The organism is Simiduia aestuariiviva, assembly GCF_014192475.1.
GTDB lineage: Bacteria > Pseudomonadota > Gammaproteobacteria > Pseudomonadales > Cellvibrionaceae > Simiduia > Simiduia aestuariiviva.
Genome location: NZ_JACHXZ010000002.1, coordinates 227,791 through 285,461, shown reverse-complemented (window position 1 = coordinate 285,461; position 57,671 = coordinate 227,791). Strand labels below are relative to the sequence as shown.

The following is a 57,671-nucleotide window of genomic DNA, read 5'->3' as shown; positions in this document are numbered from 1 at the left end:
AACCCAACCTTGGGTTTTGAACCTCGACCGGTTGCACCCTCATCGCGTATTTCACCGCCTGCGCCCGTGCCCGCACCAGGAAAAGGAGCAATTGCTGTGGGATGATTGTGCGTTTCAACCTTCATTAAGATATGAATATCTTCCTGATTGAAACCGTACACCTGCGTCGCTGGATCTGGATAAAAGCGTCCAGCCTTGTGCCCCACCATCACCGCGGCGTTATCAGCATAGGCGCTGAGTACATTTTCACCGCCCTGCTCGTAGGTGTTTTTGATCATGCTGAAAAGCGAACGGTCTTGTTCAACGCCATCCAGGCTCCAGCTCGCATTGAATATTTTGTGGCGGCAATGCTCGGAGTTGGCCTGTGCGAACATCATCAATTCAACATCCACTGGATTGCGCTCTAACTCTGTAAAACTTGTCACCAAGTAATCTATTTCGTCATCCGCCAATGCCAAACCCAAAGCGGAATTGGCTTCCACCAACGCAGCGCGACCGCCCGATAAAATATCGATGTGTGTTTCACGCTTAGGCTCATGGTGCGCAAACAGCGCACGGGCCTCCGAAAGATCTGTAAATAATTGCTCGACCATCCGATCGTGCAACAGGCTATGGACGTCGGCTCGCTCACCATCAGCGACACTGCCGGTAAGGTAATAGGCGGTGCCCCGCTCAATCCGCTTAATCTGAGTCAGACCCGCGTTGTGGGCGATATCCGTCGCCTTTGAGGACCATGGTGAAATAGTGCCGATACGCGGCACTGCCAGCACCAACTCACCGGTAATGGCTGCAGCCTCCATTGATGGGCCGTAGGTGAGCAGTTGCTGAAGCGTTGTCTCTGCCCGACTATCGAGCGCCTCGGTCACCTCTACAAAGTGAACAAATTCAGTTTGTAGACCGGAGATGCCGGGCGCCACCGTCTGCAAGCTGGCTAAAAGACGACGTGATCGGAATTCTGAAATGGCTGGGGCACCGCGGAGGGTCAGCATAGGGGGCAAATACCTTGAGCTAAAGCGATGAGCGTTGCAGAGTGACAGCCAGTGTGGCTGACCAGACCGAAAGAGCTTACGTTTTCAGGCGTTTTCGCCGTCAACAACCCCTTAAACTCACCTGTTTTGGAAAGGCGGCAATTGTACTCGATATTGTCGCTCTGAACAGCCCAATTACCCTGCTTTACCAGCCCGCGCCGGCACGCCTGTACCACTTAAATACCTTTTTACTCAGGGCTTGCACCGGCTACTAGGTGAGCTGTACGTGCCTACATGTTTTTTACGGCTTTAAAGGCAATCTGTATAAGCCAAGTGATTGATATTCCGGAATAAAATGTTGATTTAAACGCCATAGGGCGAAATCACTACTATAGTTAACTAAGCAAAACAAGCTATCGGTTATCAAATTGGGCCGTTAAAATCGCCCACAATTTGATCAAGGCCGTAAAATACGCCTAGGAGCAATAATGCGTTCGACCCTGTCACATTTTGCACAACAGCTTATTAAGGCAACCTGCCTCATAGGTCTGTTTGCTGCCTGTGCACTGCTGGTCGATAGCCGTCCACCCACTAAATTGGAGCAAATCCAAGCTGATGGCGTCCTACGCGTGGCTTCAATCAACGGCCCAGAAACCTATTACGAAGATCCAGACGGCAATTTAACGGGTTTTGAATACAGCCTAGCGGCCGCTTTCGCAGACTATCTGGGCGTCAGCCTAGAAATTGTACCTACCCATAATTTTGGCGAAATATTAGACTTGGTGAAGACAGGTAAAACTGTCGATATGGCCGCTGCAGGCATGATCGTCACCAAGCGGCGCCAGCAATCTGTCAGCTTTTCAGACCCCTACCTCGAAATTAGCCAGCTGCTAATCTACCGCAACGGTACCGGCCGGCCCACCGAACTCGAATCCCTGTTTGGCCGGAAGATCATGGTGATGGAGGACTCCTCCGAAGCTGAGCGGCTGTCGCAAATCAGCGCACAATACCCACAACTTGAATGGTCGGCCTCGGCAGATTACAACAGCATGGATCTAATCGAGCAGGTGCACGTGGGTGAAATCGACTTCGCCCTCGTTAAATCTACCGCCTACGCCATCAGCCAATCAGTCTATCCGCGTGCACGCATTGCTTATACCTTCCCAGAAAAGCAACCATTGGCATGGGCATTTCAGCAAAGCAATGACGAAAGCTTAAAAGCGGCGGCAAACCGATTTTTAACATCCTATAAAGCCGATAACCGACTCGCCAATCTCGAAGCCACTCACTTCCACCAGGAACCCGCTTTTAATGCCGGTGGCGCACTGGCCTTCACCAATCGCATTAGAACACGACTACCAAAATGGGAAACTTTGCTGAAAGAAACTGCAGCGAATTACGAATTTGATTGGTTAATGTTGGCCGCCATCAGCTACCAAGAGTCTCACTGGAACCCCCGCGCCCGCTCCTACACCGGCGTGCGAGGTCTAATGATGCTCACTCGCACCACGGCCCATGAACTGGGTATCGAAAACCGACTGGACCCCGTACAAAGCGTAGAAGGCGGCACCCGCTACCTCTCAAAAATCATGACCCGACTCCCGAAAGGCATCCAAGGCCAAGATCGCCTCTGGATGGCTCTGGCCGCATATAACGTGGGTTTCGGGCATTTAATGGACGCTAGGCGCCTCGCTCGAAAACACGGTAAAAATCCAAACAGCTGGGATGATATTGCTGAAATACTGCCTCTGTTAGCGCAACGCAAGCACTACAAAAACACCCGCCACGGTTATGCCCGAGGTTGGGAGCCCGTCAATTATGTCAATAACATACGCCAATTCCACACCATTCTGGCTTGGCACAAACAAGTGGAACAGCGCCGGCTGGCCATGGCTGAAACTACCATCCTGTCTGCCAACGAACACACCACAGAATCAGATCTGCGCTCCAGCCTCTAAAGCCCCCACCTTAGGTTCAATAATTCCAACCTCCGCTTTGATAGATGCTTATTTATCGAACTGAGCTACCTTTGCTATAAACGCAGCTAAACCCGCAAACCTGCACAGCTAAGGACACCCTTATGACACAGTTGCCCACGGCAGAACAAATGGACGCTTGGTGGATGCCCTTCACCGCCAATCGCGCCTTCAAAGCCTCCCCCCGTTTTTATACCGCCGCCGAAGGCATGTACATGACTATGGGTGACGGTCGCAAAGTATTAGACACCAATGCCGGACTATGGTGCTGCAACGCCGGACACGGCCGCAAAGAAATCGCCGATGCGGTGCACGCGCAGCTGCTAGAGATGGATTACGGCAACCCCTTCAGCTATGGGCACGCCAAGGGCTTTGAACTCGCCAACCGGCTAGTGGAAGACGTGGCCCCCAAGGGTTTAAATCGCGTATTTTTCACTAACTCTGGTTCCGAGTCAGTAGACACCGCGTTAAAAATCGCCAGGCAGTATTGGCGCCTCAAAGGCCAAGGTACTAAAACGGCATTCGTCGCACGCGTAAAGGCCTATCATGGGGTCAACTGGGGCGGTGTATCGCTTGCAGGCCTGACAGGCAACCGAAAGAGCTTTGGTCAAGGCTTAGAAGCCGATTTCCTACGCCACACGCTGTTACCTGAAAATGCCTTTAGTCGCGGCCTACCCGCTAAAGGTGCTGAACTGGCCGATGAGTTAAATGACATCATCGCCATGCGCGATGCAAGCAATATTGCCGCCGTCATCGTTGAACCAGTAGCCGGCGCCGGCGGCGTCATCGTCCCTCCGGAAGGATACCTACAAAAATTGCGAGCGATTTGTGATCAACACAATATCTTGTTGATTTTTGATGAAGTCATTGCCGCCTACGGCCGCACCGGTGCGGCCACCATGGCCGACAAGGTGGGGGTAATCCCCGATATGATTACCACTGCCAAGGGCCTTACTAACGGGGCAGTCCCAATGGGTGCGGTGTTCTGCAAACAAGAAATTTACGACACCTTCGTCAATACCGGCGAAATGTCTGCAGTACCTGAATTCCTTCACGGTTATACCTATTCAGCGCACCCCATTGCCTGTGCCGCCGCACTTGCCACACTGGATATCTACAAAAGTGAACAGCTGTTTAAACGATGCGACGAAATCGCCCCCTATTGGGAGGCGGGCATCCACTCGCTCAAAGGCATTAAGGGCGTTAAAGATATCCGCAACTTTGGCCTGCTTGCTGGCATTGATTTACCGCCCGGTGTCGCTGGAAAAGTCGCGGCTAAAACCCTAGATAAGGGGGTCACCGTTCGACCTGCCGGCGATACTATCGTAATGTCACCGCCACTGATCATTGAGCAGTCACATATCGATACCATAGTGAATGTACTGCAGGATACGATTCCTGAAGTCGATTAATCGACGGGATGATTCACATTAAAAAAGGCAGCCTAGGCTGCCTTTTTTAATGCACGTTACAATCTAATAATTTCTAATTGTTCCTAATTATTCGCGGGATCGTTGAAATAGTCGCGCGCCAATTTAATCACTACGCCAGACAAGGCCAACACCGCGATCAAATTCGGAATTGCCATCAATCCGTTTAATGTGTCGGCAAGCAACCAAACAAAATCCAATTTCATCATTGCTCCCACAGGGACTGCGCAGATAAATAAAATGCGATACGGCCAAACAAAGCGTTCACCCAGTAAAAATTGAGCACAGCGCTCTCCGTAGTAACTCCAGCCAAGCACAGTAGTGAAAGCAAACAAAACTAAACCAATGGTGATTATCCACTGTCCCCCGGGAATCGCAGAACTAAAGGCTGCAATAGATAAGCCCGCGCCTTCGGCATCGCCTTGCCACACACCCGAAGCCACAATGGCCAAGCCGGTAATGGAACAAACGAGAATTGTGTCAATAAATGTTCCAAGCATCGCAATGACACCCTGCCGAACAGGACTGTTTGTTTGCGCCGCGGCATGCGCTATAGGCGCACTGCCCAAGCCCGCTTCATTGGAGAATACACCGCGCGCAACACCAAACTGAATGGTCATCAACAAGGTTACACCCGCTGCACCACCCAATGCGGCTTGCGGGTTAAAGGCACTTTCAACAACCAAAAAGAACGCGGCCGGCAGTTGATCAATGTGATAAATGAGCACGAAAAGTCCAGCGAGGACATAGGTGACGGCCATAAATGGCACCAATTTGCCGGCCACATCACCAATGCGCTTGATACCGCCCACCAATACAGCTGCCACCAAAATAAACAATACACCGCCAGTGATTGCTGGAGCTAAACCCATGGACTCTTCAACCGCTGAGGCAATGGAATTCACCTGCACCGTATTGCCAATGCCAAATGCCGCAAGCGCGCCAAAGAACGCAAAGAGCATTCCCAGCCACGCCCAACGTTTACCAAGTCCATTTTTAATGTAATACATGGGGCCGCCCACACGCTTGCCCTGGGCATCCACTTCTCGAAAGTGCACGGCCAGCGTGGCTTCGGAAAACTTGGTGGCCATGCCAAATAGCGCACTGCACCACATCCAAAACAACGCGCCGGGGCCGCCAATACCAATAGCGGTGGCGACGCCCACAATGTTGCCAGTACCGATAGTCGCAGCAAGCGCCGTCATCAACGCATTAAAAGGACTGATATCTCCGTCCTTACTGCTAGCGCTGGGCTTAAATAGCTGTGTAAAGCCGTAGCGAATTTTACGCAAAGGCAGCGCTTTTAAGCGCGTCATCATGTAGAGGCCCGTACCCAGCAGCAAGGCCAACATGACCTTACCCCACACAAAGCCGTTAACGAGGGTTACCATTTCTTGCAGCACGAGATTCTCACTTAAAATTATTGTTAGAAGGCTGCCACGCATACGCGCAGCGATAATGTAATAGACGAACTAAAAGACAAATTCCTGACGTTGTGGAAATACGCCAAACAGACCACCGGTGTGCACAAACAGAATGTCGTCGACGTCCTGCCAAGCGCCACGCTGCAGCTCCTGCAACATGCCATAAAACGCCTTGCCTGTGTACACTGGGTCCAACAGCAGGCCCTCTGTGCGAGCCAGCAATTTAATTGTTTCGAATACATCCTGGTCAGCTCGCGCATAGCCCGGCCCCACGTATTGACCAAGCGTGTGCACATTGAGCTGATCAAGTTGAAGATTGGCAGCCGAGCAATTTTTAAGCGCAAGCTCCGCATATTGGGCCTGCCAGCTCGACCAATCTTCATGAACCTTACGATTAAACCAGGCCTCGTCATCACAGACTGCAATACCTGTAACCGGCGCATTCAAACCACACAACGCCGCCCCCAGTGTAAGCCCAGCCTGAGTACCACCAGAGCCTGTAGCACACACTATGCGAGACGGCTGAATACCTTGTGCACGCAATTGTGCGCCAAGTTCTTCTGCGCACGCGATATAGCCCCACAGCCCAGTGCCATTACTACCACCGGTCGGTATCCCATAGGCTTTATTGCCTTGTTGGCGATAATGGTTCGACCAATGCTCGAAGTATCCAGTCAGATTCGCTTCAAAACTATGGCTGGGATAAAAGCTCACCTGCGCACCGGCCAAGTGATCCAGCAATAGATTCCCATCGGCCTGATCCGGTTCGTCACCCCGCAAGATCAGGTGACAACCCATCCCCTCTTGCGCTGCCAACAATGCGGTAGCGCGCGCGTGATTGGATTGCACACCACCGCAGGTGATCAATGTGTCAGCACCTTGTGCCTGAGCTTCCGCCACCAAAAATTCCAGCTTCCGAATTTTATTGCCAGAAAGGTGACAGCCAGTGAGGTCATCACGTTTCACCCAAATACGGGCGCGCAATCCCAGTGTGGCCTTTAAACGATTCAGCGGCTGCAACGGCGTAGGGGTGAGCGCATAGTGATTGCGCTGAGGGTAGACCGGAGGATGGGGTTGATTTGACATCAATTCACGACCCAAAAAGAATTCAGGCTGCGCGCGGCAGCCTGAATGATGATTAGATGGACTTGATAGTTCCCTTCGGTAGCACCGCGTGCACGGCGACCTTTTGGAATTTGAGCTCGATGTTGTTACCGGTTTCAAGCACGATGTAGTTTTCGTCCACTTTAACGATTTTACCTAGCATTCCGCTACTCAAAACCACTTCATCGCCTTTGTTCAAACTACCCACTAATTCAGTGTGCTCTTTCTGACGCTTGCGCTGAGGCCGAATGATGAACAAATACATGAACAAAAACAGCCCGCCAAACATCAGCAGGGTAACCATTGGATTGGCTTCGGTTTGTGCGGTTTGCGCCTGGGCCATGGCTTCAGGAATAAAAAATGACATTTAAAACCTCAGAAAAGAAAAATTCTAAGGCGGCAACTCTACAGTGTTTGCAGATTACTGGCAATTGGGCTCCAAGGAGCCCGACAGACTAGTTGTAATCTCGGAACAATTTGCGAAATGTCGACGGTGACAAGCCGGTCCAGCGCTTAAATGCATTGGTAAAGCTAGTGCGGTCAGAAAAATCCAAAGCGGTTGAAATTTGATCAATACTGGAGTTTTCGTCTACCAAGAATCCAATTGCATAATGAAAACGAACCTGATCGCGCATCATCGCGAAATTGATGTCCGCTTGCTGTAATCGACGCTGCAAGGTGCGCTTGGAAATACTTAATTCGTCTGCAATATCGTCAATGGCGAGCGAATCCTGACCTACGCGGCGCTGAAGGGCATCCATCACGCGACCCGGTATGCCGAATACGGCAGGTAATTTTGCTATTTCTATGTATTCTGCGAGCGAGCGAATACCGCTGACGGCAAAGCCCTCTTGAGAGCGGAGTATCTTCTCTGGTGAGGCGTGTAAATGAACCATGCGGGCGACTCCTTCTGCCAACAATGCCAATGTTTCCTTGTCTTCATCAGCTAGTTGGTTCTGCCCACAGTCCTCGGGGCACTTCAGTACAAACACCAACGCCGCTGACGCGTTGACCAGCGGCGCAAGTAAATAACGCCCCGGACCCGCATGAGTATACGCCAGAGACATTAGCTTGTCGCAATTTTCCCCGAAGATGTCTAACAGTTCCGGCTCTTTCAGGCACAAAAGTGCCTGCTGCTGTGGTCCAAAGCTCTCTTCTACCACCTCAACGGCTTGTGCTTCCATACCTTCTTCGTAGTAATACCTTACACATCGGCCTAAAGCACGATGATAAAAATAAGCCCGATGCGCACCCAACATGGTGCTGCCCGCAGCGAGGTAAGACCACAACTGGGACTGAAAACCACCCATGGGTGAAGTAGACAAACGCAAAAGCACGCGCAGGCGTCCCAGCAGCGTTTTAAGATCGTAATCGACCCAAAATGCCTGCGATGCCTGTGCAACAGAAACGTTGGAAGCAGTGATTGAGATGGTGCAATCCCCCAAGGAAGACAAACGTTAGAACGGAGCTTTAATGCCCTCTATAAGAAGCCACCTAACTTATTTCTAATATCTATTTATCACCAGAACCAGTGGCGACAGCCTGTGGCCTTAGGCGACAAAAATTACATAAATTTAGAGTAAAACAACTAATTACTAACTTCGCAGATATTTCCGTATAACTATAAGATATGGTTATAAGAATCGCCAGCGGGAATTACGCTGATAAAGAAAATCTACGAGAGCGGGATTTACAGGCTAAAAGCGGAGGGAAGGAAGGGTCGCTCTCCACCGTGTAGTGTTAGAGCGACCGAATTACGCTGGTTCTATGAGTTGCTCAATAGATCCAATAATACATCGTGGTGGTTAGACGTCTTAAATTTATCGAGGATATGCGTTAGCCGGCCGTCTTCACCAATAATGAATGTGGTTCGCACAATCCCCATAAATTCCCGGCCCATGAACTTTTTAAGGTCCCAAACGCCGTACTTTTCAGCAATCTTGTGATCTTCGTCTGAGAGCAAATCGAAATTCAAATCGTGCTTATCAATAAAGCGTTGAAGCTTTGCCTCAGGATCGGGACTCACCCCAAAGACGACGGTATTGAGCTTGCTCAACGCCTTGGCAGAATCCCTTATGCCACACGCCTGGGTTGTACAGCCCGGTGTCAACGCCTTGGGATAGAAATACAGGACCACCCGCTTGCCGCGCAAATCCTTCAACGCGATCTTTTCACCCTTTTGATTCGTGAGGGTAAAAGACGGGGCTAAGTTGCCAATTTTGGGGTGTGCCATATGAACTCCTCAATCATGCCTGTAGGTATTATAAATTCAAAAAAAAAGCGCGGGCTAGCCGCGCTTTTCGACCTATTGTTTAATTACGCCGGCAGCAATGCTTTAACCGCATCGCGCTCTTCCTGCAGCTCCTTCTCAGTGGCAGTCATTTTGCCACGGGAGAATTCGTTGATCTCCAGCCCTTGGACTATCTCCCAATCACCGCCCTTGCACACGCAAGGGAAAGAGTAAATCAATCCCTTTTCGATTCCGTAGGAGCCATCGCTGTAAACACCCATGCTCACCCAATCACCTTCAGGCGTGCCGAGCGCCCAATCGCGCATGTGGAAAATGGCGGCATTGGCTGCTGATGCAGCAGAAGACGCGCCACGGGCCTTAATGATCGCCGCACCACGCTGCTGTACAACGGGAATAAAGTCGTTCTCATACCAAGCCTGATCAATCAAATCCATCGCAGACTTTCCGTCCACCAAGGTGTTGTGCAGATCGGGGTACTGTGTGGAAGAATGGTTGCCCCAGATGAGCATCTTGGTCACGTCATTGATGGTCTTGCCCGTTTTCTGAGCGAGTTGCGTCTGCGCGCGGTTATGATCGAGGCGAGTCATGGCCGTGAATTGGCGCGGATCGATGTCTGGCGCATTGCGTTGAGCAATCAGCGCATTAGTGTTGGCTGGGTTGCCGACTACCAATACTTTAATGTCACGGGATGCGTGGTCATTGATAGCCTTACCTTGTACAGAGAAGATGGCAGCGTTAGCTTCAAGTAAATCTTTACGCTCCATGCCGGGGCCACGAGGACGAGCGCCAACCAACAGTGCGTAATCTGTGTCTTTAAAGGCTACATTCGGGTCATCGGTGCAGACCATGCCGGCCAACAATGGAAAGGCGCAGTCGTCCAACTCCATAGCAACCCCTTTCAGGGCTTCCAGTGCTGGCGTAATTTCCAGCATTTGGAGAATCACAGGCTGATCTTTGCCCAACATTTCGCCGGCAGCGATGCGAAATAGCAGGGAGTAGCTGATCTGACCGGCGGCGCCGGTTACGGTGACACGAACGGGTGTTTTCACAATATTTCTCCGAAACTGAGTTAGCCTAGTAAGCGGCGGCCATTATAGGGCCTTGGTGAGAAAATTCACCTTATCCGCCGTAATAACCGGTATTTCCAGCAATGATAGCCCACATTGATCAAATGTATATTAGGCGTTTGCGTAGCGGTCTGTCAGTGCTTGATAGAGGGCCTCGGGGAAATCCAGTGCTGCGTGATCCAGTGCATTAACCGCGTCCACCAGGTGTTCATTATCTTCCCTACCCGACCAAACCTTTTTATAGGTGCCGTCTTTATAGCCGTGATCTTGTCGGAAAAAGTTAAGCACGTTTTTGCCGACATAGCCGGTGTAGAGATCATCGAAACCCATGCCTACCCCAGCTAACAGGCGAGCAAAGTGACGCACTGAAAAATGCTGTTTGGTGATGACCTCGCCCGCGAAGGCCTCTAGCTCTTGGCGAAACGCTTCTGCGTCCAACTCTTTGGGCTCCAGGTTGGCCAATGATTCTGCTAAATAAGACAGGCGTTGCTCAGGGTCAGGCTGCTCTGTGAGCACCATACTTAACCCGAAGTGCCAGATATCAATCAATTCCAGTCGCACCTGCTCCACGTCAGGCTGCTGCTTTTTCCACCATTTCCAACCATAGTGATCTAGCAGCTCGGCACACTCCACCCAAATAGCGCGATACCAAGCAAAGTTCTGCGCCCGCCATTCGGGGTTAACTTTGGCGTTCATGCTGTCTTGCAGTACCAGCATTTTTTCGAGTTGTGCGCGCATAGATTTAGGCTCCCACAGTGTGAACGGGCTTGGCCCGGTTAAACAAATTGAAGAAATTATCGGTCGTTTGCTGCGCGAGCTGTTCGAACGGAATGCCTTTTAACTCCGCCAAATACTCTGCCACTTCGCGCACGTATTGAGGCTCATTGGACTTGCCCCGATAAGGCACAGGCGCCAAATAAGGCGAGTCTGTTTCGACCAGCAAACGGTCCATAGGAACAAAGCGCGCCACATCGCGCAAAGCCTCGGCATTTTTAAATGTCACAATGCCCGAGAGAGAAATGTAGTAGCCAAGGTCCATTGCCGCACCCGCCATACCGACATCCTCAGTAAAGCAGTGCAATACCCCGGCAGATTCGGTAGAACCGTGTGATTTAATTAATGACAAGGTATCTGCGCGGGCATCCCTTGTGTGCACAACGACGGGCAAAGCCGCCTCAGCACCTACCGACAAATGCATGGCAAAGCTTTCTTGCTGCTGCAGTTTGGCGTCTTCTGAGTAATAGTAATCGAGCCCGGTTTCACCCACGGCCACCACTTTGTCTGTTGTAGTGAGTTGCAGTAATTGCTCACGCGTCATCAAGCCTTCGGCGATATCCAGAGGATGTACGCCCACGGAAGCAAAAATTTGCGGAAATCGGTGCGCTATCGAAAGCACCTCTGAAACATTTTTGTCTGAAATGCTAATACACAAAAGGTGCGACACACCGCGTGCCTGCGCATCGGCAATAGCCGTCTCTAAACTGCGATCACCGAGTTTTAAACGATCTAGGTGGCAATGGGAGTCCACTAACATGCAAAATGCCCTAACTGTAATACCTATTAAAAACGCTAAAGTGCCACACAAAAAAGGCCAGCAAGCTGGCCTTTTAGCAATGAGTTGCAATTTTACATAGTATGGGTGGGTCTGTCTGATCCCAATGAGCCCGCGAGATAGGTTTCAATTTTGGTAACGGCCATATTGTCTTGATCGTTGAACTGAACGCCAATTCCCGAGGCGCGGTTACCTTGAGCACCTTTCGGCGTCACCCAAACCACTTTGCCTGCGACGGGAATTTTTTCCCCTTCGTCTAACAGGCTGAGCAACATAAATACTTCATCACCTAGCTTATATGCGCGAGTTGTGGGAATAAACAGACCACCATTGCGGACAAATGGCATATAGCTGGCATACAACACCGCTTTATCTCGTATGTTAAGGTTTAATATACCGTTTCGGGCACCACCGAGTGCAGCCATACCAATAGTCCTTAATAAACCTGATTAACCACAATAATTCACGTCCATTTTGCGCAACCGAGCCCTTGAGGTGCACGGTTTACGCAGGCTGTTGAGCGATTGTCTTGAGCACCCTGTCATTCGGTAAAACCGGGTAGCCCAAAGCAATCGAAACACCGTCACTCAGTGTAGCCCAGTCTGCAGGCAGGATTCCAGCCTTAGCGTCGGGCCATGGCCCGACACAGGGCCTGCCAATCGAGCACCAGCTCTTCGAGCAACAATTGTGGATTGGGGTTGGCGCCGCCAGCTAATGCCGACCTAGCGCGCCCAACCTTTTCGTAATACCGGTGTAATATAGCCGGGTCTCCCCGCCCGAGCATCTGTAGCGCCCAATCAACACTATTTGCGCCAGGTTTAACCTGCCATTGCAATTGACGCAATAGTTGGCTTAACCAAACTTGAATCCACGTCAGCAATTGAATTGGGTCTTGCGCCTGCCACTGGCTTGCCAGTGTAAGTGGCCCTGTTTGGCCAAGAGCCAAGGCCTCTAGGCCCGACATTAATGCCTGATGATGTTCTAGGTTCTCGCCCTCCAACAAATCCGAGGCGTAGAGTGGCGCACCACCCGCCAATTCCAAAAGCGCTGCTGGGTCTGTTCTGGAGCCCACTAGAGGCGTTAGCCAGGGCAACACCTGCTCGACGGGAGGCTGCCCAAAGGTCAACAGCCGGCAACGACTGCGAATAGTTGATAAAACACCACTCGCCTGATGACTAACCAATAACAAATGCGAATTACCGGCTGGCTCTTCAAGGCTTTTCAAAAGGGCATTGGCCGCCGCAGTGGTCATGGCTTCAGCAGGCGCTAGAACAACCACTTTGCGCCCGCCCTGCTGCGCCGTTTTCGCGAGGAAGTCCGTCACCTTGCGGATAGGGTCAATTTTAATTGCTTTGCCATGCGCCTCGGGCTCAACCAATAGTAAATCTGGGTGACTGCCGGCCTTAACCAATTGACAGGCTTTGCAATGGCCACAGGCTAACTCCCCCGACTGAGCGCTGCACATTAACCTGTGGGCCACCAATAGCGCCATATGGGCCTTGCCAACCCCCGCAATGCCTGAAAACAAGTACGCATGAGGCAGGCGGCTCTGCTCGATAGCCTTGTACAAACCCGACCACTGCTCACCTTGCCAGGGAAAGGGACTCAATCCGAATTCTGTTTCTGCTAGTGTCATATGTAGTCTTAAAAATAAGCCTGATAATGCGTGGGTAGAGCCGGTTACGGGTTTAGCGGCTGGTAAAATTGAAATGAGCTCAATGAATATTTACGGCGACCTGGTCTCCAGCCGCTACGCATACAGCAGCTTCTTTGTCATACTGCCGCGCCATAATCAGGGAGATTGCAAGGTGCCCTATTCGCCACTACCAGAACACCGTCTCGATCGCCAAGTGCAAAACCCAGACATCGTTTACGAAGACGAGCATTTGGTGGTTATTAATAAACCGGCCAACATGTTAAGCGTGCCGGGTAAAGGTCCCGATAAACAAGATTGCGCCATCAGTCGTCTGCAGCTAACTCATCCAGGTGCACTATCGGTGCACCGGCTGGATTATGCCACTTCTGGCTTGCTGGTCGTAGCCCTAACAAAAGATGTGCACCGAGCCCTGAGCAAACTGTTTGAACAACGGCTCATCCATAAACGATACCTCGCCCGGGTTGACGGCATAGTGACACTCAATGAAGGCGAGGTAGACCTGCCATTAATTTGTGATTGGCCCAATCGACCGCGCCAAAAAGTGGACTTTGAGCAGGGTAAAGCTGCTCGCACTTTGTACGCTGTGCAGCACCGCAACCTAGCAGAGCACTCAACCACGCTGGAGTTAACGCCTATCACGGGCCGATCACACCAGCTGCGAGTTCACATGCAACAGCTTGGGCACCCTATTTTGGGGGATGAATTTTATGCTGACGCCGACGTCAAAGCGAAAGCTTCGCGACTGCTGTTGCACGCGCAGTGGTTGAAATTTGAACACCCAGTAACTGCGCAAACACTTGAAATTTCCTTGCCAGCCCCCTTCTAATTAACGCGCGAGCAATTCGCCTAATACAGCGGCGATATCCGCTTGTACACGCTCGAGGTTTTGACTGGCATCTACAATGGCAAACCGGCTTGCCTCCACTGCCGCACGTTCGCGGTAACACTGGCGTACTCGCTCGAAAAATTGCACTGCCTCAGTCTCAAAACGGTCCAATTCTCCGCGGCTACGGGCTCGCTCAAGACCAACCTCAACATCAATATCTAGCAATAATGTGCAATCCGGCCGACAGCCCCCTTGCACCACCTGCTCCAACAGCTGAATTAATGAGACATCCAGCCCTCGGCCCGCGCCCTGGTAGGCATAGGTCGCATCAGTGAAACGGTCACAAAGCACCCATTGCCCGCGCGCTAACGCCGGCTTGATCACTTGGTTAAAGTGTTGCGCACGCGCGGCAAACACCATCAAAAGCTCAGCCGTCGGATCGACCAGCTCAGTTCGCGGCGCTAACAATAATTCTCGCAGCGCTTCCGCGAGTGGTGTTCCGCCGGGCTCGCGAGTTCGAAACACACTGATACCTTTTTGCGTTAACCACTGCTCAACAAAATTTATGTTAGTGGATTTACCAACGCCCTCGGTGCCCTCAACGGTAAGGAATAAGCCTGGTTTCAAAAGTGATCCTTCTATCGGTTATTTATCTGGCGTCGAACGATAATCAGCGCGCCGACGATATTGGTATTTACGCACAGCGGCATTGTGCTCTTCTAGGGTCGCGGAAAACTGATGGTAACCATCACCCTTGGCCACAAAATATAGATTTTCACTCGAATCTGGATGCAGGGCGGCGAAAATCGAACGGCGTCCAGGTAGCGCAATGGGCGTTGGCGGAAGGCCGTTTATTCTGTAAGTGTTGTAAGGCGTAACTTGTTGCAAATGCTTGCGAGTGAGATTTCCCCGATAGGCTTTACCGAGGCCGTAAATGACGGTCGGGTCCGTTTGCATGCGCATATTGCGCTGTAATCGCCGTACAAACACGCCAGCGATCTGTTCGCGCTCAGCGTCAATGGCAGTTTCTTTTTCTACAATAGACGCCATGATTAACGCGTCATAGGGTGAGTCATAGGGTAGCCCGTCAGCGCGCTCCGCCCATAATTCTGCCAGCACAGTCCGTTGTTTTGCGAACGCCTGTCGAAGTATAGAAATATCTGAATCGCCCTTTTGATAGCTATAGGTATCAGGAAAAAACCAACCCTCAGGATGCGGCTCATGCATACCAAGTAACTGACGCTGCGCCTGCCAATCCAAACCCGCCAATCGGGGCTCAAGATAATCTAAGGAGTGGAGATACTGCAGGGTGTCGTAATAGGTCCAACCCTCAATGAGTTGTGCCGCATATTGGATCACATCACCCGCCACTAAACGACGCAGTAAGCTTTCTGCTGATGCCCCAGGAGCCACGGCATATTCACCGGCCTTGATGCGCGTTTGATCAGTTACTCTCGCATAAAGAACCCAAAGGCGAGCAGATATGAGGCCCTGCCGTTCTAGTCTATTCGCGAGCGCGATAAGGGATTGCCCACGGGGTACGTCAAGCTGCATTTCCGCCTCAAGCGCAAGCGGCGCAGCGGCCCAATGATTCAAATAAAAGCGCCCGCCAGCCACACTTAACAGCAAAAGTACGACACCAAGCACCAGTGCTAGAATCCATTTTTTCGTGCTCATCTATGACCGATCCCAATTTATCAAGATTGCGCAAATACGGCGTTCACATCATCCACAAACTGTTGCCGTTGCGCCGATTTGTTGTACGTTAACACAATGCGACCACCTTCTCGTAAGCTGGCGCCCTTCGCGGTATTTTTTAGGCTTAGAATGGCGCGATCATCGTGCGCCGACTCACCTATCACTAAGCGGTCTAATGCCCATGCGCCGCGAAAACTGTTAATGAAATACACTTGCTCCGCGTGTGCCAGTATATTCAAAGGTATAGGGCCTTCGGCCTCCTTTATTCGCTTGCGCTGCAATAAATATTGCCGCATCACCCCTGCCACGCCAGCGGATTTCAATTGGGGCGTCAACAACTCTCCGCCCACCTGAAAAACAAGATTGCTCGCCACGCCTTCAACAATATTGCCACGCTGATCAAGCACTATGCCTTCCTGGCATTGCTTGGCTCGAATTTCATTGGCCGCCAAAACCTGCTCTAGGCGATTACAATGTTTTACACCAGCCAGCAAACTATCGGCGAGAGCGGTATTACAAATGCAGGCAGAAACAGTGTCTACGACATATGGAGGGACTGGAAAAAACTGAAGAATTACGCGAGCCTTGGCCGAGTCTTCAGCGGCATAGCCTGCACCAGCGTTGCCACCGGTTACCAAAATTTTCAAGCGCCCGGATAAGGTAGGCAGGGCTTCGCCGGCCACCGATAACACCTGTTTAATGTATCCATGTAGCTGTGATGCAGCTGGGGCACTAATGCAAACTTTTTCACAATCACCGAGTAGGCGCTGTAGGTGCAAATCCAACAAGGGCAACTTCCCGCCAACCACACGGATCGTTTCAAAGAGCCCTTGACCGTATAGCAACCCACGGTCGAGCGCAGAAACCTCTGAGCTCTGCTCGCCATCAATCAGTATTACACTATCCACTGCGCACCATTAATCGCGTTCTCTCACGTTATTTGAAGGCTGTTCACAAATAAAAACGGCGATCTATTTGATCGCCGTTTTAACAGAACCTTCCAGCGTCATACTTTTCTGAATACCAGTGTACCGTTTGTACCACCAAATCCAAATGAATTAGACATACTGACTTCAATAGGCATTTCTTGTGCGGTGTGAGGCACAAGATTTATATCGCAACCCTCGCTCGGATTTTCGAGGTTGATGGTGGGCGGTGCCACCTGGTCGCGAATGGCTAACACGCTAAATATTGCCTCAACAGCGCCGGCGGCACCTAGCAAATGGCCAATCATAGACTTAGTGGAGCTCACGGCCACCTTGTCTTGCGACGCACCCATAACCGACTTCACGGCCTGACACTCGGCAATGTCACCAGCAGGCGTAGATGTCCCGTGGGCGTTTATATAATTCACCATGGCTGCATCTAACTGGGCGTCCTTGAGCGCATTACGCATGCTCAATGCCGCACCGGCTCCGTTTTCTGGCGGTGACGTCATGTGGTAGGCATCACCACTCATGCCAAAGCCTACAACCTCAGCGTAGATTGTGGCACCGCGAGCCTTAGCGTGCTCATATTCCTCTAACACAACCACGCCTGCGCCGTCGCCAAGTACAAAACCATCGCGGTCCTTATCCCAAGGGCGGCTCGCACGCGTGGGGTCGTCATTGCGAGTGGAGAGTGCGCGCGCTGCAGCAAAACCAGCTAATCCCACCGGCGTGGTTGCCATTTCAGCACCACCCGCAAGCATTACATCAGCTTCGCCATACTGAATCGAACGGGCTGCCAATCCGATCGCATGTGTACCTGTTGTACAGGCCGTCACCACTGCCAAGTTTGGCCCTTTGAAGCCATACTTTATCGACAGGTTGCCAGCGATCATGTTGATGATGGCGCCAGGTACAAAAAACGGTGAAATGCGGCGAGGCCCCTTATCGTTTATGGTCATTGCGCCATCGGCAATCGACCCAATACCGCCAATACCTGCGCCAATCACTGCACCGATGCGCTCTGCATTAGCGTCAGTGACTTCAATGCCAGAATCTTCCCAAGCCTGAACACCTGCGACCATTCCGTACTGAATAAAGGGATCCATCTTGCGGGCATCTTTTGCCGCTAAGTAGGGCTCTACTTCAAAATTTTTAACAGCCGCGCTAAACGTGGTCGAAAAGGGACCCGTATCAAAGTGCGTAATGGGTGCAACTCCGCTCTGACCTGCCAATATACCCTTCCAAGTATCGGCCACAGTATTTCCCAAGGGCGAAACCATGCCCATTCCGGTAACAACAACTCGTTTTCGCGACACGTTTAATCTCCAATCTGAAGAGCCCTATACGACTCCTCGAAACCCAAAGGTAAAATGCGGCAATACAAAAAACAAAAGCCGTACTATTGCGAAATAGTGACGGCTTTTGCTGTGAACAGAAGTTCCGTTCGGCTAATTACGCGAGATGCTCGTTGATGTAATTAATTGCCAGCTGAACTGTAGTAATTTTCTCAGCTTCTTCGTCAGGAATTTCGGTTTCGAACTCTTCTTCCAGTGCCATAACCAGCTCAACGGTATCGAGAGAATCAGCACCCAAGTCTTCGACGAAAGAGGCTTCGTTTTTTACTTCTTCTTCTTTAACACCAAGCTGCTCGGCGACAATTTTCTTTACGCGCTCTTCAATGCTGCTCATATCGTTTTTCAACTCCTAGTTGGTAATATCAGTCAAACCGTTGTCTTAACTAGCCTGACAAGCGGCCAATAAATTAGTGCTTCGGCCAACACGGGTCGGCATTTTACATGGATTTTTAACCGGTTGTAACGCAAACCAGCTAAAATTTTGTCTTTTTGGAATAAAACCCAATAAAAACAAAAGGTTGCGGCTGTTACGCCATGTACATTCCGCCATTGACGTGGATTGTTTCTCCAGTCACATAGGCGGCTGCGTCGCTCGCCAAAAAGGCGACGACACCGGCAATTTCCTCAGGCTGTCCCAGGCGGGCTAAAGGTATATTTGCCAACAAAAGGTCCTTTTGAGCATCTGGCAGCTCTTTTGTCATGTCGGTGTCGATAAAGCCAGGGGCAACGGTGTTAACCGTAATATTGCGAGACCCCACCTCTTTAGCCAAGGCGCGGGCAAAACCACCAACCCCCGCCTTTGTAGCGGCATAATTTGACTGTCCCGCATTCCCCATGGAACCCACAACCGAACTGATGTTGATAATGCGACCCCAGCGAGCCTTCATCATCCCACGCAGACAGCCCTTGCTCAAACGGTAGATGGAACTCAAGTTAGTGTTGATCACATCAAACCACTCATCGTCTCCCATGCGCATCAACAGATTGTCTTTGGTAATACCTGCGTTATTAACCAAAACCTGGGGAGCCCCATATTTTTCACCGACTGCACTTAGCAAAGCGGCTACAGAATCCGCATCGGTAACGTTTAACACCATGCCTTCGCCCTTAAGGCCCTTGTCGGCCAAACGGCTGGAGATCGCTGCGGCACCTTTTTCGCTAGTAGCCGTACCAATAACAATCGCACCCTGTGCACCCAAAAGATCGGCTATTGCCGCGCCAATGCCTCGACTGGCACCCGTTACTAATGCAACTTTGTTTTCCATAATGATTTCTCTTGTTTTCGACTAGGAAGCCGCAGTTTCTGCAAGGGCTTTTGTCAACTCATCCACGCTGCCAGTGGTCACCGACTGCAAGGATTTATCTATACGCTTTGCCAATCCTGCCAATACGGCACCAGGGCCGCACTCTACCATCTGTGTTGCGCCGGAATTGGCAAGCGCCTTGACACAGTCAACCCACAATACTGGCTGATATATCTGCTCAATCATTAACTTCTTTATAACCTGCGGATCCTGCTCAGGCTTGGCGTGCACATTGTGGATAACAGGTATGACTGGGGCACTGAAGTTTGTAGCATCCACCAGCGATGACAACTGATCAGCTGCTGGGCGCATCAAACTGGTGTGGAAAGGAGCGCTGACCGGCAAGGGTAACGCGCGTTTGGCACCGGCCTCTTTACACATCGCCATGGCCTGCTCAACAGCAGCCGCTTGACCGGCAATGACAACCTGCCCAGGTGAATTAAAGTTAACGGCAGCTACGACCCCTGTGTCTGACGCCTTTTCGCAGGCGTCTAGGATAGCTGCGTCATCTAGACCGATGATAGCCGCCATGGCGCCTTCACCCGCCGGTACTGCGGCTTGCATAAACGCGCCGCGCTGCTGCACTAATTTAACGGCATCGGTAAATGCAACGACACCAGCGCAAACCAACGCAGACCACTCACCTAGGCTATGGCCCGCCATAATTGCAGGCTGGGCGCCGCCCTGCTCCTGCCAGAGGCGCCAAATCGCAACACTGGCAGTCAACAACAAGGGCTGCGTGCGCTCAGTTAAGTTAATGTCTTCTTGAGCGCCATTTTGGACGAGATCCCACAGGTCATAGCCCAGCACTGCAGACGCCTCTGCAAAAGTCGATTGAATTACAGGGTGGACAGCTGCCAGATCGGCCAGCATTCCGATTTTTTGTGAACCCTGACCTGGAAAAATAAACGCCAGTTGTGCGTTCGACATAACCTATCACCTTTTTATTAGACCAGTTATTACCGGTCTAATTGCTATTCGGAATTTAATTGTGCAATTGTTGATTTGCGTCGATGGTATCCGCTGCAAAGCGTACCGCCAATTGGCCGGGCAGATCTTGCTGTGCTTGCTGTACTGCGACGTCGATCGCATTCAAGAATGCTGAACTGTCTGCACTGCCGTGGCTTTTAATTAACGGCCGCGCCAAGCCTAAAAAACTGGCGCCATTATAGCGAGCGGGGTCGAACTGTTTACGCCATTTTAGCAATACGGGTTTGGCTAACTGGCCAACCAATTTGCCATACCATGACGCAGTGAATGCTGCGCGCAGCTGCTCCACCAAAAAAACTGCAGCGCCCTCACTCGCCTTGAGCGCCACATTACCGGTAAAACCATCGGTGACCACCACATCGACATCACCGTCTAACAGATGACTGGCCTCCACATATCCCGCGTAGGTTATTGCAGATTCTTGCGCCAGCTGTGCCGCTGCATTTGATAGCAAGTCGCCGCCCTTATTGGCTTCAGTACCAATATTAAGCAGAGCAACTCTCGGCGAATTCGAGCCCGCTAAAACGGCTCCCATACGCGCGAACTGAACCAACAATGCCGGCGAAACCTCGAGATTGGCACCCAAATCAAGCACCCACGTCCGCCCACGCCGCGTGGGCCACTGCTGACAAATCGCCGGACGCTCAATCCCTGGCACCATTCCCAGCAGACGCTTACCCGCCACCATTAACGCGCCGGTATTACCCCCACTCACACAGGCCTGCGCCCGGCCATCTGCCAACGCTTGGACAGCGAGCCACATGGAGCTCGAACGGTGCCGCAACACTTCGGTGGGCTTTAATGAAGGCGCGATTTCAGTTTCGGCACTAAACCATTGGCAGCGCGGGTGTTGTGCTAGCGAAGGCTTAAAGTAGTGCTCGGCATCAGGTGTGCCAAAGAGAAGGAGTTCTAGCGAGGGGTGAATATGTAAGGCTTTTTCACAGGCGTGAAAAACAGCGCGGGGACCTAAGTCCCCGCCCATCGTATCTACGGCAATCCGCAATGTGGTCAAGCGCGAGTATTACTCGTCACTGCCCGTGTCGATTACCTTGCGACCGCGGTAAAAACCGTCCGCAGTCACATTGTGACGACGGTGTTTCTCACCACTGGTTGGGTCGATTGACAGGGTTGGACCGGTCAGCGCATCGTGTGAACGACGCATGTCACGACGTGAACGAGACTTCTTGTTTTGTTGTACAGCCATGATAGCTCCTACTTACCAAATGGACTGAAGCCGGGGCGCCTCGTTATTTCGGCGAGCCCTTAAGTTGCTCCAGCACTTTAAAAGGGTTGTCAGACTCCTGCGTATCCGGCACTACTTCGCCAACACTCAACACTGCGGGGTCTACACACTGCTCTTCGTGATAAGCCACCATTGGCAACGCCAACAACAACTCCTCTTCCACTGCCACGTACAAATCGGCAGGCCCCTCATCCAATATCCAAGGCTCAAGATCCTTGGAAAGGTGCTGGGCTTGCTCTTCCGTCCATACCACCGCTAAGGCGATATCTGCGTGCAAGCTAAGCTGCGTTGGTTGTAAACAACGCTGGCATACCACTGAAACTCTTGCATCGGCACTGCCTTTCAGGGTTTTAGCGCCCTGCTCATCAATGCCGAAATTCAGATGCACATCTATCTCTTCGGCACCACTTTGAACGGCTTCGCTCAATCGAGCCATGTCCGCCAAGGGGATGCGACCAGACAAACTAACCCCCTTCGTTGCAAACTTTCGCGGGTCTACCTGCCGAGGCAGGAACTGTAAAGAGGGGGCATCTGACATAAGCGCGCAATTCTAGGGTCAAGATTATGTGCTGTCAAAGGGAAATAACCACTAATTAGGGGGTTCAACGCCCATTATCGGCTATATTTTGCACAGATGACATCAATTCAGCCGCTAGAGCACCTACGCTGGCCAAAACCCGTGCAACCCACTACCCTCGCAAGACTTCTTTGGACAAGAAATAGAAGCGCGCGACGCCACACTAAACACTCGATATCATCGGATTACCATGCCCCCAAAAATCGTACTGGCCTCAGGCTCCCGCTACCGACAACAGCTGCTAAGCAGGCTTGGCATCGACTTTGAAAGTTGTGCGCCAGATATCGACGAAACCCCCAAACCTCAGGAATCCCCTGCAGAGCTGGCGATGCGACTCGCCGAAGCTAAAGCGGTGGCGCTGACAAAACAGTTCCCCAGCGCATTAATTATCGGCTCCGATCAAACCGCTGCCTGCGGAGACACATTATTGGGCAAACCGGGCACGATTCAGCGCGCCCAAGAACAACTTCGCCTGTGCAGGGGCAAACAGGTGACCTTTTACACAGGGCTGTGCCTCATTAATAACGACACAGGTACACAGGAGACCAGCCTCACACCCTTTTCCGTAAGCTTCCTAAATCTAAGCGACCGACAAATTGAGCGCTATATAGAGAAGGAGCAGCCACTGGATTGCGCGGGCAGCTTTAAATGCGAAGGCCTGGGAAGCGCGTTATTTGAAAAGCTGGAGGGACAGGACCCAACGGCGCTGATTGGCCTACCCCTAATATCACTCTGTGCCATGTTGAGGCGCGCAGGTCTCGACCCTTTAGATTAAGCCTCGACACCCAGCGGCAACAGGGGCCAGGCCAGCAATTGGCTAAAGCGATCCACACACAAATCGGGACTAAAAGGTGCCAATTGACTGGGGGCATGGGCGCCATAGGTCACAGCCACCTTGCGCACCCCCGCCGACTGGGCCATGGCCATATCAAAGGTGGTATCACCCACCATAACGGCGTGCGCCTTAGATACGCCAAACACTGCCAACAGCTCGTGCAGCATCATTGGGTCGGGCTTGCCAGCAGTTTCGTCGGCACATCGCGTCGCATCAAAAAAGTCGCACAAGCCTAAATTTTTAAGTACCCGATTCAAGCCTTTGCGGCTTTTACCGGTAGCCACGGCCAGCTTCAATCCGGCCCCTTTCATTCGAGCCAAGCCCTCCTCCACGCCCTCAAAAAAGGCGCTTGGCTCGGCATCCGCTTCGATAAATTGCTCCACATAGGCGTTAATCAGACGCTTATGATCGGCATCGGACACCTGGGGATAGAGCGTCCTGAAGGCCTCACCCAATGACAGCCCTATAATCTGCTGTACCTCATTTGCCGGCAAGATTGGCAGCGCTAGTGCATGCGCAGCAGCCTGGACACAGCCGACAATTTTACCCGTCGAATCACTCAGCGTGCCGTCCCAGTCAAAAATCATGAGCATCGCAATGCGTCCACTAACTGCTGCATATCTGCTGGCATTGGCGCCTCGAACACCATCACCTCGCCTGACCCCGGGTATTCAACCTGCAGTCGAGCCGCATGCAGACATAAGCGCCGCAAGCCGTTGACCTTGTGTTTGGCATTGACGCCATCGTCTCCATATTTGTCATCGCCCAACAACGGGCAACCGGCAATGCGAGCATGCACCCGAATTTGATGGGTGCGCCCAGTAACGGGTGTCGCCTCGACCCAACTTGCCCCACGCAACAGCGCCAAACGCTTAAATAGTGTTTTGCTCGGTTTGCCCTGTGCGGAAACGCGCACCACGCGATCGCCGGTCGGCAATTCCGTACGCAATAAGGGTTCATCAACCACAGTCCGATCCGCGGGCCACTCACCATCCACCAATGCCCAGTAGGTTTTCTTAATACCCGCCAATGTCATTTGCTCTGACTTTTCTCGAAACTGAGCCTGCAGCGCCTTGAGCGAGGCGCGCTTCTTCGCCACCAGTATCACGCCGCTCGTTTCGCGGTCCAAGCGATGCACCAACTCTAAAAACTTACACTGCGGGCGCATTTGACGCAGGGCCTCGATTAACCCCACCTGTACGCCACTGCCGCCATGCACCGCCACACCCGCCGGCTTATTAATGGCGAGCACCAGGTCATCCTCGTGCAGAATGGCCGCCTCGAGCTTAGCCGCAAGATCCGGCCCCACCGGAACGGTATCACCGGCCTCAGCCAGCCGTATGGGCGGCACCCGGACAGAATCCCCCGCACACAACTTGTACTCAGGCTTCACCCGCCCTTTATTGACGCGCACTTCACCCTTGCGCAACAGGCGGTAAATTCTAGATTTAGGCACCCCTTTCAGGCGCGCTAGCAAGTAGTTGTCTACCCGCTGACCGTCATAATCTGGATCTACGATTAAAAACTGCACCTGATGAAACTCTGTCATGACTGACCTGCACTCGAAAAAGAGCCGTATTCTAACACCCGAGCACTGCATTTTTCTTTCTAATTGAAGGGGTTAGGGAATGCTGCTATAGTTCAGCCCGCTGACTGGGCAGGTTTCCGGACATTGCGTAAAGGCAAGTCGCGAGGAAATACCGCCAAACAGCCAGCAGACCGCTGGATCCGCTGTACGCGTCTGACCCGAGGTGGGCAGCCGGTACACATCCCCGGAATGCTGTTGTAGACCCAATAGCGGTGACTGGTGTCAGAGCGTATGCCGACCCCATCACCACAGTGACAATTGCGCACAATGATTGCTGCAGTGCACTGAAAGAACTGTTTTTAAAACTCGATGTAGAAAACCTCTACCAGCAGGGATGGCCAAAAGCTCACTCACGGTAGCGACAAGCACAATTTGTCCCTAACCCTGAATGCACCTCCCCTCGTTATGTACACTGGTAGCGTCAGCAACCGAACTGACAATTAAATACGAAATTTAACTGAGTTTTTGATGATTTTTGGCAATTACCGCAACCCACATAACAACAGCACGCGACCTTCGGGTATTTCGCGCGGCAGTTTGTTGCGGCCAAAATCTACCGCCGACTTTGCGAGCCTTTAGGTAGCGCGAGGGATTCTAGGCGGTTATACAGTTTGACAGCACACTCTTGCACCATTGCTGCGCCCAAAAAAACTAGGCACAGCATGAAAAGAATGCTCATCAATGCAACCCAACCTGAAGAGTTGCGCGTTGCCCTCGTCGACGGCCAATGGCTGTATGACTTGGATATCGAAAATCGCAATCGCGAGCAGAAAAAAGCCAATATCTACAAAGGTAAAATTACCCGCGTTGAACCCAGCCTCGAAGCCGCATTTGTGGATTACGGCGCGGAGCGACACGGCTTTCTACCCCTAAAAGAAATCTCCCGCGAGTACTTCTCAAAATCACCTAAAGACGTTGATGGTCGCGTCAAGATTAAAGACGTACTCAAAGAGGGACAAGAAGTCATTGTCCAAGTTGACAAAGAAGAGCGTGGCAACAAAGGCGCCGCGCTGACCACCTTTGTGAGCCTCGCAGGCCGCTACCTGGTATTAATGCCCAACAACCCACGCGCCGGCGGCATATCTCGTCGTATCGAAGGCGAAGAGCGAGCTGAACTGCGCGACGCACTGTCGGACATTCAGGTTCCACAGGGTATGGGCATTATCGTTCGCACTGCAGGCATTGGCCGCAGTTCTGAAGAGCTGCAGTGGGACATGGATTACCTGCTGCGCCAATGGGCCGCCATTAAAGATGAAGCTGACAACTCTAAGGCGCCCCACTTTCTGTTCCAGGAAAGCAACGTCATTATTCGCGCAATTCGCGATTACCTGCGCCAAGACGTAGGCGAAGTTATCGTCGACAATCAAGACGCCTTTAACTTAGCTTGTGCCTTCATTCAGCAGGTTATGCCGAATTACCAAAGCAAAATTAAGCTTTACGAAGACGACATCCCACTGTTCAACCGCTACCAAATCGAAAGTCAAATCGAAACGGCGTTTGAGCGGGAAGTGAAACTTCCCTCTGGCGGCTCGATTGTCATCGACCCAACAGAGGCTCTGGTTTCAATTGACATCAACTCTTCACGTGCCACTAAAGGCGGCGACATTGAAGAGACAGCGCTGCAAACCAACCTTGAAGCCGCAACCGAAATTGCGCGACAGCTCCGACTGCGAGATATCGGCGGTCTGGTAGTGATCGACTTCATCGATATGCAAGCAGCCAAGAATCAACGCGAAGTCGAAAATCGCATTCGCGAAGCCCTTGAAATGGATCGCGCCCGAGTCCAAGTCGGCCGTATTTCTCGCTTTGGCTTGCTGGAAATGTCGCGTCAGCGCCTGCGCCCATCACTGGAAGAAACCATGTCCAAGGTGTGCCCGCGCTGCTCAGGCCAAGGCACCATTCGCAGCACCAAATCCTTGGCCCTGTCCATTTTACGTCTAGTAGAAGAGGAAGCTCAAAAGGAACGCAGCGCCGAAATTCGCGCCATTGCACCGGTTTCTGTAGCAACCTATTTACTAAACGAAAAACGCAAAACCATTAGTAAAATCGAGGCGCGCAATAATATTCGCGTGCTAATCGTGCCCAAGCCCGAACTGCAAACGCCACACTTTGAAGTTCAACGCCTGCGCGATGACGATGAAGGCACCCTCGAAACGAGCTACAAGATCTCCTCGCCCGCCGAGCTGCTTGAAGCCGACGTCGAAATGACAGCCGCACCCAAGCCCGTGGCGCGCGCGGCAGTTCAACAAGTTGCCCCAACACAGCCGGCACCAACACCCACGCCCGAAGCAAAGCCCAGCATTATTGCGCAATGGATAGCAGCGCTACTCGCGCTGTTCGCCCCGAAACCGAAAGCCAAAAAATCCACTAAGGGCACCAGCGAGCACCGTCGCAATTCACGCAATCGCAATCAAGGTGGCAACCGCCGTCGCGGGCGTCGCAACAACTCGGACGAAAGCAGCAACACGGCAGCAGAAAGCAAGCCAGAAAAGTCCGACAACAAGCGCTCGCAAAAGTCCGACGACAACACCGAAGGCAATGAAGAGCAACGTGGCACCCGCCGCCGTCGTCGCCGTCGTCGCGGTGGCAACAGTGATAACAACACTGATGGCAGCGGTGAAAACAAGTCAGCTGACACTCAAGCGCAAAACAATCAGCCCGCCGCTGAAAAAGTGCCCGAGCCCGCTGAACCTGTAGAAGCTAACGCAGACGATAATGAAGATCGCCCCGCTCGTCGCCCCAGCTCGCGTCGTGGACGCACGCAAGAGCGCCGTCGTGGACGCCGCTCCGAGCAGGTCGAAAAACTTGAGCAATCAAACGAGTCGGAGGCTGAGCAACCTGCGTCAACAGAGCCCCAAACGGCTCCCAGTGCACCCCAGACCGCTGCAGATACCGCACCAACACAGGCCAAAACTGACGAATCCAATGCCCAGGAAGCCCCACAGCCCACTGGTGCAGACGAATCCGTAGCGGCAGATGCAACCGAGCCCTCTCCCACAGCGACTAACGACACTGTTGCGGTAAAGATCGACGACCCTATCGAGCATGCAAACGACGATGCACAACCGGTAAATGAGGCGCCAGCTGCAAAAGCTGATAACACTGATCCGCAACCCGTCAGTGAATCGGCAGATGCAGTGACGACCGACGCGGAAAAGGCACCAGAAGGCGAATCTACTGAAGTGATTGAAGAGGCCCCGGCCGAAACCACTCAGGCAAAAGTGGATGCTCAAGACCAAGCTGAGACGACTCCCGCCCCTCAAGCGGAAAAAGAGGCAGTTGTTGAATCGACACCTGTGGCGCCAGCGCAAACGGAAGCGTCAGAAAGCGCTGAAGACAGCTCGACAACAAACTCACCAGCTCATCAACAGGATAACTACGTGCGTCCAAGCAATGACCCACGCAGCAATCCTAAGCCAGTAGGTCAGGTTATGGTCACCACGGAAACTCGTCAGAAGTCTACCGCCAGACCACTAAACACCGCGGTGCCTGCGGCTATTGAACGCACACCTAAGGCAATAACTCGGCCCGCCAACGATCCGCGCAACAAGCGGCCCTCCGAGGCAGACGCCTAACCCCACTAAAGGCCGGCTATTTAGCCGGCCTTTTTTATAGCCGCTCAATAAATGAGCGATAAAATATTTAGAAAAAATAGACACTTACGGCTTGCCAAGCCAACTCCGGTCTGTATAATCTGCGCCTGCTACGGAAGGGTGGCAGAGTGGTCGAATGCACCGGTCTTGAAAACCGGCGATGTGCGAGCATCCGTGGGTTCAAATCCCACCCCTTCCGCCATTTCCCCTTCGCACCACCCCGCTTTTTTCTGAAACTTTTTCTTCGCTCCACAGTCAAACACCCAGCAAACAACTGGCGCTTATAAGTACCAAAACCCGCTAATTAGCTTGCTTTTAAAAGCGGTGTTTGTAAGATACAGCGAAAATTTACCTAATCACGGAGAAGGTTATGCAAGAGCTTTATAACCAAACATCGGCTTCCGCAACACGCAGTGCCGAAGTTAGCAAGGTGCTGCGCAATACGTACATGCTGCTGGCGATCACCATGGCGGTGAGCGCTGTTTGTGCAGCACTGTCTATCGCAATCGGCCTTGGCCGCGGCACAGCGCTGATGATGTCGCTGGGCGCACTGGCGCTGGTATGGTTCGTTTTACCCCGCACTGCAAACTCATCTTCCGGCCTTTGGGTGGTATTCGGCTTTGTTGCGCTGCTGGGAGCGAGCTTAGGGCCAACACTTAGCTACTATCTGCAAATGCCCAACGGCAGCACAGTAGTTATGCAAGCGCTTGGCGGCACTGCATTGGTGTTCTTTGGCCTGTCAGGCTATGTACTCACAACCGGTAAAGACTTCACCTTTATGGGTGGTTTTTTGTTCATCGGTTTGATCGTAGCCATCGTTGCCATGCTCGCGCTGTTTGGCCTGAGCTTTTTCGGCATTCAGGTTTCCGGTGCTCATCTGGCCATTAGTGCAGTAATTGTATTGCTGATGTCCGGTTTCATTCTGTACGACACCAGCCGCATCATCACCGGCGGTGAAACCAATTACATTCTTGCAACCGTTGCGCTGTACCTGAATATCTACAACCTGTTCACCAGCCTACTGCACTTGATCGGTGCCCTTGGCGGCGACGATTAAACCCTGAACACGCCAGAATAAAGAGCCCCGTAGGGGCTCTTTTGCTTTGAGGGCCAACCTTGTGGAATATGCCTTATTAATAATTGCAGAGCCTGCAAGCGCTGGTGAACGATCGGCGCTGGACTTCGCGCAGGCATTAATCAAGGCGGGCCATTCTCTTCGGCGGGTATTTTTTTACGGAGCCGCCGTGGCCACCGCCAGCGCTCTGCAACAACCTCCACAGGGCGAAACCCCACTACAAAAACGCTGGCAAGCCTTAGCGCAAGAGCACCACACCGAGCTGATTGTGTGCATAGCTGCAGCCTTGCGGCGCGGCATTATTGATGCGCGCGAATCACAGCGCTACACGCTACCGGCACACAACCTTGCAGAACACTTCACCTTATCGGGCTTAGGCCAGCTGGTTGAAGCAAGCGTTAGCGCAGACCGGCTGATCACCTTCGGATAACTCATGCAGCCAATCACAACGCCTAAAAAATTATTGTTCATCTTCACCCACGCAGGCACCACAGACCTGCGCGCTAAAGAAGGCCTAGACGCCCTGCTTGCGGCCGCAGCATTTGAACAAAGCATCAGCGTGGTTTTTATGGGTGATGGCGTTTGGACGCTACATTCACCCAGCAACCCCGGAGCACTTGGATTACCCGCCATCAATAAACAACTACCGGCGCTTTCGCTTTATGGCATAGACAAACTCTACGCAATCAGCACAGACATAAGCCAAAGGCATATTTCATGTGCGTTGGAAAATCTTTGCCTGATAGATGACCAACAACTCACTGCGCTGATCCGCGAAGCAAGCCAAGTGTTGAGGTTTTAACATGAACGCACTGCACCTGCTAAATCGCACCCGCGAACACCCGGCATTTAGCCAATGCCTTAGAACTGCACCGGGCAACACGCTCTTGCTGCTAGCAGACGCTGTATACGAACTCCAAGATGCCAACAGCCCCCTGTGGCGTCTCGCCGGCACCCGCCTGCTGGCGCTTGAACCCGACATCCTGGCCCGAGGTGTAGCGCCTGCAAACGCCGTTGAAAGCCTAAGCTATGACGATTTTGTTCTGCTCACCACCCAACACCGCCCCATCGTTAGCTGGTATTGAGCCATGTATGCATTAGACAACGACGGCTTTCTGGCGAATCTGGAAGATTGGAGCGAAGATGCCGCCCTTTGGCTGGCGGCACAAGAAGGCATCACCCTGACGGATGCTCACTGGGAAGTACTGCACGCCCTGCGTGCATTCTATGCCCAGTACGATTTGGCGCCCGCCATGCGCCCACTGGTGAAGCACATAGGTAACACACTGGGGGCAGATAAAGGCCGCAGCGTATACCTCATGCAACTATTTCCGGGTAGCCCGGCAAAACTGGCGGCAAAAATCGCCGGTCTACCCAGGCCCACCAACTGCCTTTAACCTACTCGCCTATGTGAATCACAATTTCCCGCTGGTGGGCCCCGTGGCGGTGCTCCCACAGATAGATCCCCTGCCAGGTACCCAAGGCTAGCTCGCCCGCAATGATGGGCACTGAAAGGTTTACGGCTGTCAGCATTGATTTAATGTGTGCGGGCATGTCATCGGCACCCTCCAAGGTATGGGTATACAAAGGGTCATTCTCCGGCACCAGCCGATTTAACCAGGCCTCTAGATCCCGCTGGGCGGTGATATCGTAATTTTCCTGCACCAGTAAACTTGCCGATGTGTGGCGCACAAACAAGCTACACAAACCAGACTCTGGGCAGTGGCGGGCAATGGCGCTGCGGACCTGATCGGTGATGCTGTGCAATCCCTGTCTGGGTGTCGCCACCGTTAATTGAATAATCACTGGGTACTACCTCCAAATCAACACAGATTTAAGGCCTCATTTTGGGCGACCGAACCTATGCCATTTTACGTCGCCTGCACCTTTGAGCACAGCTAAAGCGCCAAGCCCTTAGCGGCCACTATGGCGGACAAGTAAGCTATAATGGCCGGCTTTATTTTCCAGGTTACAGGCAGGCGTATGGCCATTCATCAGGTAGCACCAGAGCGCTACGAACAACAGCTGGGCGAAAAGCTCGCCACGCTAAAACAACAATTTGCAGACCTTTCGCTGCCAAATATTGTTACCTACCACTCACCCGCCGAGCACTACCGCCAGCGGGCTGAGTTCAAGATTTGGCAGCAAGACGGCAAGGCAAGTTACGCCATGTATCAACCGGGCCAATACAAAACCCCCTTTGTGATAGACAGCTTCCCCGTGGGCTCAGTGCGCATTAACAGCCTAATGCCAACGCTGCTGAGTGCCGTTAACAACAGTGAAATATTGAGAAGGCGCCTGTTTCAAGTAGAGTTTTTAACCACTAAAAGTAATGACGCACTGATCACACTCATCTACCACAAGCCCCTGGACGCACAGTGGGAAAAGGAAGCCCGAGCACTGCGCGAGACGCTTGGGGTAGATATTATTGGCCGCTCGCGGCGCCAGAAAATCCTGCTTGAGCGCGATTTTGTCATCGAAAAACTGCAAGTGGGCGAACAACAATTTGAGTACAAGCAAATTGAAGGTGGCTTTAGTCAGCCCAATGCAGATGTGTGTGAAAAAATGCTGGCGTGGGCTGTAATGCACACACAAAACAGCCGTGGCGACTTGCTGGAGCTCTATTGCGGCAACGGTAATTTCACCGTGCCCTTAGCCCAGAATTTCAACAAAGTACTGGCCACAGAAATTTCCAAAACCTCAGTACAAGCCGCTCACTATAACTTCGAAGCCAACAATGTAGACAATGTTGAAGTGGTGCGCATATCAAGTGAAGAATTTACCCAGGCCATAGACGGGGTGCGACCTTTTCGCCGGTTAGCGCACCTGGATTTAGCCAGTTACGACTTCTCAACCATCTTTGTAGACCCACCCCGGGCAGGCCTGGATGACGACACCCTGGCCCTCACCAGCCGCTTTGAAACAATCGTGTATGTATCCTGCAACCCAGACACCTTACACGCCAACCTGAAAACCCTGAGCCAAACCCACATGGTTGAGCACTTTGCGGTGTTTGACCAATTCCCCTACACCCACCATTTAGAGTGCGGTGCTATTCTGCGGCGGCGCTAAGTTCAAATTTCGCCAAGCGCTTGGCCGAGTCTAGAATAAATTCTTGGTATTTAGCTTCACTGGCTAAGCGCTCTTTGTCATAGCGGCGCTTGGCTTGTTTATCCAGTGCACGCCAATCTTCCATTCGAGGAATGTGCAGGGTTTCATCGGCCAGTTTATACAGCGCCACATGTTGCTCACGCGCACGCCCACCCTCCCCTAAAATATCCAGTAAAGCGGTAATTCGAATCGCAGCTTCGGTTGGTGTTAACTCTTCATTGAGTACCCCTTGGGCCAGTATCCGAATACTATTGACCCGCTTGACCTTCTGCTCACTCATTACCTGCTCAAGCTCCGCCAAGCGCGTTTGCTGTTGCTGTGTTTGGCGGCGAACCTGCCAAAGTAAATACACCGCATAGCCGGTTAGCCCTAACAAAATAACAGCGGCGATCACTACGTAAATATTCATTTCAAATTCCCAATTAACTCATTGATGCGTGCACTTCGCCCGACCATTACCGCTCATCAAGCAACGCTACATCGCTCGAAACTTCGACATCGGCATCATCTTCCAATAGCGTGAGATCCGCTTCATCTAACGCAGCATCTACTAGATCGCCACGCAATTGCTTTTTGGTCTTAGCGCCGAGTTTGCGAATATCTTCTACCCGCTTAATCAGATTGCCCCGCCCTGACTTCAAACGGTTACGTGCTTTGTCATAAGCATCCTGTGTTCTACCAATGGCTTTACCCACATCATCAAAGGCCTCTAGCATTAACACAAATTGGTCGTACAACCCACCTGCCTGAGCCGCAATTTTTTCTGCATTGCGATTTTGCTTTTCATAGCGCCAGATATTTTCGACCGTCCGCAGGGTGGCAAGCAGGGTGGTAGGGCTAACGAGGATGATGTGCTTGTCGTACGCATCGCGAAACAGTGCCGGCTCCTCCTGCAGGGCCAGCATAAACGCTGCCTCAATCGGCACAAAGATAAATACAAAATCGAGAGTACGAATACCCTCTAAATTTTCGTAGTCTTTAAAACTGAGGCCACTGATATGGCTGCGCATAGAGTTTATATGGGCACGCAAATATTTAGCGCGCTCAAGGTCATTATCGGCACTGCAGTAACGCTCGTAGTCCAGCAAGCTTACTTTGGCATCGATAATAATATCTTTATTTTCCGGCAATCGAATGATGACATCGGGATTGCGTCGGTTGCCAGCCTCAGATTTCAAACTGACCTGCGTTTCATACTCACGGCCCTTCTGCAGACCAGACTCCTCAAGCAAACGCTCAAGTACCACTTCACCCCAATTGCCCTGGGCCTTACTGTCACCCTTAAGCGCATTGGTTAGATTGATCGCGTCCTGACTGATCTTTTGTGTCTGCTTGGCCAGTTCAGTGACCTGCCCCACTAACTTGTTTCGCTCAGCCGCCTCCTGGCTATAGACATCATCAACGCGCTTTCTAAAATCGCCCAGCTGCTGGCGCAGGGGCGTTAATGTAGACTCTAAAAGGTCCTTACTGTGCACATTGAATCGCTGCTGTTTATCGTCGAAAATTTTATTAGCCGTGTTTTCAAACTCTTTTGTCAGCGACAGCTTCGCATCTTGCAGCAGGCTCAACTGTTCCTTCATTCTCAACTGCTGCTGCTCCAACTCAGTCTTTAGCTGGCTATTTTGTTCTCGCAATTCGACGAGCTCCTTGCGTGCTGTTTGGTGCTCAAGTCGTAAACTATCCATACCGGCAACACGCTCAAGCGCTGTTGCTCGCCCCTCGCGCGCCTCACTCAATTGAACACGCGCTTCACTCAGCGCAGCCGCGTGCTCATCCACGGAGTTTTGCGCAAGCGTTAGTTGTTGCTCTAAATGGTTAATTTGGCTAAGCCGCTCGTGTTCAGCAAGTTTGAACTCTGATTCCAGCACAGATCGGGCAAGCTGCTCCGCGGCTAGGATTCTGTCTGCGCGCTGCTTTATTAACCAGAAATGCAGTGGCACCAATACAAACAACGCCAGTAAAAACCCGCCAAGCGCCCAAGTCAGTAGGCCTGTGTCGATTAACAATGAATATTCTCCATACTGTGTCTCTGTTAGACGCTAGAGCCTGCGAAAGGGCTTTGCTATGATGCGGCCAGAAGGCTTATAGGCAAGATTACAATGTCAGAGACACCGACTGAACGCCCTACCGATCTCCCCAGCGCATTGCTTGAACACATTAAGTCATTGTGTGCCACCGGATACCAGCACTACGACCAGCATGCGTACGAGCCCGCGTTGCGCACATTCTATCAAGCATGGGTGTTACTGCCCAAGCCACAAACGCAATATCACGCCGCCGGCTGGGTACTGACGGCCTTGGGTGATTGCTATTTTCAAATGGAAAAGTGGCCGCAGGCTCTGGAGGCAATCAGCTCCGCACTATTCTGCCCCAATGCCGAGAAAAATCTGTTTGCACTGATGCGCAAAGGTCAAATTTTGTACAAACAGGGTGATATCGCCGCAGCCCGGGTCGCGCTGTTTAAGGTTTACAGCAGTGGCGGCCAGTCTCTACTGGCCAAAGAACCGGATCTTTACCTGCGAGCCATTGCCGATCTGACCGGTTCGGCATAACCGTAAATTAACTATTACGGATCGTTTTAAGCACTTTTTGTCTTCTGTGCTAAATTTAAGCATGTGCGCGCACTGCGTAGAAGCATTGCGGCGCGCCTTCCAAGACCAGATAGAGACACTTTTAGGACAGTTGCCCATGAGAAAAAGCCTATTATTAGCCGCCTTTGTAGGCACCCTGGGTTTTAGCCAAATCCTGTTTGCTTGCAGTCGACCATCGCCACCAGAAATTCCAGATCCAGACACCGCCGTAACGCCACAAATGATCAAAGCCAAGAATGACGTGCAAGCCTATGTGGGCGAGGCAGAGAAATACCTGAAGTGCAATATCAGCACTGCACAGCACAATTCCATGGTGGATGAAATGAAAGAAACCGCTGACAAATTCAATCAGGCCGTTCGCGCCTATAAAGCCCGCATGGCAGGCTAATCATCAATGGGCCTGCCATCTAGCAGGCCCAACTTTACCGATCAATAAACCAACGCTGCAATCGATAGCCGGCACTCGGATCTATGGCGAGATAGCGCCTGCCGCCCTCGTACCCCAGGGTTGGGCATACCATCGGCAGGGGTCGCTGCTGTAAACGCGCGATGAGCGCGTCGAGTCGCTGGAAATCGGACATCCAATCCAGCAATGCCGCCGTCGGAAACATCAAATCTAACTCGCCCTGCCCCTGCTTACTAAGCGCGTCCTGAGGCGACAGCCAGATCGTTTCGACAATTTCAACGCCGTCAACAACTGGTTCGAATGGCTCAATTGGGAGCAGGTAAAAATAGGTGCGATATCGCTTCGGGAAAAATGAGGGCGTCACCCAGTGCGCAAAATCGATTAATTGCTCCACGGACGGTATGGGGGCAGCGACCTCCTCGAACGCTTCGCGCATTGCCGCTCGTCGATAGGAGTTCTGGGCCCCCTCGCGGTCACAGGCTTCTACTGTACCGCCGGGAAATACCCAATGATCTGGCGCCATACTGACCTTTGGTGAACGCCGCGCCAACAATACCTCGAAGCCTTGGGCGACTGATCGCGCTAAAGCCACGCAGCCCGAGTCGATCAATGTTTCATTCTCCATGGGATTTTCCGTCATTCCATTACTGCTGCGCTTTCGATAAACGCTGTAAAGGGCGTGGCGCTCTGCGCAAATGCAATAACTACAATCAGCGGTTGCATTGACGCATTCAATTCGCTACAAACCTTCGCTAATCGACATTTAGCTCTAAAGGCGCCTCATTGATTAATTTGCAGTCGTTAACCGTGCCCCTAGATAAGGGCGCATTGATACTTACACCCAACAACCGCCTCAAAAACAAGCTCTTATTAACCTGGGCCGCGCAACAACCTGACGTGCGCAAAGCACCCAACATACACAGTTTCTCAGACTGGATCGAGTCTGCTTGGCTAGAACTTCAACGCCAAGGCGAACAGCAGGCCCTCAAAATAATCGCAAGCACACCTGTTCGCCGTCAACTGTGGGCTCAGGCACTGCAACTTGAGGACGATGTCGATCCATTGGTGCACCCGCGCCTGCTCATCGACCAACTCGACCAAGCCTATTCCTACCTCAAGCTGTGGCAGGTGTCTGCGGAGCAATGGCAAATCTACGGGCAGGTTGACGAACAGCGCCGACTTACTCGCTGGATCGACCATGTGGAGCGAGAGGCTGAGAGTCTCGGTTTGATGTTCGACGAACAACGCTTGGCATTATTACTTGAAGCGAAAGCCGCCCGGCCCCAACCTGCTCACCCGGTTTATCTGTTGAATTTTGACACCTTGGCCCCTCTGCACCGACAATTGCTGAACGCGTCCTTTGCAGAGCTGATCCCAATCCACAGCAACAACGAACCTGCACAGCAAACTCAACGATTAATTTGCAAAGATCCAAAACAAGAACTTCAGGCCGCCACTGAATGGGCCTTTAACGCACTACAGGCCGACCCAAGCCAACGCATCGCAATAGTCGATCCCAATCTCGGCAAAAACCGTGCGCGCCTCGAACGGGCCTTAGCGCGCGTATTCGAACCGAGCCATCATCGCCCAACATCGCCGCGTTTTACGATGCCTTTCAACTTCTCTGCGGGCACCCCCTTAGCTCAATGCCCCTTGGTGCATCAACTGCTTGGCAGTCTTCGCTGGCCGAAAACGCAATCTCAATGCATTGCATGGCTTAACAGCCCATTTATTGGCCATTCTGAGGACGCTGAACTGCGCCGCTGGGTGTCGTGTTTTTTACAGGAGTCTGGCCGTTCAGAAGTCTCCTTGGGGCACCTAGAGCAGGCCATACTAGCCTACCAAAACTACGCGGGGCCGGGACCGGCAGTTCAGCGCTGGCAGGATGGCTTGAGCGCTCTACAGGATTGGCCCGCCCGTGCGACCGGTAGAGAATGGGCGGCACACATTCTCACCAGCTTACAACAACTCAACTGGCCCGGGCCCCGAGTGCTGGATTCGGAAGAGCACCAACAAGCGAGTCAACTGCTAACGCTGCTGGACCGGCTAAGCGAGGCCGATCTATTGAACCGGCTCCTAAGCGCCGCCGACGCGCGCCACTGGCTCAATGAATTGGCAAGCCGACAGCCATTTCAACCACAAACGCCTGAGTCGCCACTGCAAATACTTGGCACACTGGAATCCGCAGGTCTCGCATTCAATCAATTGTGGGTGCTGGGTATGGACGATACCCAATGGCCCCCGCCCGCGGCCCCCAATCCATTGCTACCGGCCGCGTTGCAACGCGACCTTGAAATGCCCCATGCCAGCGCCGACCGTGAGCTCGCCTTCTGCCAAAGCCTTACCCGCAACTTTTTGTGTGCGGCGCGACGCGTGGTGTTTAGCCACGCCGCACGAGATGGCGATCGGGAGCTCAACACCAGCCCGCTCATCAATCATCTGCCACTGCTACCCGACCCCTCACCCGAGCCCCCACGGTGGCATCAGGCACCGCTGGAATGGCTAGCGACACATCAAGCTCCTGCAGTTAGCCCTGCGGAACGGGTGCGCTTGCGCGGCGGCAGTAGCATGCTACAAAAACAAGCGCGCTGCCCCTTGGCGGCCTTTATGGCCCTGAGACTTGGCGCTCGTCGACCTGCACAAGCGCAGCCGGGGTTAAATGCGCTCGATCGCGGTCACCTACTCCACCAAACGCTATTTTACTTCTGGCGCGAACAACCCTCACTGGCCGCATTGGATGACGCCGCTCTAGAGGCCCACCTCCAAAAGGCATTGGACCTCGCCATAGCGGAGCTGCCCGCCCTAGCCAATACGCGTTTTATGGCCCTAGAGCGGGAGCGACTCAATCGTTTGCTACGCCCCTGGCTGGCCTTTGAACGAGACCGGCCAAACTTTGCCCCCATCGGTCTGGAGCAGGCACTCGAGTACACGCTTGGGGATTTGCCCATGAGCCTTCGGCTAGACCGCATCGATAGCGTGGGCCAACAATGGTTATTAATTGACTACAAAAGTGGCGCCTCCCATATCGGTAAATGGTTGGGCACGCGCCCCGAGGAACCCCAACTCCCGCTCTATGCCGTGGCCCTAGCCGATGCCGGCGAGCCCGTCGCCGGCATTGCCTTTGCGGAACTGCGACAAACCAAGCAATCGCTGCAAGGCATCGGAAACCCCCAACTGAGCCCAGGCATCAAAGCGCCAGATGACCGTTACGTGGGCCACCAAGATTGGCCGGAGCTGATCGAGCACTGGCGCGCGGTACTTACGCACTTGGCCAACGAGTTGCTCGAAGGCCACACACCCCTGGCATTTTCCAGCCCGCAAAGCCACCAATACGCGGCTGAGTTAGCGCCCCTGTTGCGAACCTCCGAGCAACCAGAGCTCTCGTCCAAGGGGATATCCTCATGAGCGCACCAATCGACGCCAAAGTTCGCGCCCAAGCATTGGACATACACCACTCCTTCGCCGTGTCAGCACCGGCGGGCTCCGGTAAAACCGGCCTCCTCTCCCAACGCGTGCTGGCGCTGTTGGCCACATGCGAGGCACCGGAAGAGCTGCTTGCGATAACCTTCACTCGAAAAGCTGCCGGTGAAATGCGCGACCGAATCACCGCGGCGCTCTGGCACGCAAAAACCCAACCCTGCCCCACTAGCCCCCACGAGGCAACCACTTGGCAACTCGCGCGCAACCTGTTGGATCGCGACGCGCAGCTGAATTGGTCTCTACTCGAGAGCCCCAATCGATTGCGCATCCAGACCATTGACGGCCTTTCGCGACAAATTGCCAAACAGTTGCCATTCGCCTCGGGCATGGGCAGCCTGCCAGAACCCAGCGATCAACCCGAACCACTCTATCGCGCGGCGATTCTGGCGCTCTATGAAAAACTGGAAAGCCAACACCCGATCGCCGACGACTTGGCCACCCTGCTGCTGGAACTCGACAACCGCTTTGACACCTTTGAAAACCTACTGCTATCGCTCCTCAAACAGCGAGATCAATGGCTCGGACTGGCCCTTGCAGGCCAAACCTCCGGCGCCAAGGACTATCTAGAATCCAGCCTAAAAAGCATAATAATCAGTGAGTTAGAACCGATAATTAATGTGCTATCGACGCACGAATTGAGCCTTTGCGAGCTTGCTCGCTACGCGGCTGAAAACCTTCAACACGACCCAAAGCAAGCGCTAAAACCGAGCCCGATACTGCAACTCGCAGCGCTCAAGGCACTGCCCCGCGGACTCGGCGACGCAGAGTTGCCCGCGACCGTAAGTCAATACCAAGCGCTGCTTGAATTGCTACTCACCGCGGGCAAGGACGGCGGCTGGCGCAAGCGGCTCGACAAAACCATGGGGTTTCCCACAGAGCGCAGTCCCGAGGTCAGCAAAGCATTCGCAAGCGCTCAGAAGACGCGGCTTGCGGGCCTCATCGGCGAGCTGTCAGAAAGGCCTGAACTCCTGGCGCAATTACAATTGCTGCGCACACTACCTGCCCCCTGCTATCAACCCCATCAATGGCGCCTGCTAGAGGCGCTGACCCGTGTTCTACCCCACTTAGTGGCCGAGCTAACGCTGGTCTTCAGCCGCGAGGGTTGCAGCGACTTCATCGATACCGCGCAGGCCGCACTCACAGCACTGGGACAATTGGACGAACCGTCCGAGCTGGCCTTGCGTCTGGACTACCAGATTCGCCATATCTTGATCGACGAATTTCAAGACACTTCGGTGCCACAACGGCAACTTATTGAACACCTCACCGCCGGCTGGGAACCGGGTGACGGTCGCACGCTGTTCATCGTGGGCGACGGCATGCAATCCTGCTATGGCTTTCGCAACGCCAAGGTGGGTATTTTTCTACAAGCTCGGGCGCATGGAATTGGCGATGTGCCATTGACGCCGCTCGATCTCAAAGTCAATTTCCGTAGCCAACAAGGCGTGGTCGATTGGGTCAATACGCACTTTAGCGCCGCCTTCCCCGCCCGCGATGACGTGACGCGCGGCCAGGTTCGCTATCAACCCAGTGTCGCAGCTCGCGCCGCACTGGAAGAGAAAGCGGTGCAGCTAAACCTGTTGATAAACGAAACTGATCAAGACGGCGGCAACCCCAATGAAGCCGAGGCCGAGGCTGTAGTTACCTTAATTCAGAAGCTGCGCCAACAAGCCCCCGATCAAACCATTGCCCTATTGGCCCGCACGCGGAGTCATCTCCGCGCCTGCTTACGGCGGCTGGATCACGCAGGCCTCCGCTACCAAGCCGCGGAATTTGATAACCTCAGCGACCGCATGGCTGTGCAGGATTTAATGTCGCTGCTGCGAGCCCTGCTAAACCCAACAGATCGCATCAGTTGGCTCAGCCTGCTGCGCGCGCCCTGGTGCGGATTGAGCAACGCAGACCTATTGGCACTGACTCAAAGTGAAGGTCCAGCGCTGCCCGATGGCCACCCCTGCCTGTGGGCGCAAATGCAGTCTGCCAACGCCGCCACGGGCTTATCGACAGAGGGCGGCCTCGCGCTCACCCGCACAGTCAAGGTGCTGCAGCTGACGCTCGCACAGCGCGCTCGCAAGCCACTGCGCGATTGGCTCGAAGGTTGCTGGCAGGCGCTAGGCGGACAACACAGCTTGCTCGAAGCCAGTGATCTCGCCAATGCCCAAACATTTTTCGATTTGCTGGAAGCCCATACCGACGGCGACGGCCTGCGGGATTGGCAGGCCTTTGAAGACGCTGTGAGTCGCCTGTTTGCCGCACCGTCCAGCGACGCCGATCCCCGCCTACAGGTCATGACCATCCACAAGTCCAAAGGACTGGAATTTGACCAAGTGATCATTCCCGGTTTGCATCGCACACCCCGGGCAGACAGCCGGGAGCTACTCTTGTGGCTCGACCAAATAGACCACAAGGGCGATCAGCAGGTGCTGATGAGCCCGCTCAGCAACTACGAAGACAGCGACCTCTACCACTTTATTCAGCATGAAAAAAACCAGCGCACGCGCACGGAGGCGACGCGCCTATTTTATGTAGGGGCCACCCGTGCCATACGGCAATTACACCTGTTTGCCTCTGCAAAACAGAAGGATGGCGAGCTAATGCCACCGGCCAAAAGCAGCTTGCTTGCCAGTATTTGGCAGACAGCCCACCCAGATGCGGTGCGGATTCCGATAGGCGAATCCGGTGATGCCACTCAGAACTCACTCGTCGGCGCCAACAAAATCCGTCGGATCAGTCCCGAATGGCAATGGCAGGAACCGCCCTGCGCCACGCCACTCGCCACCTACCGAGGCAAAACCACGGGTCCCGTCACCACGGAGAACCCTCTGAATCGACCGGATCCCCAACTATTCTACGAAAAGGATGCCCGCGTAACCGGCACCTTATTGCACGCCGAAATTCAATATTTAACAGAGTCGGGGCGCCTGCCCACAGCAGACTATCTCGCCAGCTCACACCCCCTGCTAGTGACGCAGCTGCGTGCGAACGGAGTCCAGCATATAGAGGCAGCAATCGCGAAAATCCATCGCGCGCTAGAGCAAATTGCAAAGTCAGAAACTGGTCCTTGGCTACTAAATCCAAGCCATAAAGACAGCGCCACAGAGTTAGTGTTGTGGGAATCCAGCCCACAGGGCGGCAAACAATGGGTGATAGATCGCACCTTCGTAGCAGATGGCGTGCGCTGGGTGATCGACTACAAAGGCAGCGAACCCTCACCCCAGCAGAGCCTTGATGCGTTTGTTTCCGAACAGGTGAACCGCTACCAGATGCAACTATCAACCTACAGCCGACTCGTTCGCACCTTGGGACCAGAGCCTGTACGCGCAGCGCTTTATTTCCCGCTTTGCGATCACTTTCAACCGGTCGACGTGGCATAAATAGCGGAAATTTTGCCGCACAACAAACTTTTATTCTAAAAAAATGGCAAGGACGCCAAAAAATCCCGTAGAATGGCCGACCGCTAATAATCAGTATTGAAGAGAAATACGCTCCATGACTAACCGCGCAGTAGACGACTTAAATGTCGTATCCCAGGAAATCCTGATTTCACCGGATGCCCTCAAAGCGGAGTTGCCGTTGACCGACACCGCACTAAAAGCTGTCACTGAAGGCCGCCAGATCATTCGCGACATCCTAGATCGCAAGGACCACCGCATATTCGTGGTGATTGGTCCCTGCTCTATTCACGACGTCGATGCCGCGCTGGATTATGCCCGTCGCCTGAAGGCGCTCGCCGATGAAGTGTCTGATACCCTGTACGTGGTCATGCGCGTGTATTTTGAAAAACCTCGCACCACCGTGGGCTGGAAAGGCCTGATTAACGATCCCTATTTGAACGATTCATTCAAGATTCAAGAGGGTTTGCACATCGGCCGCAAACTGTTGCAAGACGTAGCAGAGATTGGTCTGGCAACGGCAACCGAAGCGCTGGATCCGATCTCGCCTCAGTATCTGCAAGATCTGATCAGCTGGTCTGCTATTGGTGCGCGCACTACGGAATCGCAGACTCACCGGGAAATGGCCTCTGGCCTGTCGTCGGCGGTGGGATTTAAGAATGGCACGGATGGCTCTCTGACCGTGGCAATCAACGCCTTGCAATCAGTGGCCAACCCGCACCGTTTTTTGGGTATTAACGAAAACGGCCAAGTGTCCATCATCCATACCGCGGGCAACGCATACGGCCACGTGGTGTTGCGCGGTGGCAATGACAAGCCCAATTACGACTCAGTCAGTGTCGCCATGTGCGAAAAAGAACTGGCCGCTGCCGGTATTGCCCCCAACATCATGGTGGATTGCAGCCACGCCAACTCCAATAAAAAGCACGACCTACAACCGCTGGTACTAGATAACATCGCCAACCAAATCGTCGAGGGCAATAAGTCCATTATCGGCGTGATGGTGGAAAGTAATATCGGCGCGGGCAATCAAAAAATGACTGCAGATAAAGCTGACCTGAAGTATGGCGTATCCATTACCGACGCCTGTATCGACTGGCAAACAACAGAGCAGTGCCTGCGTGATATGCGTAATAAAATCAAAGACATACTGCCAAAACGTTAAGTATTCTGTTAATAACTCAGACATAAAAAAGGCGGGTAAAAAAACCCGCCTTTTTTATGTCGCTGCAACACTGAACTCAATAGTAGGCATTGCTCTTGTCGGTATGATCGGTCATATCGCGCACCCCACTAAGTTCTGGAATTTTCGTGACCAAGGTCTTTTCTACGCCTTCTTTCAAGGTGATATCCACCGCGCTACAGCCCTGACAACCCCCGCCAAACTTTAACACCGCATACATGTCCTCGGTGATATGGGACAGACTCACCACCCCACCGTGGGACGCCAAACCAGGGTTTACCTCGTTGTAGAGCACGTAGTTGATCTTATCTTCGAGTGGGCTATCGTCAGAGATCTTGGGCATCTTTGAATTAGGTGCCCGTATGGTGAGCTGGCCACCCATTTTATCGGGTGAGTAGTCAACTTTAGCCTCATCGAGATAAGGCAGTGATCGCTCCTCAAAGTAGGCGGTAAAGCCCTCGTATTCAACCGAGACATCGGCATCGCGATCGTCACCGGGACGCGAATAGGCGATACAGGTTTCAGCCTGAGGCGTGCCAGGGCTAGACACAAACATGCGAATGGCAATGCCCGGGGTGTTCTGCTTTTCGAGCAGTTCGCGCAAGTACTTCTGAGCAGATTCCGTAATGTTGACATTTACCATCGATTTGCAAGGCCCTTAAAGGTTGATTACCTGATTGAAACAGTCGGGTATTCTAAACAATCGGCAGGCAAATCAAAACAACCATTTACAGTTTAGGGTTAATTCTGAAATTTCTAACCCACGTGCCCCCACGTGTGGGTTTTCTGATAGAATCACAATCTACATCAAAATATTTTGATATAGATAATCATCCTAGTTACCCAGCGGAAAACCCATGTCGCAAAACAGAACTGTCCTACTACGTGAAGCACTACAACACCGAATCCTCGTTTTGGACGGGGGCATGGGGACACTCATCCAATCCCATAAATTGCAAGAGGCCGACTATCGCGGGGCTCGTTTTGCAGATTGGGCTCAGGATTTAGTGGGCAACAATGACCTTTTGAGCCTCACCCAACCGAACATCATCGGCAGCATTCACGCGGCCTACTATGAGGCCGGTGCAGACATCGTTGAAACCAACACCTTTAATGCCACACAGGTCTCGCAAGCCGATTACGGTCTGGAGTCACTGGTTTGGGAGCTCAACCACAGCGCCGCAGCGCTGGCGCGCAAGGTAGCCGACGAATTTACGGCGAAAACGCCCGACAAACCGCGCTTCGTCGCCGGCGTACTGGGCCCCACCTCGCGCACCTGTTCCATTTCTCCCGACGTTAACGACCCCGGCGCGCGCAACATTACCTTCGACGAACTGGTTGAGAACTACTTGGAAGCCACTGACGGCCTCGTTAAAGGTGGCGCCGATCTCATTCTAATCGAGACGATATTCGATACCCTCAACGCCAAGGCGGCGGTATTTGCCGTCAAAACCTACTTCGACAGAGAGGGCATTGAACTGCCCATTATGATTTCTGGCACCATCACCGACGCCTCTGGCCGAACCTTGTCTGGCCAAACAACCGAGGCCTTTTACAACGCCTTGGCCCACGCTAAGCCCCTGTCGATCGGCCTCAATTGCGCGCTAGGAGCCAAAGAATTACGCCCCTATGTGAAAGAGCTGTCACGGGTGGCAAATTGCCTGGTGTCAGCGCATCCAAATGCAGGACTGCCCAACGAATTCGGCGAGTACGACGAAACGCCGGAACAGATGGTCTCGGTGGTGGAAGAGTTCGCCGCGAGCGGCTTTCTAAATATCATTGGTGGATGCTGCGGCACCTCGCCCGCGCACATTCAAGCCATTGCCAAGGCCGTGGCCAAATACCCACCGCGCGTCATTCCCGATATTCCCCCCGCTTGTCGCCTCGCCGGCTTAGAGCCTTTTAACATCACCGCAGACTCTCTTTTCGTCAACGTGGGTGAGCGTTGCAATGTCACTGGCTCCGCCAAATTTAAGCGTCTGATCGTGGATGAAGATTACAACACCGCTTTGGAAGTGGCGCTTGAGCAGGTGCAAAACGGCGCTCAAGTCATCGACATCAACATGGACGAAGGCATGCTCGACGCCGAGGCCGCCATGGTACGGTTTCTCAACCTGATCGCCGGTGAGCCAGACATTGCACGCGTGCCCATCATGGTGGACTCCTCTAAGTGGGAAATCATCGAGGCGGGACTCAAATGCGTGCAAGGCAAGCCACTGGTTAACTCGATCAGCCTCAAAGAGGGTGAAGCCGAGTTTATCGAGCGCGCCAATTTGTGCCGCTTGTACGGAGCTGCGGTAGTGGTAATGGCGTTTGACGAAGACGGCCAAGCTGATACCCAGGCCCGCAAGATCGAAATATGCCAGCGCTCCTACGATGTGTTGGTAAATAAAGTGGGCTTCCCGCCCGAGGACATCATTTTCGATCCAAACATCTTTGCCGTCGCAACGGGTATCGAAGAACACAACAATTATGCGGTGGACTTCATCGAAGCGGCGCGCTGGATTCGCAAAAACCTGCCCCATGCAGGCGTGTCTGGGGGCGTGTCTAATGTGTCCTTTTCGTTCCGGGGCAACAACCCGGTGCGCGAAGCTATCCACTCAGTATTTTTGTACCACGCCATCAAGGCGGGCCTCAATATGGGGATCGTCAATGCCGGCCAGTTGGCGGTGTACGACGACCTGCCAGCGGAATTGCGGGACACCGTAGAAGACGTCATTCTCAACCGCAGCCCCGACGCCACCGAAGCCCTGCTGGCCATTGCAGACAAATACAAAGGCGACGGCAGCACCGGCCCCAAGAAGGAGGACCTCGCGTGGCGTGAGCTGCCCATCGGCAAACGCATAGAGCACGCCCTGGTCAAAGGCATTTCAGCATTCATCGAAGAAGACACCGAAATTGCCCGCCAACAGGCCACGAAACCCATCGACGTCATCGAAGGTCCACTCATGGACGGCATGAACGTGGTTGGCGACCTATTTGGTGCCGGCAAGATGTTTCTCCCCCAGGTGGTGAAGTCTGCCCGGGTAATGAAACAAGCCGTGGCTTACCTCAACCCGTATATCGAAGCGGAAAAGCAGGTGGGCGCCAAACCCAACGGCAAAATCCTCATGGCCACCGTTAAAGGCGATGTGCACGACATCGGCAAAAACATTGTGGGGGTGGTTTTACAATGCAATAACTTTGACGTCGTGGACCTAGGCGTGATGGTATCCTGCGAAAAAATTCTACAGACCGCCATCGACGAGAAATGCGACATTATCGGGCTGTCTGGCTTAATTACACCTTCGCTCGACGAAATGGTCACAGTGGCGCGCGAAATGGAGCGTCAGGGCATCCAGCTGCCCCTAATGATCGGTGGCGCCACCACCTCCAAAGCACACACCGCGGTAAAAATTGAACCTCAATTCAAACGCGATCAGGTGGTTTACGTTGCCGATGCATCGCGCGCCGTGGGCATCGCCAGCCAACTGCTCTCCGATGAACTCAAACCGGCACTCGTTGAAAAAGTACAAGCCGAATATGAAGCCGTGCGGGTCCGCAATGCCGGCCGCAAAGCACGCGGCACTGTGCTCAACTATCCCGACGCCATCAAGGCTGGTCTCAAGCTCGACTGGGACAACTACACGCCCCCCGCCCCTGCCTTCACCGGCACGCGGGTCTTCGACGACTACCCCTTGCAAGAGCTCATTGAAACCATTGACTGGACGCCCTTCTTCATCAGCTGGGATCTGGCAGGCAAGTACCCCAAAATCTTGGATGACAAGGTAGTGGGCGAAGCAGCAAGAAGTCTCTTTGCCGACGCGCAAGAAATGCTAAAACGCATCGTTGATGAAAAACTCCTCAAGGCTCGCGCAGTCGTTGGCTTTTGGCCCGCCAATCAGGTCAATGGCGACGATATCGCCCTATTTTCAGATCAAGCACGCACTGAACCGCTTGCGCACCTGCACCACATTCGCCAGCAAAACAAAAAGCCGGGGGACATTCACCCCAATCTCTCTCTGGCAGATTTTGTTGCGCCTGCTGGGCACGAGGACTATGTCGGTGGCTTTGTAGTGACTGCGGGCATCGGCGCTGAAGAGCTGGCGAAAGCCTTTGAAGCCAAGCACGACGACTACAGCGCAATTATGGTCAAAGCACTCGCAGACCGTCTCGCTGAGGCCTTTGCGGAACACATGCATCGGCGCGTTCGGACCGAATTCTGGGGTTACGCGCCCGACGAAAATCTGCCCAATGAAGACCTCATTAAGGAGGCCTATCAGGGCATACGACCTGCACCCGGTTACCCCGCCTGCCCAGATCACACCGAGAAAGCCACGCTTTTCCAAGTGCTAGATGCCACAAATGCCACCGGCGTTACGCTCACGGAGCACTTTGCCATGTATCCAGCAGCTGCTGTATCCGGTTGGTACTTCTCGCATCCCAGCAGCCGATATTTCAACACCGGTAAAATCAATGTCGATCAGGTGCAGAGCTTGGCACAACGCAAAGGGATGACGCTTACCGAACTCGAACGCTGGCTGCAGCCCGTTTTGGATTACGACCCACAATAGCCGCGCAAGGGGGTGTATGCCCCCTTGGCCCCACGCATAGCTTGCTGTTACTCTCGGGAGGCTATCAGCCAGACAAGGCACAGGTTAACCATGAGTGAAGAGTCGCAACCGCAACGAAAACCAAGCTTTGGTAGCATAGTCATCAGCACGCTGGCGGCCGCCATTGGCGTGCAGAGCAAAAAGAATCAAGAGCGGGACTTTAGCGGCGGCAATATTTACCACTATATTGCCGCAGGATTGATTTTTACCCTGGGGTTTATAGTGTGCATGACGTTGATTGTGCAGGCAGTGCTTAAAAATAGCGGGCTGTGAAGGGCTTAATAACACTCACAATTATATTAAGTCAGATTATTTTACTTATTATTTAATTGTGTAAGCACGCATTAACTGGTTTGCCGCCACAAATTACCCGCCTCAAGGCCACCGGCTCGCAACATCTTCACCAAACTTCCTCGAAGCCCTCGATATTCCGTCGAGGGCAATTCTGATAAAAACTCTGCTTGGGTTTTTTCCGCCAATTTATTGAGATCTTTGATCAGCTGGCGTGCGCTGTCAGTGAGGTGTAATTTGACCACCCGGCGATCGAGCCCATCGTGTTCGCGCTGTACCAAGGCTTGTCGCTCTAGTCGATCCAACATCCGGGTTACCGTTGAGCGATCTGCGCCAATGTGCTCCGCAACTTGCGCCGGCGTCTTGGCCAGACCGTGGTGCATCACATTGAGTGCGGCCCACTGTTGCCAACTTAGGCCATGGGCTTTTAATTGATGATTCAAACGCTCCTGCATCTGCTGCGCCAAGCGACTAATCCAAAAAGCAAAGCTGTTGTGTAAATGAAAATCCTTCTCACTCATACCGAGGCACACCTGTTTACTTGCGAGTTACTCTTAGCCTTGGCACATCATGCCTGACCCAATGGCAGTGTCCATACCGAAGAGGTAGATTTGGGCACTTTGCACGGAAGTCTATGAATCGTGCAAATTACGGGACTCAAAACGCAAAAACCAGAGCCGGGCTCTGGTCTTTCGCTTTCCCGCATAGGGCTAGTTAAGCGTGCTGGAAATCGGCGGCCACGCAATCCGGCGCAGCGAGTCAGGTGCTATTGTCCGCTGACCCAAAAAACGCAGGTAGCAACAAAGATTACAATTAGCGCCATGGCTGCAATGGCATCCGCCATGCTATCACCCTGTTCTTGCATTTGAATTTCGTCGTGCATGGTATAGCTCCTCTGTTATTTTTTTTGGGGAGAATGTAGGCGCTTAACGCCAGAAACTGATTTTAACCACACCATAAAGCAAAGAATCAAGCGCTAATGGCTTTGTTATTCCAAAATTATATTACGATAGCGCAAACAATTAGTATCAAGCTGCACCTGAGCTTGGTAATCTCGCCGCCGCGTCACCCTTACAAGTCCTCGCTAACCCTTTAAAGACGGGGCCCAGCTCGATTCAGTAAGGGTTCTAAGGTATCCTGCGCAGCCCTTGTAGCGCCAGCAGGCGATCTGCACTAAATAACCCTGCGCTATATAGCGCAATATAAGGTATTTGGAATTCATGTACGTTTACGACTCCTACGATCACCACATCGTGCGCGAGCGCGTCGCACAGTTTCGCCGCCAGACCGAACGGTACCTAGCTGGCGACCTAACCGACGAAGAGTTTTTGCCATTGCGCCTGCAAAATGGCCTCTACATCCAGCGGGTGGCTCCTATGCTGCGTATCGCAGTCCCCTACGGATTGTTAAGCAGCCGGCAATTGCGCAAGCTGGCACACATCACGCGAGAGTACGACAAGGGCTATGCCCATTTCACTACCCGTCAAAACCTGCAGTTAAACTGGCCTCAGCTGGAAGATGTACCGGATATCCTCGCGGAACTCGCCGAGGTAGAAATGCACGCCATCCAAACCAGCGGCAACTGCATCCGCAATGTCACCTCTGATCAATTTGCCGGCGTCGCGCCAGACGAGATTACCGATCCGCGCCCCTACTGCGAGATTATCCGGCAGTGGTCCACATTCCACCCAGAATTTGCCTTTCTACCGCGCAAGTTCAAGATTGCCGTGTGCGGCTCAGCCCAAGACCGCGCCGCGATTCTGGTGCACGATATTGGCCTGCAATTGGTGGTGAATGATGCCGGCGAAACCGGTTTCCGCGTCTACGTGGGGGGCGGTCTCGGTCGCACGCCGGTGATTGGCAGTTTGATTCGCGAGTTTTTACCCGAGCAGCATTTGCTCACCTATTTGGAAGCCATTCTGCGGACCTACAACTTACTGGGTCGCAGGGACAACAAGTTTAAAGCCCGCATTAAGATTTTGGTCAAGGCCACCGGCCCGGAAGAATTTGCCAAGAAGGTAGAGGCCGAATGGGCGCACGTGAGGGATGGAGAAACCACCCTAACCCAGACTGAAATAGAGCGCGCCAAATCGTTTTTCACACTGCCCCAGTACCAGGCAGACGCCGCGGCAGATTTAACCGCCCTCAAAGCCGAGCACAAAGCGTTTGCACGCTGGATAGAGCGCAACGTCAAAGATCACAAGCGTCCGGGCTACAAAGCCGTTATCTTGTCGCTCAAGCCCACTGGTGTGGCGCCGGGTGATGTTACTGACACACAGTTAGAAGCCATTGCCGATATCGCAGATCAATACAGCTTTGGCGAAGTCCGAGCTACCCATGAACAAAATGTCGTGCTTGCCGATGTTCGCGAAGCCGATCTGTTCGAGGTTTGGCAAAAAGCCAAGACCCATGGTTTTGCCACTCCTAACATTGGCACCCTGACTGACATGATTTGTTGCCCTGGTGGCGACTTTTGCTCACTTGCCAACGCCAAATCCATTCCCATCGCAGAAGCCATTCAGCGCCGCTTTGAAGACATGGATTATCTCTATGATCTGGGCGATCTGACCTTAAATATTTCTGGCTGTATGAACGCCTGCGGACACCACCACGTGGGCCACATTGGCATTTTGGGTGTCGATAAAAAGGGCGAAGAATTTTATCAAGTACAGCTGGGCGGCTCGGCGAGCAATGATGCATCCCTTGGCACAGTGCTCGGCCCTTCCTTTGGGCGCGACGACGTGCCTGATGTCATCCAGAAAATTCTGGATGTCTATGTGGAGCGCCGCCTTCAGGAAGAATTGTTTCTAGACACCTACCGACGCATTGGTGTGCAGCCTTTTAAGGAGCGAATTTATGCCAAGGCTAGTTAAAAACGAGGCAATAGTGGAATGCCACCGCCAATTTTTGCCCAAAGATAGCGACCTAACTGCAGTCCAAAACCGCACCGATGTGGTGCCACTGTCGCTGTGGGTGTCACAAACTGAAGCGCTCTCTGCGCTCGGTGTTGACGGCGTTTGGGTCGATAGCGATGAAACGCTCGATGCACTAACCGACACCTTGTCACAGTTAGCACTGCTCGCTATTCACTTCCCCGCCTTTGTGGACGGCCGAGGCTTCTCACTGGGTAGGCTCGCACGGGAGCGTCATCAATTTAGTGGTGAATTGCGCGCATTTGGCTATGTACTTCAGGATCAAGCGCACTTCCTGAGGCGCTGTGGTTTTGACGCCATGGATTTTCGGCAAGGCACGGACTTAAACTCCGCCATCGAATCTCTTGCTGATTTCACCGAACACTATCAGGCGTCGGTTGATCAACCCCGACCGCTGTTTCGACGCCGCACCTGATCTGATCCATGCCCGCATTTGCGGGCATTTTTATTTTATGACTCTCATTCGTCAGTGGTACAGATCTTGATTACACTGTTAGCCAACAGGAGCGTTTTATGGCTGACCCCACACTATTTCAATCATTTTTTCTGATATTTACCGGTGCTGCGGTGGTGGCATCCCTCGCTTTGTATAGCCGCCAACCCTTGCTAGTAGCCTACATACTGCTCGGAATGGCACTTGGCCCCTATGGCTTTCAGCTCATCACGAATGTGGAACTCATCAGTGAGATCTCACGGGTGGGCATTGTATTTTTGCTTTTTCTACTCGGTCTAGACATGCAACCCAAGGCCCTGTTTTCGGTATTGAAGCAAGCCACCCACATTGGACTCATAAGCTCCGCACTGTTTGCCAGCGCGGGTTATGCCATAGGTTGGTTATTTGGCTTTAGCCATTTAGAAAACCTAATCATTGGCATGGCCATGATGTTTTCCTCCACGATCATCGGTATTAAGCTGCTCCCCACTACAGTGCTGCACCACAAGCACACCGGCGACCTAATGGTGGGCCTGCTGTTGCTACAGGATTTTCTCGCCATAGTCTGCTTAATGGTGTTACTCAGCGGCGACCTAGGCAAGGTCGATCTCCCCACACTCGGCAAAACTTTCGCGGCGCTTCCCTTGGTGGCGGTTGCGGCATGGCTATTTGTACGCTGGGTCCTGCTGCATCTCATCAAAACCTTCGATCGATTTCATGAATACATCTTTTTATTGGCCATTGGTTGGTGCATGGGCATGGCCGAACTATCTGAATATCTAGGCTTATCTGCTGAGATTGGTGCGTTCATTGCCGGAATTACGCTCGCAACCAGCCCTATTTCCCAGTACATCGCCATCAGCCTTAAGCCACTACGCGACTTCTTTTTGATTATCTTCTTCTTTTCTATCGGAGCCCGCTTTAATTTAGATTTACTACCCGCGGTTGCCCTGAGCGCGACCGTTATGGCCATCATGGTGTTGGTATTAAAACCCGTGACCTACCGTTTTCTATTGCGCAAACAAAGCGAGGAAAACCGACTGGCGTGGGACATTGGCTTTCGACTGGGTCAAATCAGTGAATTTAGCTTGCTCATTGCCTTTGTCGCCATCAACGCATCACTGATTGGAGAAAAAGCGTCCACGCTCATTCAGGCAACCGCCATCATTACATTTTTAGTGAGTAGCTATATCGTTGTATTCAACTACCCGAACCCCATTGCAGTGTCAGATAAGTTGAGACGCGACTAGCGCCGCATAGGTCAAGAAGGTTTTCCCCATAAAAATGGCCCGTTATGGGCCATTTTTATGTTTGCGTTTGGTCGTGAACAAATTGATTCCAGCAATTAGGCCGAGAACCTCTGAGTTAGCGTTTGCCAAGCTTTCGTGACTGCACGATCGATCACGCCTTCCGCAGCCAAACCCAGTTTCTGGGGCAAACTCTTTGGCAATTCAAATCGCAATTCAAACACCTGCGCATCGGCATATTGGCTGGTAATGTATTCATCACTGGTCTTGATATCGTCCACCAACTTGTTTTCTATGGCCTGCTGACCAAACCACACTTCGCCTGTAGCGACCTTTTCTACATCGACAACGGGGCGATGGGCAGTGATAAAGCGCTTAAATAAACCGTGTACGTCCTCCAGCTCATCAACAAATTTTTGACGTCCTTTATCGGTATTTTCACCGAACATAGTCAATGTGCGCTTGTACTCGCCAGCGGTTATCAGTTCAAAATCAATATCATTTTTCTTCAGCAATCGATGAAAATTAGGCATTTGAGCAACCACGCCAATAGAACCCACAATGGCAAAGGGCGCGGCCAATATCTTGTCCGCCACACAGGCCATCATGTAACCGCCACTGGCAGCGACTTTATCCACACAGATTGTTAATAGTACGCCAGCATCGGTGATACGCTGTAGTTGACTGGCCGCCAAACCGTAGCTGTGCACCATCCCACCGCCGCTCTCCAACCGAACCACCACTTCATCGCCGGCTTTAGCGACAGAGAGCAGTGCTGTGATTTCTTCACGCAACGCCTCAGTAGCAGACGCGCGGATATCACCCTCAAAATCGATAACAAAGACCCGCTTTTGTTCCGTAGCCGGCGCCTCTGTATTATTTTTGGCAGCAGATTTTTTAGCTTTCGCCTGCGCCTTCTCTTTTTTCTTTTCGGCTTTTAATAACGCTTTGTATTCAGACTCATCCATTAACACGGACTGCATCATGTCTTTTACGTCATCGTAATGATCGTTTAGCCGACGCACTTCAACTTGGCCGTCCGGATCTTTTTTATCACGCGAACCGGCAGACAGAATCAGCCCAATCACTATACCCAGCGCAACAACCAAGGTAACGGTTTTAGCCAAAAACAGGCCATATTCCATTAGAAATTCCAAAAATTATCCTCTTTAAAGTCTAAATTTAACCAGTTTACTGCCAACGTTTGACCGCCTGCTGGGCGGGATCGTTTAACGGCTTTCCTGTCAAACCGCTACTGGAAAGTGAAATGGTATACAGCGCGCCGTCTGCCATTGGTAAATAGGTGGCGCTGCCGTATTGCGCGTGCATGGGCAACCAATCACTCATTGACATCATCAGCGGCCAAAGGTCTAACCAGTGCCCTTCTTCGGCAAGATCGTACACGGTACGATTACTTTGCCTCTCCTTCTCTAACGAGTAATAGCGCCCCCCTAAACGATCCAAACGATAGGCGGGCTTGGCACCCACGCCGGCAAGCATTAGTGGCCAACGTATAATACGAGCATCTAATTGCCATTGATCGCCCGCAATGTTGAAACGTCGCTCCCGACCATCGGTCTCAAGCAACACAGCACGAAAAGATTGCTCACCTAATTGCTCAAAACTGATTGTTGCGATCGGCTTTTCGGACAACACCTGCTTGTACCCCAAAAGATCGAGGGCCAGCAAAATCAACAGTGCGCCGAAGCCTGCAACCGCAAGGCCTGACAACCCTTTAAAAAACCCAAGCAACCAGGATTTCTCACCCAAAAGTCGTGCGGCAAAAAAGAGTAAGCACGAGCCCCCGATAATAATTAAACCTGCAATGAGGTAGTAGAACATAGCGTTTCCTTTGCTTATTCTCGAACATCGTTCAATTCTTTTCTACGCCAACGCGTTAGTCGCACAATACCCGAACTGGTTTTTTGAGTCACTGGTAGCGCTGTTGGCAATTCGCCACAAATTTCGCGATGAGTTGGCCTGAAAGTGACTGGATTGGGGGAATCAATTCAGGTAGCTGATCAAAGCGATACCACCCCGCCGAGTCTATTTCATCGTCCTGCAAACGTATTGGGCCGGCATCGGGCGCGACCTGAGTGTGGAAGCCCATCATCATCTGCCCAGGGAACGGCCAGGGCTGGCTTCCTACATAGCGCGGCTCAACCACGTGCAAACCAACCTCTTCAAAAGCTTCTCGTTGCACCGCCATCTCTAAGGATTCGCCTGGTTCTACAAAACCAGCCAACGCGGTGTGCATGGGCACCTTGGATCGCTTATGAACGGCCAACAGGCATTCATTCCCGCGTGTAATAAGGGCAATAATACAGGGTGATAAGCGTGGGTAATGGTGAAGGTCACAGCGATGGCAATGCATCGCACGCTCATGACCCAGCGCCTCATTCAAACCGCCACATCGCCCACAAAATTTGTGATCCCGCACCCAACTGGCCAATTGCACTGCCGCGCCAGTCAAGAGAAACAGCGCCTCATCTTCAGTCATCAGGAGTTTACGCAAGCCCACCCATTCGTAACCATCAACGCCGGCGTTGCTGTTCGATATGACTCGACAGTAACAATCTATTAGGCGCCCTCCGTCCGATAGCTGCCCCACCAGGAAGTCGGACTCAGGGGGGGCTTCTAGAGGGTGATCGAATAAAAACTGACCAAGCTGATTTTGTAGAATTTGCCCCTCGGCATTTACCGTCACCCAGCGACGAGCATGAGCCAGCTTAGGGTGACTCAGGCCTGGTATAAATTGCATCATTGTATAGGGTGGCCCAAGGCCTCGAGGCTTTCTTCTGCGATTTTAAGCACATTGTCATCGGCATCTTTGTCGGCTTTCGCAGAGTCCATGTAGTACTCCAGTCCTATCACCGCGTCGGCAAAGGTCTCTAACATTTGCGGCAACATTTCAGGGTGGTCATTGTTTAACAATGCTTCAGTGACAAAATCCTGACAAGCGGCGGTGACCTTGGCTGCACGCGTCAAGCCAATTACCCCCATGCCGCCGCGAATTGTCGCCAGCGTTGTGGACACATTCTTGATATGGCCGCGATCAAAGCCCGATTCGGAGTAGGAGCTGAGTGCGCGCTTGATCATAGACAAGCCCGCCTCGGCCTCTTGGAAGACCAATGCCTCAGCCTCCACAATTTGGTTGCCTGCGATGATATCGGTGCGCGAACCGCTGTTAATTCGGGCCAGCTGGTCGTCGGACAAATTCAGCGTACCCAGCCCAGAGACCGTGCTCTCAACATAAAGCAGTGAATCGGCCACCTCCAGCAGCTCTTTGTTGGCCGGGGCCTCGCCGGACTGCTTCCACGCGGCAATTTTTGCGATTTCGGTACGCAGGGTATTGCTGGCTGACACCAAGCCCACCACGGAGAGAATTTCAGAGATTTTACTGAGGTTGCCCACTAACTCGTCGTTTTCTTCAGGCGCCCAGGACCCCGCCTGTGACGCCCGTTCGAGCATGTCTTTTACGGCGCTAAGCTCGTCTTTAAGCACGGTCACCATTGAACTAATGGTATTGGCACTGGGCCCTCTTAATGCATCCCGCTCCCGCCTTAATTCCGCATCGGTGTAACCCAAAGGGGTGACGCGGCTACCTGCGAGTAGCGCCTTAATTCGCTCGTCATCGGAATCTGACAGTGCTACCACATAGAGAAAATCTTTTAACAGATCAGCGGTGGGCTCCTTATCGAGGTGCGCCGGCCCCTGCTTTTGCAGCTGTTTCAGCTCGCGATCGATCGTGCTCAAAAGCAATTTGCGGCCCTTGGTCAACTCCATGGCCTTTTGCGCCATGGCGCCAAGGGCGATCGAGCCTATCCACCACAATTTCCCTAGTGGTCTGCCGCGGCTGATGATTTCGAGCCGCTCTAGCGCGCGCTGCATCATGCTCAAAGAAGGTTTGACCTGCTTACCTTGCAACACAGAGAGCAGCCCAACCTGATACATATGGCGCAGGCGACGGGTCAATGCGGCTAAGTCTTCAGCCATAACAGCAGTTGCCTGCCCTGCACTGCCCCGGTCAATCTTGACTTGGGCTTCAAAGAAATGGCTGTCCTTCAACAGCGGCGCTCGGCGCACCTGCCGCATTTCGTTGATGGCAGGTATCAATAGGACGGGCATATTGCGCTTAGTTTGCAGCACATACTCTAGATAGCGAGGCAGGATAAAAAAGCTAGAGGTAAGCGTGGAGATGAACTGATCTGCCTCATCGTTTTGACCGGTTGTGATTTCCTGCGCCAACGCCAGAATTTCCTGCGCCAGCAGATCTGCACCCTTGAGCTGCACGACGCTTAAGGTACCGCTGATTTGCTTAATACCGTCTATACAGCCTTGCAGCAGATCGCCATTTTCGCGATCGGCAACAAACTGCTCAAGTTTGGAGGCGCTGGCCTCGATCGTCGACAGCAGCTCTTCGCGCACCAGCTTTAGTGAGGATAGATTGATCGATTGAGTAGTCACGCATTACCTTCCATAACCTAGGGCATCTGCTAAAACGGATGCCAAATCGTTGAGAACCACTGCACACGGGCGTTGGCCGCCCAAAACGGAGCGATAATACCCA

The 57,671-nt window shown here is 52.7% G+C and carries 54 protein-coding genes and 1 tRNA gene (1 of these 55 running past the window's edge); 22 read left to right on the top strand and 33 right to left on the bottom strand.

Annotated elements, in window-relative coordinates; translation table 11 throughout:
• A protein-coding gene (gene purL, locus FHS30_RS06865) for a phosphoribosylformylglycinamidine synthase (protein WP_183909726.1) crosses the window boundary here: on the bottom strand, positions 1-989 show its 5' portion. The gene continues 2,887 nt to the left of window position 1, outside the view; only the first 989 of its 3,876 coding nucleotides appear in the window; the start codon lies at positions 987-989; its stop codon lies beyond the left edge, outside the window.
• A gap of 467 nt (positions 990-1,456) precedes the next feature.
• Here purL and mltF point away from each other — a divergent pair, with 467 nt between their 5' ends.
• Complete coding sequence (gene mltF / locus FHS30_RS06860; protein WP_183909725.1) at positions 1,457-2,926, top strand: membrane-bound lytic murein transglycosylase MltF; 1,470 nt, start codon at positions 1,457-1,459, stop codon at positions 2,924-2,926.
• Between the two features lie 122 nt (positions 2,927-3,048).
• Entirely contained in the window at positions 3,049-4,356 is a 1,308-nt protein-coding gene (gene aptA, locus FHS30_RS06855; RefSeq protein ID WP_183909724.1) for an omega-aminotransferase AptA, read from the top strand.
• Positions 4,357-4,439: 83 nt separating this feature from the next.
• Here the strand turns inward: aptA and FHS30_RS06850 are convergent, their stop codons facing one another.
• The 10 genes from FHS30_RS06850 to FHS30_RS06805 form a co-directional block, all read right to left on the bottom strand.
• Positions 4,440-5,765 carry an alanine/glycine:cation symporter family protein gene (locus tag FHS30_RS06850; protein ID WP_484592901.1) on the bottom strand — a complete coding sequence of 442 codons (1,326 nt, stop codon included), beginning with the start codon at positions 5,763-5,765 and terminating at the stop codon, positions 4,440-4,442.
• Positions 5,766-5,846: 81 nt separating this feature from the next.
• Entirely contained in the window at positions 5,847-6,884 is a 1,038-nt protein-coding gene (locus FHS30_RS06845; protein ID WP_183909722.1) for a D-cysteine desulfhydrase family protein, read from the bottom strand.
• Between the two features lie 52 nt (positions 6,885-6,936).
• Complete coding sequence (yajC, locus tag FHS30_RS06840) at positions 6,937-7,269, bottom strand: preprotein translocase subunit YajC (RefSeq protein ID WP_183909721.1); 333 nt, start codon at positions 7,267-7,269, stop codon at positions 6,937-6,939.
• 88 nt (positions 7,270-7,357) lie between these two features.
• A complete protein-coding gene (locus tag FHS30_RS17135; RefSeq protein ID WP_246341211.1) occupies positions 7,358-8,347 on the bottom strand; it encodes a helix-turn-helix domain-containing protein in 990 nt (329 codons plus the stop codon).
• A 320-nt stretch (positions 8,348-8,667) separates the two neighbouring features.
• A complete protein-coding gene (gene bcp, locus FHS30_RS06830) occupies positions 8,668-9,135 on the bottom strand; it encodes a thioredoxin-dependent thiol peroxidase (protein WP_183909720.1) in 468 nt (155 codons plus the stop codon).
• 83 nt (positions 9,136-9,218) lie between these two features.
• Positions 9,219-10,202, bottom strand: a complete 984-nt coding sequence (locus tag FHS30_RS06825) for a malate dehydrogenase (protein ID WP_183909719.1) — start codon at positions 10,200-10,202, stop codon at positions 9,219-9,221.
• 129 nt (positions 10,203-10,331) lie between these two features.
• Entirely contained in the window at positions 10,332-10,958 is a 627-nt protein-coding gene (locus FHS30_RS06820) for a dUTP diphosphatase (RefSeq protein WP_183909718.1), read from the bottom strand.
• 4 nt (positions 10,959-10,962) lie between these two features.
• Positions 10,963-11,754 (bottom strand): TatD family hydrolase, encoded by a 792-nt coding sequence (locus FHS30_RS06815; RefSeq protein ID WP_183909717.1) that lies wholly within the window; start codon positions 11,752-11,754, stop codon positions 10,963-10,965.
• 92 nt (positions 11,755-11,846) lie between these two features.
• Complete coding sequence (locus FHS30_RS06810) at positions 11,847-12,197, bottom strand: PilZ domain-containing protein (protein WP_183909716.1); 351 nt, start codon at positions 12,195-12,197, stop codon at positions 11,847-11,849.
• Between the two features lie 197 nt (positions 12,198-12,394).
• Entirely contained in the window at positions 12,395-13,408 is a 1,014-nt protein-coding gene (locus FHS30_RS06805; protein ID WP_183909715.1) for a DNA polymerase III subunit delta', read from the bottom strand.
• Between the two features lie 214 nt (positions 13,409-13,622).
• Here FHS30_RS06805 and FHS30_RS06800 point away from each other — a divergent pair, with 214 nt between their 5' ends.
• Entirely contained in the window at positions 13,623-14,255 is a 633-nt protein-coding gene (locus FHS30_RS06800) for a pseudouridine synthase (protein WP_343049013.1), read from the top strand.
• Here the strand turns inward: FHS30_RS06800 and tmk are convergent, their stop codons facing one another.
• From tmk to FHS30_RS06750, 10 genes are all read right to left on the bottom strand, one after another.
• Positions 14,256-14,882: a dTMP kinase gene (gene tmk, locus FHS30_RS06795; protein WP_183909713.1), complete on the bottom strand. Its 627-nt coding sequence runs from the start codon at positions 14,880-14,882 to the stop codon at positions 14,256-14,258.
• A gap of 18 nt (positions 14,883-14,900) precedes the next feature.
• The gene (mltG, locus tag FHS30_RS06790; RefSeq protein ID WP_183909712.1) at positions 14,901-15,932 is read right to left on the bottom strand and encodes an endolytic transglycosylase MltG; all 1,032 of its coding nucleotides are present in this window, start codon (positions 15,930-15,932) and stop codon (positions 14,901-14,903) included.
• Between the two features lie 20 nt (positions 15,933-15,952).
• Positions 15,953-16,861 carry an aminodeoxychorismate lyase gene (gene pabC, locus FHS30_RS06785; RefSeq protein WP_183909711.1) on the bottom strand — a complete coding sequence of 303 codons (909 nt, stop codon included), beginning with the start codon at positions 16,859-16,861 and terminating at the stop codon, positions 15,953-15,955.
• A gap of 98 nt (positions 16,862-16,959) precedes the next feature.
• The gene (gene fabF / locus FHS30_RS06780; RefSeq protein ID WP_183909710.1) at positions 16,960-18,198 is read right to left on the bottom strand and encodes a beta-ketoacyl-ACP synthase II; all 1,239 of its coding nucleotides are present in this window, start codon (positions 18,196-18,198) and stop codon (positions 16,960-16,962) included.
• Positions 18,199-18,334: 136 nt separating this feature from the next.
• A complete protein-coding gene (gene acpP, locus FHS30_RS06775) occupies positions 18,335-18,571 on the bottom strand; it encodes an acyl carrier protein (protein WP_183909709.1) in 237 nt (78 codons plus the stop codon).
• 193 nt (positions 18,572-18,764) lie between these two features.
• Positions 18,765-19,502, bottom strand: coding sequence for a 3-oxoacyl-ACP reductase FabG (gene fabG, locus FHS30_RS06770; RefSeq protein WP_221197201.1), 738 nt, complete (start codon positions 19,500-19,502; stop codon positions 18,765-18,767).
• A 21-nt stretch (positions 19,503-19,523) separates the two neighbouring features.
• Complete coding sequence (fabD, locus tag FHS30_RS06765; protein ID WP_183909708.1) at positions 19,524-20,471, bottom strand: ACP S-malonyltransferase; 948 nt, start codon at positions 20,469-20,471, stop codon at positions 19,524-19,526.
• Positions 20,472-20,526: 55 nt separating this feature from the next.
• Positions 20,527-21,543, bottom strand: coding sequence for a phosphate acyltransferase PlsX (plsX, locus tag FHS30_RS06760; RefSeq protein ID WP_183909707.1), 1,017 nt, complete (start codon positions 21,541-21,543; stop codon positions 20,527-20,529).
• A 9-nt stretch (positions 21,544-21,552) separates the two neighbouring features.
• A complete protein-coding gene (gene rpmF, locus FHS30_RS06755; RefSeq protein ID WP_183909705.1) occupies positions 21,553-21,735 on the bottom strand; it encodes a 50S ribosomal protein L32 in 183 nt (60 codons plus the stop codon).
• 43 nt (positions 21,736-21,778) lie between these two features.
• The gene (locus FHS30_RS06750; RefSeq protein ID WP_246341210.1) at positions 21,779-22,237 is read right to left on the bottom strand and encodes a YceD family protein; all 459 of its coding nucleotides are present in this window, start codon (positions 22,235-22,237) and stop codon (positions 21,779-21,781) included.
• Between the two features lie 304 nt (positions 22,238-22,541).
• On the opposite strand from FHS30_RS06750, the gene FHS30_RS06745 reads away from it, so the two are divergent.
• Positions 22,542-23,126: a Maf family protein gene (locus FHS30_RS06745; protein ID WP_183909701.1), complete on the top strand. Its 585-nt coding sequence runs from the start codon at positions 22,542-22,544 to the stop codon at positions 23,124-23,126.
• Here the strand turns inward: FHS30_RS06745 and FHS30_RS06740 are convergent.
• Together FHS30_RS06740 and rluC are read right to left on the bottom strand one after the other, a co-directional pair.
• Positions 23,123-23,779: an HAD-IA family hydrolase gene (locus FHS30_RS06740; RefSeq protein ID WP_183909698.1), complete on the bottom strand. Its 657-nt coding sequence runs from the start codon at positions 23,777-23,779 to the stop codon at positions 23,123-23,125. The genes FHS30_RS06745 and FHS30_RS06740 overlap by 4 nt on opposite strands.
• A complete protein-coding gene (gene rluC / locus FHS30_RS06735) occupies positions 23,770-24,735 on the bottom strand; it encodes a 23S rRNA pseudouridine(955/2504/2580) synthase RluC (protein ID WP_183909696.1) in 966 nt (321 codons plus the stop codon). The genes FHS30_RS06740 and rluC overlap by 10 nt, the downstream gene beginning before the upstream one ends.
• Before the next feature lie 701 nt (positions 24,736-25,436).
• On the opposite strand from rluC, the gene rne reads away from it, so the two are divergent.
• The 7 genes from rne (at position 25,437) to FHS30_RS06700 (ending at position 30,839) form a co-directional block, all read left to right on the top strand.
• Positions 25,437-28,349, top strand: a complete 2,913-nt coding sequence (rne, locus tag FHS30_RS06730) for a ribonuclease E (RefSeq protein WP_183909694.1) — start codon at positions 25,437-25,439, stop codon at positions 28,347-28,349.
• A gap of 132 nt (positions 28,350-28,481) precedes the next feature.
• Positions 28,482-28,569 (top strand) — tRNA-Ser (locus FHS30_RS06725).
• Positions 28,570-28,737: 168 nt separating this feature from the next.
• Positions 28,738-29,424, top strand: a complete 687-nt coding sequence (locus FHS30_RS06720) for a Bax inhibitor-1/YccA family protein (RefSeq protein WP_183909692.1) — start codon at positions 28,738-28,740, stop codon at positions 29,422-29,424.
• Positions 29,425-29,485: 61 nt separating this feature from the next.
• Entirely contained in the window at positions 29,486-29,872 is a 387-nt protein-coding gene (gene tusD / locus FHS30_RS06715) for a sulfurtransferase complex subunit TusD (RefSeq protein WP_183909690.1), read from the top strand.
• A 3-nt stretch (positions 29,873-29,875) separates the two neighbouring features.
• Positions 29,876-30,244, top strand: coding sequence for a DsrE family protein (locus tag FHS30_RS06710; RefSeq protein WP_183909688.1), 369 nt, complete (start codon positions 29,876-29,878; stop codon positions 30,242-30,244).
• A 1-nt stretch (position 30,245) separates the two neighbouring features.
• A complete protein-coding gene (gene tusB, locus FHS30_RS06705; RefSeq protein ID WP_183909685.1) occupies positions 30,246-30,527 on the top strand; it encodes a sulfurtransferase complex subunit TusB in 282 nt (93 codons plus the stop codon).
• Positions 30,528-30,530: 3 nt separating this feature from the next.
• Positions 30,531-30,839 (top strand): TusE/DsrC/DsvC family sulfur relay protein, encoded by a 309-nt coding sequence (locus FHS30_RS06700; protein WP_183909683.1) that lies wholly within the window; start codon positions 30,531-30,533, stop codon positions 30,837-30,839.
• 1 nt (position 30,840) lies between these two features.
• Here FHS30_RS06700 and FHS30_RS06695 read toward each other — a convergent pair whose 3' ends face one another.
• Positions 30,841-31,248 (bottom strand): secondary thiamine-phosphate synthase enzyme YjbQ, encoded by a 408-nt coding sequence (locus tag FHS30_RS06695; RefSeq protein WP_183909681.1) that lies wholly within the window; start codon positions 31,246-31,248, stop codon positions 30,841-30,843.
• A gap of 177 nt (positions 31,249-31,425) precedes the next feature.
• On the opposite strand from FHS30_RS06695, the gene trmA reads away from it, so the two are divergent.
• Positions 31,426-32,514, top strand: a complete 1,089-nt coding sequence (gene trmA, locus FHS30_RS06690) for a tRNA (uridine(54)-C5)-methyltransferase TrmA (RefSeq protein WP_183909679.1) — start codon at positions 31,426-31,428, stop codon at positions 32,512-32,514.
• On the opposite strand, the gene FHS30_RS06685 is transcribed toward trmA, so the two are convergent.
• Together FHS30_RS06685 and FHS30_RS06680 are read right to left on the bottom strand one after the other, a co-directional pair.
• The gene (locus tag FHS30_RS06685) at positions 32,495-32,962 is read right to left on the bottom strand and encodes a DUF2489 domain-containing protein (protein ID WP_183909677.1); all 468 of its coding nucleotides are present in this window, start codon (positions 32,960-32,962) and stop codon (positions 32,495-32,497) included. The genes trmA and FHS30_RS06685 overlap by 20 nt on opposite strands.
• Before the next feature lie 46 nt (positions 32,963-33,008).
• Complete coding sequence (locus tag FHS30_RS06680) at positions 33,009-34,559, bottom strand: DNA recombination protein RmuC (RefSeq protein ID WP_246341209.1); 1,551 nt, start codon at positions 34,557-34,559, stop codon at positions 33,009-33,011.
• Between the two features lie 93 nt (positions 34,560-34,652).
• Between FHS30_RS06680 and FHS30_RS06675 the strand changes: the two genes are divergently transcribed.
• Positions 34,653-35,105, top strand: coding sequence for a tetratricopeptide repeat protein (locus FHS30_RS06675; RefSeq protein WP_183909675.1), 453 nt, complete (start codon positions 34,653-34,655; stop codon positions 35,103-35,105).
• 136 nt (positions 35,106-35,241) lie between these two features.
• A complete protein-coding gene (locus tag FHS30_RS06670; protein ID WP_183909673.1) occupies positions 35,242-35,532 on the top strand; it encodes a hypothetical protein in 291 nt (96 codons plus the stop codon).
• Positions 35,533-35,566: 34 nt separating this feature from the next.
• On the opposite strand, the gene FHS30_RS06665 is transcribed toward FHS30_RS06670, so the two are convergent.
• Positions 35,567-36,175, bottom strand: a complete 609-nt coding sequence (locus FHS30_RS06665; RefSeq protein WP_183909671.1) for an NUDIX hydrolase — start codon at positions 36,173-36,175, stop codon at positions 35,567-35,569.
• Positions 36,176-36,333: 158 nt separating this feature from the next.
• On the opposite strand from FHS30_RS06665, the gene FHS30_RS06660 reads away from it, so the two are divergent.
• The 3 genes from FHS30_RS06660 to FHS30_RS06650 all read left to right on the top strand — a co-directional run bounded on the left by FHS30_RS06660 (position 36,334) and on the right by FHS30_RS06650 (position 43,587).
• Positions 36,334-38,955, top strand: coding sequence for a PD-(D/E)XK nuclease family protein (locus FHS30_RS06660; protein WP_183909669.1), 2,622 nt, complete (start codon positions 36,334-36,336; stop codon positions 38,953-38,955).
• The gene (locus FHS30_RS06655) at positions 38,952-42,404 is read left to right on the top strand and encodes a UvrD-helicase domain-containing protein (RefSeq protein WP_183909667.1); all 3,453 of its coding nucleotides are present in this window, start codon (positions 38,952-38,954) and stop codon (positions 42,402-42,404) included. Before FHS30_RS06660 ends, FHS30_RS06655 begins: the two co-directional genes overlap by 4 nt.
• Before the next feature lie 115 nt (positions 42,405-42,519).
• Positions 42,520-43,587 (top strand): 3-deoxy-7-phosphoheptulonate synthase, encoded by a 1,068-nt coding sequence (locus tag FHS30_RS06650; RefSeq protein ID WP_183909665.1) that lies wholly within the window; start codon positions 42,520-42,522, stop codon positions 43,585-43,587.
• Between the two features lie 76 nt (positions 43,588-43,663).
• On the opposite strand, the gene nfuA is transcribed toward FHS30_RS06650, so the two are convergent.
• On the bottom strand, positions 43,664-44,248 hold the full coding sequence (gene nfuA / locus FHS30_RS06645) for a Fe-S biogenesis protein NfuA (RefSeq protein ID WP_183909663.1): 585 nt from the start codon (positions 44,246-44,248) through the stop codon (positions 43,664-43,666).
• 214 nt (positions 44,249-44,462) lie between these two features.
• On the opposite strand from nfuA, the gene metH reads away from it, so the two are divergent.
• Positions 44,463-48,158, top strand: coding sequence for a methionine synthase (gene metH / locus FHS30_RS06640; RefSeq protein ID WP_183909661.1), 3,696 nt, complete (start codon positions 44,463-44,465; stop codon positions 48,156-48,158).
• A gap of 90 nt (positions 48,159-48,248) precedes the next feature.
• Positions 48,249-48,470, top strand: coding sequence for a DUF2970 domain-containing protein (locus FHS30_RS06635; RefSeq protein WP_183909659.1), 222 nt, complete (start codon positions 48,249-48,251; stop codon positions 48,468-48,470).
• Positions 48,471-48,541: 71 nt separating this feature from the next.
• Here FHS30_RS06635 and FHS30_RS06630 read toward each other — a convergent pair whose 3' ends face one another.
• On the bottom strand, positions 48,542-49,009 hold the full coding sequence (locus tag FHS30_RS06630; protein ID WP_183909657.1) for a MarR family winged helix-turn-helix transcriptional regulator: 468 nt from the start codon (positions 49,007-49,009) through the stop codon (positions 48,542-48,544).
• Between the two features lie 699 nt (positions 49,010-49,708).
• Here FHS30_RS06630 and FHS30_RS06625 point away from each other — a divergent pair.
• The 3 genes from FHS30_RS06625 to FHS30_RS06615 all read left to right on the top strand — a co-directional run bounded on the left by FHS30_RS06625 (position 49,709) and on the right by FHS30_RS06615 (position 53,104).
• Complete coding sequence (locus tag FHS30_RS06625) at positions 49,709-51,361, top strand: nitrite/sulfite reductase (RefSeq protein ID WP_183909655.1); 1,653 nt, start codon at positions 49,709-49,711, stop codon at positions 51,359-51,361.
• Complete coding sequence (locus FHS30_RS06620) at positions 51,345-51,836, top strand: DUF934 domain-containing protein (RefSeq protein ID WP_183909653.1); 492 nt, start codon at positions 51,345-51,347, stop codon at positions 51,834-51,836. Before FHS30_RS06625 ends, FHS30_RS06620 begins: the two co-directional genes overlap by 17 nt.
• 98 nt (positions 51,837-51,934) lie before the next feature.
• On the top strand, positions 51,935-53,104 hold the full coding sequence (locus tag FHS30_RS06615) for a cation:proton antiporter (protein ID WP_183909651.1): 1,170 nt from the start codon (positions 51,935-51,937) through the stop codon (positions 53,102-53,104).
• Positions 53,105-53,199: 95 nt separating this feature from the next.
• On the opposite strand, the gene sohB is transcribed toward FHS30_RS06615, so the two are convergent.
• The 4 genes from sohB to FHS30_RS06595 form a co-directional block, all read right to left on the bottom strand.
• Complete coding sequence (sohB, locus tag FHS30_RS06610; RefSeq protein WP_183909648.1) at positions 53,200-54,258, bottom strand: protease SohB; 1,059 nt, start codon at positions 54,256-54,258, stop codon at positions 53,200-53,202.
• Between the two features lie 34 nt (positions 54,259-54,292).
• The gene (locus FHS30_RS06605; RefSeq protein ID WP_183909646.1) at positions 54,293-54,943 is read right to left on the bottom strand and encodes a hypothetical protein; all 651 of its coding nucleotides are present in this window, start codon (positions 54,941-54,943) and stop codon (positions 54,293-54,295) included.
• A gap of 88 nt (positions 54,944-55,031) precedes the next feature.
• Positions 55,032-55,865 (bottom strand): NAD(+) diphosphatase, encoded by an 834-nt coding sequence (gene nudC, locus FHS30_RS06600; protein WP_183909644.1) that lies wholly within the window; start codon positions 55,863-55,865, stop codon positions 55,032-55,034.
• Positions 55,862-57,568, bottom strand: a complete 1,707-nt coding sequence (locus FHS30_RS06595; RefSeq protein WP_183909642.1) for a FimL-related protein — start codon at positions 57,566-57,568, stop codon at positions 55,862-55,864. The genes nudC and FHS30_RS06595 overlap by 4 nt, the downstream gene beginning before the upstream one ends.
• Positions 57,569-57,671: the final 103 nt, after the last annotated feature.

Coding starts and splice junctions, on each gene's coding strand:
- mltF (WP_183909725.1), top strand. CDS start 1,457: ATGCGTTCGACCCTGTCACATTTTGCACAACAGCTTATTAAGGCAACC.
- aptA (WP_183909724.1), top strand. CDS start 3,049: ATGACACAGTTGCCCACGGCAGAACAAATGGACGCTTGGTGGATGCCC.
- FHS30_RS06850 (WP_484592901.1), bottom strand. CDS start 5,765: ATGGTAACCCTCGTTAACGGCTTTGTGTGGGGTAAGGTCATGTTGGCC.
- FHS30_RS06845 (WP_183909722.1), bottom strand. CDS start 6,884: ATGTCAAATCAACCCCATCCTCCGGTCTACCCTCAGCGCAATCACTAT.
- yajC (WP_183909721.1), bottom strand. CDS start 7,269: ATGTCATTTTTTATTCCTGAAGCCATGGCCCAGGCGCAAACCGCACAA.
- bcp (WP_183909720.1), bottom strand. CDS start 9,135: ATGGCACACCCCAAAATTGGCAACTTAGCCCCGTCTTTTACCCTCACG.
- FHS30_RS06820 (WP_183909718.1), bottom strand. CDS start 10,958: ATGCGCGCACAACTCGAAAAAATGCTGGTACTGCAAGACAGCATGAAC.
- FHS30_RS06815 (WP_183909717.1), bottom strand. CDS start 11,754: ATGTTAGTGGACTCCCATTGCCACCTAGATCGTTTAAAACTCGGTGAT.
- FHS30_RS06810 (WP_183909716.1), bottom strand. CDS start 12,197: ATGGCTGCACTCGGTGGTGCCCGAAACGGTATATTAAACCTTAACATA.
- FHS30_RS06805 (WP_183909715.1), bottom strand. CDS start 13,408: ATGACACTAGCAGAAACAGAATTCGGATTGAGTCCCTTTCCCTGGCAA.
- mltG (WP_183909712.1), bottom strand. CDS start 15,932: ATGAGCACGAAAAAATGGATTCTAGCACTGGTGCTTGGTGTCGTACTT.
- acpP (WP_183909709.1), bottom strand. CDS start 18,571: ATGAGCAGCATTGAAGAGCGCGTAAAGAAAATTGTCGCCGAGCAGCTT.
- fabG (WP_221197201.1), bottom strand. CDS start 19,502: ATGGAAAACAAAGTTGCATTAGTAACGGGTGCCAGTCGAGGCATTGGC.
- fabD (WP_183909708.1), bottom strand. CDS start 20,471: ATGTCGAACGCACAACTGGCGTTTATTTTTCCAGGTCAGGGTTCACAA.
- rpmF (WP_183909705.1), bottom strand. CDS start 21,735: ATGGCTGTACAACAAAACAAGAAGTCTCGTTCACGTCGTGACATGCGT.
- FHS30_RS06745 (WP_183909701.1), top strand. CDS start 22,542: ATGCCCCCAAAAATCGTACTGGCCTCAGGCTCCCGCTACCGACAACAG.
- FHS30_RS06740 (WP_183909698.1), bottom strand. CDS start 23,779: ATGCTCATGATTTTTGACTGGGACGGCACGCTGAGTGATTCGACGGGT.
- rluC (WP_183909696.1), bottom strand. CDS start 24,735: ATGACAGAGTTTCATCAGGTGCAGTTTTTAATCGTAGATCCAGATTAT.
- rne (WP_183909694.1), top strand. CDS start 25,437: ATGAAAAGAATGCTCATCAATGCAACCCAACCTGAAGAGTTGCGCGTT.
- FHS30_RS06720 (WP_183909692.1), top strand. CDS start 28,738: ATGCAAGAGCTTTATAACCAAACATCGGCTTCCGCAACACGCAGTGCC.
- FHS30_RS06710 (WP_183909688.1), top strand. CDS start 29,876: ATGCAGCCAATCACAACGCCTAAAAAATTATTGTTCATCTTCACCCAC.
- tusB (WP_183909685.1), top strand. CDS start 30,246: ATGAACGCACTGCACCTGCTAAATCGCACCCGCGAACACCCGGCATTT.
- FHS30_RS06700 (WP_183909683.1), top strand. CDS start 30,531: ATGTATGCATTAGACAACGACGGCTTTCTGGCGAATCTGGAAGATTGG.
- trmA (WP_183909679.1), top strand. CDS start 31,426: ATGGCCATTCATCAGGTAGCACCAGAGCGCTACGAACAACAGCTGGGC.
- FHS30_RS06685 (WP_183909677.1), bottom strand. CDS start 32,962: ATGAATATTTACGTAGTGATCGCCGCTGTTATTTTGTTAGGGCTAACC.
- FHS30_RS06675 (WP_183909675.1), top strand. CDS start 34,653: ATGTCAGAGACACCGACTGAACGCCCTACCGATCTCCCCAGCGCATTG.
- FHS30_RS06670 (WP_183909673.1), top strand. CDS start 35,242: ATGAGAAAAAGCCTATTATTAGCCGCCTTTGTAGGCACCCTGGGTTTT.
- FHS30_RS06665 (WP_183909671.1), bottom strand. CDS start 36,175: ATGGAGAATGAAACATTGATCGACTCGGGCTGCGTGGCTTTAGCGCGA.
- FHS30_RS06655 (WP_183909667.1), top strand. CDS start 38,952: ATGAGCGCACCAATCGACGCCAAAGTTCGCGCCCAAGCATTGGACATA.
- FHS30_RS06650 (WP_183909665.1), top strand. CDS start 42,520: ATGACTAACCGCGCAGTAGACGACTTAAATGTCGTATCCCAGGAAATC.
- nfuA (WP_183909663.1), bottom strand. CDS start 44,248: ATGGTAAATGTCAACATTACGGAATCTGCTCAGAAGTACTTGCGCGAA.
- metH (WP_183909661.1), top strand. CDS start 44,463: ATGTCGCAAAACAGAACTGTCCTACTACGTGAAGCACTACAACACCGA.
- FHS30_RS06635 (WP_183909659.1), top strand. CDS start 48,249: ATGAGTGAAGAGTCGCAACCGCAACGAAAACCAAGCTTTGGTAGCATA.
- FHS30_RS06630 (WP_183909657.1), bottom strand. CDS start 49,009: ATGAGTGAGAAGGATTTTCATTTACACAACAGCTTTGCTTTTTGGATT.
- FHS30_RS06625 (WP_183909655.1), top strand. CDS start 49,709: ATGTACGTTTACGACTCCTACGATCACCACATCGTGCGCGAGCGCGTC.
- FHS30_RS06620 (WP_183909653.1), top strand. CDS start 51,345: ATGCCAAGGCTAGTTAAAAACGAGGCAATAGTGGAATGCCACCGCCAA.
- FHS30_RS06615 (WP_183909651.1), top strand. CDS start 51,935: ATGGCTGACCCCACACTATTTCAATCATTTTTTCTGATATTTACCGGT.
- FHS30_RS06605 (WP_183909646.1), bottom strand. CDS start 54,943: ATGTTCTACTACCTCATTGCAGGTTTAATTATTATCGGGGGCTCGTGC.
- nudC (WP_183909644.1), bottom strand. CDS start 55,865: ATGATGCAATTTATACCAGGCCTGAGTCACCCTAAGCTGGCTCATGCT.